A 49,136-nucleotide genomic window follows, 5' to 3' on the forward strand; every position below is an offset into this window, starting at 1 on the left:
AAGTATTGGCGGGCGAAGGCTATGGTGCGGATGTCGTTTCGGCGGGCGAGATGAACCGCGCGCTGGCCGCGGGCGTACCCGCCAAGGATATCGTCTTTTCGGGCGTCGGTAAAAGTGCCGAGGAAATGGTTGCGGCGCTCAAGGCCGGTTTGGGCCAGTTCAATATCGAATCCGAAGAAGAAGGCCGCGAACTGGCGGCGATTGCCGAAACATTGGGTTATCGCGCCGATGCCGTATTGCGGATCAATCCCGATGTCGACGCGCAGACCAATGCCAAGATTTCGACCGGCAAGGCGGAAAACAAATTTGGCCTCGGCCTGCATCAGGCGCAAGGCATATATGCGCGGCTGGCGGCTCTGCCGGGCCTCAACATGCGCGGTGTTGCGCTGCATATCGGCAGCCAGCTGCTCAACCTCGAACCGCTCGAAACAGCCTTTGGCAAGATCGGGAAGCTGATTACCGACCTGCGTAACGCAGGGCACAGCATCACCCATGTCGATCTCGGCGGCGGGCTGGGAGTCCGTTACAAAGAAGGTGATAATCCTCCCCATCCCGATGAATATGGCGAAATGGTTGCGCGCGCCACCAACGGCTGGAATGTCCAGCTGATGTTCGAACCCGGCCGCGTCATCTGTGGCAATGCCGGTGTGCTCGTCACCAAGGTAATCCGGGTGAAACCGGGATCAGGCAATGTGCCCTTCGTGATCGTCGATGCAGCCATGAACGATCTCGCCCGTCCAGCTCTATATGACGCATGGCATGATTTTGAGGCGGTCGAGCCCAAGGGCAATCGCTTTACTGCCAATATTGTCGGCCCGGTTTGCGAGACCGGCGACACATTTGCGATGGCGCGCGAAGTCGATGTGGTGCAGGCGGGCGATCTGGCCATTTTCCGGACCTGCGGTGCCTACGGGGCCACAATGGCAAGCACCTATAACAGCCGAGGGCTGGTGCCCGAGGTGCTGGTGAGCGGCGATCGCTATGCCGTGGTGGCAGAACGTATCGTACCTGCGACGATTCTCGACGCCGAACATGTCCCCGACTGGCTGGCCTGATTAAGCGATGAATCAGCTGCCGCTTTTCATCTCGATCCGCGGCAAACCCGTCATCCTGCTTGGTGAGGGCGATGCGGCTGATGCCAAGCGCCGCCTGATCGAGCGCGCAGGCGGAATCTGCGTCGGCGAAGACAACGCGAAGGCACGGATTGCCTTTGTCGCCATCGAAGATCGGGGTGCTGCAGTTGATGCCGCTGCACGGTTGAAATCGCGCGATCTGCTGGTCAATGTCGTTGATCAGCCGGAGCTGTGCGATTTCACAACGCCCGCCATCGTCAATCGCGATCCATTGCTTGTTGCTATAGGTACCGGAGGGGCTTCGGCGGGGTTGGCCAAAATGGTACGACAGGCTATCGAGCGCGTTCTGCCTGCAACTGTTGGAGAGCTTGCGCTTCGCCTGCAATCCATGCGGGATCAGATGCGCGCACGTTGGCCCGATGGGGCGGACCGGCGACGTCAGCTTGACGCGGCGCTTGCCTCCGGCGGAATGCTCGATCCACTGGACCCGAACAGCCCGGGCCGGATCGAAAACTGGCTGGACTTTGACGGCGTTCTTCCAGCCTCGAATGTCGTGGTGATCGACCTGCGCTCTTCCGATCCCGAAGATCTCACGCTGCGTACCGCACGCCTGCTAGGCCAAGCCGACCATATCTTTATCGACGGACCGATAAGTGACGGTCTGGTCAATCGTGCACGGGCCGATGCCGTTCGCCACGTCGGCGCGCCAGGCAGCAATTTACCATCGGGTCTTGTCATCCACCTGCGGCTGCGCCACGAATTGGCCAATGATTGAAATCTCGCGAGACAGCCCTTTATTGTTTTTCGGCTGCGGCAATATGGGCCGCGCGATGCTTGATGGCTGGATTGCGGGCGGCATCGATCCCGCAGCTTTCATCGTTATCGATCCGATGGCCCAATCTCTTCCCGATGGTGTTTCGCATTTTACAGATGCTTCACAAGTTCGACGGAAAGTCGGTGTCGCACTGATCGCCGTCAAACCGCAAATTTTCGGACAAATTGCCGGCCAGCTTGAAGCGATATTGTCCGCCGACGCGCTGCTGCTGTCGGTTATGGCAGGGGTTCGTGTTGAAACATTGCGAGCCGCATTGCCCGGCCGAAGGGTCATGCGCCTGATGCCGAATCTTGCCGCTGCTTTGGGCAAATCACCGCTGGGCCTGTTCGATCCCTCCGGCGACGCTGTGCTGCGGGGAGAAATCGAAGCACTGCTCAACCCCTTGGGCACCCCAGTGTGGATTTCCGAAGAACATTTGATGGATGCAGTCACAGCTCTCGCGGGTTCGGGTCCGGCTTTTGTCTACCGCTTCATCGACGCGCTGGCAAAGGCCGGAGAAGCGCTGGGCCTTGAGCCAGCGGTTTCAGAAGAACTGGCCAAAGCGATGATTGATGGTGCTGTCGATTTGGCTGTGAGCTCCGATACCAGTGCCGAAGAACTGGCACGACGCGTTACCAGCCCGGGCGGGACTACCGCTGCAGGACTGGCTGTCCTCGACGATGGACTACAGCAGCTGTTGAATGAAACGCTGAGAGCCGCCCGCGATCGCGGCGTCGAATTGTCGAAGCCCGACTGAGGCAAATAAAAAGGCCACAGCCCCTAGAGACTGCGGCCCTTTAGATTTCAGCTGATGGGTATCAGCGATAGAAAATATGATTGTCGATCGAGCCGATGCGCTTCAGGCGCCAACCGGGTGATACATGGCGCGCGTGGAAGAACAGGGCGCCTTCAACCGGGCTTTTCCAGCTATCGTTGAGCGCGATCTGGCTGATCGCCACAGCATTGCGCCAGTGCAGGCTGCCGGTGTTGATGGCGGGCATCCGTCCACCACGGACGAACGAAAACTGGCTCTTCTGAAATACGACACCGCATAGCGAAGTAGGGAAACGGCCCGATTTCGCACGTGCCATCACGACGCGCGCAACGGCGAGCTGGCCTTCGAGCGATTCGCCCTTCGATTCGAAGTATACCGCGCCCGCCAGGCAGCGTTCTTCTGCGTTCAACTCGTCGGGCGCGCCATGTGCGCGAACCAGTTCTGAAAGGCTGTCAGCCTTATTGATTTCATTGTCCTCGGCGACAGGCTCTACATCACGCACGTCAGCGTCCGACACGCCAGTGCCTGGGGTGAACATCACATCGCCATTTGGAAGTTTGGTCACCGAAACTGTTCCGGTGGTCGCCGCAGTCACCGCGGCCTGGTCTGCTGCAAGGACGGTCGGATCAATCGCGATCGTCTGCGCTGACAATTTTTCGCCATTTGAAGCGCCGAATGCAAAACCGGCGTCCGAATAAGCAGCTCCGCCGAGTAGCGTGAGCGAAACAACCGCAGCAGGTGCGGTCTTGAGGAGGAATTTCATTATGTCTGTTCGTTGTGCGGCTGTGTCGCCAATGACGCGCGGTTGGTACTTTGCTTATATGTGCGTCAAATCTTCCACGTCCGACTTGCGTGTTTGCCCTGTTCCACCCCAGAACGTGCAGGCAACCTTCGCTATCTGTGCGCGCGCATCTATTGTGCGGCGCAACAATGTCAATTCATCGATGCCAATATGTCGGTGAACCGTTCTGCAGACGGGACGTCCAGTTCCAAAATCCAGATATCCGGGTCTCGTGCGGCCCGACGATCAAGAAATTCGGATATTTTCTCTTCTTTTTCAATATCTTCTATAGTTACTTCGGACCATTCCCCTGCTCCGTCAAAGCTGGGAAACCTTTCAAAAAGGGCTGGATTCTGCCCTTTTTCGCGCCGCAGCAGAAGGACCGCACCTGCTATCCGGTCACCTTTGCGCAACACAGCTGCAAAGCCACCATGGGCCGCAGCTTGCCGGATCAAACCGGACACCAACATGTGCGAAGCGAGCCTTGGCTCGATCATGGGAACGCCATGCGCATGCCGTCAGGCGGCATCGCGCTCCTCAATCGGGCTGAGCAGCGCGAACAACGCGCCGGCATCCTTGGCACCGCGCAACTGGGCGCAGCTCGCCTCGTCGCGGAACATACGCGATACTTCGGCCAATGCCTTCAGATGCGAAGCCCCGTCATGCACAGGCGAAAAGAGCGCAAAGGCCAGATCGACCGGCTCGTCATCCACCGCTCCATATTCAACCGGCTTGATCAAGCGTACGAAAACACCCGCTGGTGCATCGATCCCATCGACCTTGCAATGTGGAATCGCGGTGCCGCCGCCAAAGCCCGTCGGGCCCAAACGTTCGCGCTCCAGCAGTCCTTCATGGACCACAGATGCATCGACGCCGTAATTTTCGGCGGCCAGCTTCGAAACGGTGTCGAGCAGGCAATTTTTGTCGGCGCATTCGATGTCAGCGAGTACCGCGCCATCGACCAACCGGGTCGTTATACGAATCATCATTATACCCCATTGCGCCGGTGAACCTGCACCGAGGCAATATTCAAATCATTGATCCCTAAAGTGAATATGCTTTGACTTAGGCCGATGTCAGGGTGTGGATTTCGGTTCAACCCACCCGATCGTGCCGTCTTCGCGGCGGTAAACCATATTATGCCTCCCAGTGCCAGCGTTTTTGAAGAGCAGCGCGGGCGTGTTGCGCAAATCCATCAGCATCACGGCGTCCGAAACGCTCGATTCGGGGATGTCGACGCTCATCTCGGCGACGATTACAGGGGCTTCGGGTGGCGGGGCTTCGGCTTCAACGTCACCGGCATCAAAAACGGTATACGCCGCCTCTTCCTGCCGCTGCGCATGTGCCGTCTGCTCATGACGGTCCTGAAGGCGACGCATATAGCGGCGCAATTGCTTTTCGATTTTTTCGGCTGCGCCATCAAATGCCAGATGCGCATCTGATGCTTCACTCCGTCCTTTGAGGATCAGGCCTTGCATCACATGGACGATGATGTCGCAGGAAAATTTGTCATGCGGTGCGCGGCCAACCGTTGCCTGCGCAGAAAGAGCCTTGGAGAAATATTTGTCCGCAATCCCGCCCAAACGGGATTCGACATGGGTTCGAAGCGCTTCACCGGTTTCCAACTGATGCCCTGAGACCCTTATATCCATGGTTCTTCTCCTTATTTGGGCCGTTCCAAAAGAAACGGCTGTTAATCACTTGGCGAAAACGCGCGTCTTTCCTCTTCAGTCCAGAGCGCATCCTTGATGGTGGCGACAAAAGCGCGATGGCGCTCCAGCTCGTCAGGTTGAGGTTGGTGTGATCGCGGGCTGCGAAAGAGCCGGTCGGTGCGGACCAGCGAAATCCGTGTAGCTTCGATCTCGATGCTGGTGGTCGCTGAATCGCCAAGACCAAGGCCGATTTGCCGCCCTCCGGTCAGCTCAATGTAAAGCTGGGCGAGCAATTCGGCGTCGAGCAGGGCGCCGTGCTTGGTGCGGTGGCTCCGATCAATGCCATAACGGGTGCAGAGCGCGTCGAGCGAGAGCTTCGCGCCCGGATGCTTTGTTCGCGCAATCGCGATGGTGTCGACCATGCGCCCCATATCGATCGCCGCGCGACCGCAGCGTTCAAGCTCCATATTGAGGAACCCGAAGTCGAAACTTGCATTGTGCGCGACCAGCGGGCTGTCACCGAGAAATTCAAGCAGGGAGTCGGCCTGACTGGCGAAAAGTGGCTTGTCCGAAAGGAATTTGTCGGAAAGCCCGTGCACCGCTTCGGCGGCAGAGGGCATGCCCCGTTCAGGGTTGAAATAACAGTGGAAGGTTGCGCCGGTCATCACCCGTCCGACCATTTCGATACAACCGATCTCGACCATCCTGTCTCCGGTCAGCGGGTCGAAACCGGTGGTTTCGGTATCGAAAATAATCTCTCGCATTCTATCGATTCATATCGGCCTATTTATGTGAGTCTGCAAGGCTTCCGCGCAGATTTTTAATCAGCATGCGCACCTGTTCGCGCGTATCGGCAATGCTGATACCGGTGTCGATGACAAAATCTGCGCGCTTGCGCTTCTCGGCATCGGGCATTTGCAACGAGAGAATATGTTGGAATTTCTCGATCGTCATGCCTTCGCGGGCAAGCGCCCTTCGGCGCTGTTGGTCAGAGGGCGCCGAAACCACCAATATTTTGTCGACACCCTGATGTCCGCCCTTTTCAAACAGCAGCGGGATGTCGAACAGGACCATCGGTGCATCACGATGGGCCTCAAGGAAATCGGCACGCAACTTACCCACTGCAGGGTGTATAATGCCTTCAAGCTTTGCCAACTTTTCTTTGTCGGCCAGTACAATCGGACCCAGTTTCAGGCGATCAACGCCTTGCGGACCGGTGGTACCTGGAAAGGCTGCCTCGATCTCGGTGACCAACGCCCCACCCGGACCCTGCAACTTATGCACCGCTGCATCGGCATCAAAATGCGGGATATCTTCGTCGACGAACATTTGCGAGACGGTCGATTTCCCCATCGCAATCGAACCAGTAAGGCCGAGGATGAGCGGACGTTTTCTGGTTTCGGTCATTTGAGCAACAACGCACGCAATTCGTCTTCGCAATCGGCGGGTGGCGCCTGTCCGAAGAACAGTTCAAAAGCAAAAGCTGCCTGTCCGATCAACATGTCGAGCCCGTCAACCGTATCGAGACCAAGACTGCGCGCTTGCTTCAGCAGACTGGTTTCAAGCGGTGAGTAGACAATGTCATAAACCACCGCATCCTCGGGCAATGGGGACAGGTCAATTTCTAGTGGCGGCTGACCGGTCATACCCAGCGGACTTGAATTCACCAGCAAGTCGACTGGCGGCACGGATGCATCCATTTTGAGCACCTGCCCCTTCAGCCCGAAATGGCTCAGTAGGGCTGCCGCCTTCAAAGGGCTGCGCGCCAGGATCGTCACCGAACCGATATCGGCCTGCGCCAGCGCAAACAGGATCGCGCGGGCTGCTCCACCTGCGCCGATGACAATAGCATCGCGATGCGCCCATTCATCCTCTGAAATCGGGGCGAAAAATCCGGCCGCATCGGTGTTGGTTCCTACCAACTCACCCTTTTCACCGCGAAAGACCGTGTTGATAGCGCCTATGGATTGCCTCACCCCGCCGGGGTCGGTGACATGATCTAGTGCGGCAATCTTGTGTGGAATCGTTATGTTGCACCCGCGCCAATCGGGGTTGCCGCGACGGCTATCGAAATAGGTGGCCAGATCTTCTGTAAGCACATGATGCGCCCTGTAATCAGCAACGATACCAAGCTTCTGTAACCAGAATCCGTGAATCAATGGCGATTTGCTGTGCTTGATCGGGTCACCGATCACTTCGGCATAAGCAGTCATGACGCCATCTCCTTTCGCTCGCGCAGATAGGCGAGCAGGGGCAGTAACGGCAATCCCATGATGTCGAAATAATCCCCCTCTATCCGTGTAAACAACTGCGCGCCCTCTCCCTCGATCTGGTAACAGCCGACACAATGGCGGATCTCGTTCCAGTTGCGCTCAACATAGGAATCGATGAAAGCCGGACTCAATGGCCGGACATGCATCCGGACAACGCCTATATGCCGCCAGACCGGTTGACCCGATTGGGCAACGACTATTGCGCTGAACAGGCGGTGGCTGCAGCCGGCCATTTGTGCCAGTTGCGCCCTGGCCCTTTCCGGGCTGTCTGGCTTGTCGAAAAGCGGACCTTTATCGAGTGTCAGAGTCTGATCTGCACCGATCACCAGCGACTCCGGATATTTTGCGGACAGCTTGACCGCTTTGGCCTCAGCAAGCGCATCGGCAATATCGCGCGGCCCAAGACCTTCATCCTGCAGGCTTTGCTTGATGGCATCCTCATCAACCATCGGCGTCATGGCGTCAAATGATAATCCAGCATTATCAAGTATTTGTTTTCGAGAAACGCTCGTCGAAGCCAATATGATGCGGGTCAAACGGGTGCACCCTCTCCGCTCGCCACATCACGCACCTGCCGTTCGTTGAACAGATTGATGATCGCGGCCGCGCTTTCCTCAATCGACCGGCGGGTCACATCGATTACGGGCCAACCATTGTCGCCAAATATGCGCCGGGCAAAAGCGATTTCTTCCTTCACCTTGTCTTCAGCAACATAATCGGTGTCAGGTAACAAGGCCGACAACCATCGGATGTTTGAGAGTGTAGAGCGCGGGAGGCGGCGGCGATTCCGGAACCAACGGGATATTGGCAGTTTTATAGCCGCGATTGGCAAGGTAGATACTGGTCGGCGTTTTCGAGGTTCGCGAGACCCCGGCCAGCACGATATCAGCCTCTTCCCATTCATGATGGTTGAGCCCGTCATCATGCGCAATGGTATATTGGATCGCCTCGACCCGGGCGAAATAGGCGGCATCAAGCGCATGTTGCCGCCCCGGTCGTGCTTTTGCCTGTTGCCCCAATATGCCGGACAATGCATCGGTTACCGCGTCCAACGCCGCAACGGTCGGCAAACCAAGTGAGCGGCATCGATCTTCAAGCTTTTGACGCATCGCGAGATTGACCAGCGTGAACAGCACCAAACCTGGATTTGCCGCAACATCGACAAGGATCCGATCAAGATGCGCTTCTGACCGCACCATGGGCCAGAAATGTTTGACGACATCAACCTCGTCGAACTGGGCAAGCGCAGCCTTCGCGATATTTTCCAGCGTTTCGCCGGTGGAGTCCGAAAGCAGATGAAGATGGATGCGGCTTTGCAATGAAATGTCCTTCCCGCACAGCTTTGTGGGCAGCTTGGGGATAAATCAAGGGATGAAAATGGGCACGGTTTTTGTGCCTGTCGTGTCCCGACTCTCTATCGGATTCGGGCACAGTTCATCCACAGCCGGAAAGTGCATTCCACAGCCTGTGAATAACGGGGAAAGTGAATCCCGAATCGTCAGGATTCAAGCAGGCCACAGAGTCAATATGTTGGCAAAAGAAAGATATGTGCCTAAGGGCCACACTTGCCCACAGCGCATCATATTTCATCATCCTTATATCTATTATTTATTTGTTGGATTCTTGCATGGCGACCGAATTGCCCAATCGAAAACTGCTTGCCGTATTGCGAGGGGAAAAGTTCGATATGCCTCCAGTCTGGCTCATGCGTCAGGCTGGTCGCTATTTACCTGAATATCGCGAACTGCGTGCGGAGAAGGGCGGTTTTCTTGAACTCGCTTATGATAGCGATGCGGCCTGCGAAATCACCTTGCAGCCGATCCGCCGTTTCGGCTTTGATGGCGCGATCCTGTTTTCTGACATACTCGTCGTGCCGCATGCCATGGGGCAGGATCTGTGGTTCGAAACGGGGGAGGGTCCGCGGTTGGCCCCCAAGCTGTCCGAAAACGACTGGCGCGATTTTACCCCTGCCCCAGAACGGCTGGAGCCAGTTTATGAAACGGTACGGAAGGTTCGGGCTGCTCTACCGGCCGAAACCACCTTCCTGGGCTTTGCAGGAAGCCCCTGGACCGTTGCAACCTATATGGTGGCCGGGCAGGGCAGCAAGGACCACGCGGAGACGCGTGCACTGGCTTATTCTGACCCGCAAAAGTTCGGTGAACTGATTGACGCCATAACAGCAACCACCATTGATTATCTGTCAAAGCAGATCGAGGCAGGCGTTGATGCGGTGCAGCTGTTTGATAGCTGGGCTGGTTCGCTGAGCCCGGCGCAGTTCGAACGTTGGGTGATAGCGCCTAATGCAAAGATTGTTTCAGAGCTGCGCAAACGCCATCCGGAAACCCCGATCATCGGCTTTCCCAAAGGAGCGGGTGCCAAACTTGTGGCCTATGCGCAGGAGGTAAAGCCTGACGCGATTGGCCTTGACGAAACAGTCGATCCGGTCTGGGCGAATGCTTCACTACCCGAAGGATTGCCGGTGCAGGGCAATCTCGATCCGCTTGCATTGATGGCCGGAGGCGAAGCTTTGGAAGACGCAGTCGCGCGGATTTTGGCTGCCTTCGAAAACCGCCCGCATATTTTCAACCTTGGCCATGGCATTTTGCAGCATACCCCCATTGCGCATGTCGAAAAGCTGCTTAATTTGGTCCGCGGGGGATAACCAAGGCGGATTCCCGAATGACGGAAACCATCGCATTGCTCTATTTCTGGCTTAAATCGGCGCACATCATTTTTGTCATCTTCTGGATGGCCGGGCTGTTCATGCTGCCGCGTTTCTTTGTCTATCATCAGGAAAGCCCAGAAGGGTCGGAAGAGGCCCAGCGCTGGGTTGAACGAGAGCGGCGTTTGGTTCGGATCATCCTCAATCCGTCGATGGTTATCGTTTGGGTCGTCGGCCTCTTGCTCGCCTGGCATATTTCGGCGCTCAGCGAAGGTTGGTTTCATGCCAAGCTGCTCGCCGTGCTCGGCCTATCTGCCTATCATGGCTGGATGATCGGCTACGCAAAAAAGCTGGCCGCAGGTGAGAGACCATTGGGGGGCAAGAAATTGCGCATTCTCAACGAAGTTCCGGGAATAGCTGCAGCGATCATTGTCATATTGGTTGTCGCCAAGCCGTTTTGACCGGCATTGACTATTTGACCTCAAAGATCTAATTAAAAGGCCAAGCCCGTCCTGGGCGTGAGGCGCATTCCTCTTTTCAACGACAGCGCCATCGACCTTTCCATATCCCGCCGGCAGCTCTTTACGCCGGCAGTCTAATTTCCAGCGGAACACGCACATGCATTTAAAAGACCTCAAAAACAAAAAACCTGCCGAACTCGTCTCGATGGCTGAAGAGTTGGAGATCGAGGGAGCCTCGACCCTCCGCAAGCAGGACCTGATGTTCGCTATCCTGAAAGAGATGGCGGACGATGGCGAGCAGATTATCGGCGAAGGCACAATCGAGGTTCTTCCCGACAGCTTTGGCTTCCTGCGTTCGCCAGAGGCCAATTATCTCGCTGGACCCGACGATATCTATGTATCACCCAATATGGTCCGCCAATATGGTTTGCGTACCGGTGACACCGTTGAAGGCGAAATCCGCGCACCCAAGGATGGCGAACGCTATTTCGCGCTCACAAAGGTCCTCAAGGTCAATTTCGACGATCCCGATGCAGTTCGCCACCGGGTCAATTTCGACAACCTGACGCCGCTCTATCCGGACCAGAAGCTGACCCTCGATACGCTCGACCCTACCGTCAAGGACAAGTCTGCCCGCGTCATCGATATCATCAGTCCGCAGGGCAAGGGCCAGCGCGCGCTGATCGTCGCGCCACCGCGCACCGGTAAGACGGTGCTGCTGCAGAATATCGCCAAGGCGATCACCGACAACCATCCCGAAGTCTTCCTAATCGTTCTTCTCATCGATGAACGCCCCGAGGAAGTCACCGACATGCAGCGCAGCGTGAAAGGTGAGGTCGTCTCCTCAACCTTTGACGAGCCTGCAACCCGCCACGTCCAGGTCGCCGAAATGGTAATCGAAAAGGCCAAGCGCCTTGTCGAGCACAAGCATGATGTCGTCATCCTGCTAGACTCGATCACCCGCCTCGGCCGCGCCTACAACACCGTGGTGCCCTCGTCGGGCAAGGTTTTGACCGGTGGTGTCGATGCCAACGCCCTGCAGCGTCCAAAGCGCTTTTTCGGTGCGGCGCGCAATATCGAAGAGGGTGGTTCACTCTCGATCATTGCCACCGCGCTGATCGACACCGGCAGCCGCATGGACGAAGTGATCTTTGAAGAATTCAAGGGCACGGGTAACTCCGAAATCGTTCTCGATCGCAAGGTCGCCGACAAGCGTATCTTCCCTGCACTCGATGTCGGCAAATCGGGCACCCGTAAGGAAGAGCTGCTGGTCGAGAAGGACAAGCTCACCAAAATGTGGGTCCTGCGCCGCATCCTGATGCAGATGGGCACCGTCGACGCGATGGAATTCCTGCTCGACAAGATGAAGGATTCGAAGACCAACGAAGACTTCTTCGATTCGATGAACCAGTAAGACTGGACTGCGCATGATAATTGAACATGCGCTTTTACAAGTTCGGCCCGGCGAGGAAGCAGCTTTTGAGTTGGCGATGGCAAATGCCAAGCCACTGATTGCCGCTTCGCCGGGCTTTCAGGGAATCGAGGTTCGTCCAGCAGCCGAAAAGCCAGGGCTTTATCTGCTGCTCGTGCGTTGGGATTCGATTGCCGACCATCGCGACGGATTCCGCAATTCGGATCGCTATCAGCAATGGCGAGCCTTGCTCCATTCCTTCTATGACCCTATGCCGAGCGTCGACTATTTTGAGGATCCGTTGTGATTGAATTGTTTTTTGCCAGCGCCGCTGCTGTCCCTTCTCTGGGTGGACCCGCCGAAATCTGGGCGGCTATCGTCAAGGACTTTTCGAACATAGGTTCGCCCTCGGCGCTGACCGCATTCTTGCAGGTGTTGATGATCGACATCGTGCTTGCGGGGGACAATGCCATCGTCGTCGGTGCGCTTGCCGCCGGCCTTCCGGCTGACCAGCGTAAAAAGGTGATCGCCATTGGTGTGATCGCCGCGTTGGTGCTGCGCGTTGCCTTTGCGCTCATGGTGACATGGCTGCTGGGAATCGTCGGGCTGATCTTTGCGGGCGGCGTGTTGCTGCTTTGGGTGGCCTGGCGGATGTACCGCGACATTGGCGCAGATCATGGTACCGATTCCCCCGGCTCTCCCGAAATTGCGGGTGACGAGGATTCGGGTATCAAGCCTGCGAAAAGCTTTGTCGGTGCCGCTTGGGCTGTAGCCATAGCCGACGTGTCGATGAGCCTCGACAATGTGCTCGCGGTTGCTGGAGCGGCAAAGGACCATCCCGGCATCATGATCGTCGGCCTCGTCTTTGCAGTCGCCTTGATGGGAATCGCCGCCAACATCATCGCCAAATATATCGAACGCTATCGCTGGATCGCGTGGATCGGCCTTGCTGTCATCGTCTATGTAGCGATCAAGATGATCTATGATGGCTGGATGGATCCGCAGCTGGGTCTCGGCAAGTTTGTCGCTCCATTTATTGGCGGTTGAGTCCAGTTACATGGTCGACCCCTGGACCGAACAGCCGGTACTCGAGGGCAGCCATGTGCAATTGCGACCCATGGTTCGCAGCGACGGACCAGCCATCGTTGATGCTGCGAGCGACGGCAAGCTGTGGGAGTTGTTCTACACAATTGTCCCTGGTCCGGAGTCGATTGACGCCTATCTCGACAACGCCGAACGCGATCAGGGCTGGGGACGAAGCATGCCCTTTGCGGTGATTGATAAGGCGTCGGGTAAGCTCGTAGGCTCCACTCGCTACATGCGGATGAATGCGCCGCATCGCCGACTTGAAATAGGCACCACCTTTTACGCCAGTCGGGTGCAGCGGACGTCAATTAACAGCGAAGCCAAGCTATTGCTCCTGACGCACGCCTTTGAAGCGATGGACTGTGTTTGCGTGCAGTTTCGCACTGACCATTTCAATTTCGCGTCTCAGCGGGCGATAGAACGGCTGGGGGCGAAGCGCGACGGTTTGATCCGCAACCACATGATTCTCGACGGGCGCGTTCGCGATTCGGTGCTTTATTCAATCCTCGCCAATGAATGGGAAGGCGTGAAGCGCAATCTGCAGATGAAGCTGGCGCGTGGTTAGCGGCTAGCCCAAATGCGCGCGGAAGAACGCTAAAGTCCGTGAATCCGCCAGTTGCGCTCCTTCTTCATCACGACGATTGCCCATCTCGGCTGCAAATCCATGATCGAGCCCGACATAGTCGTGCAAGACGACTTTGGGGTGCCCGTCTAGCCCGGCATGGATGGCTGCCTGCGCTTCGGGGCCGACAAAATGGTCGGCGGTGGGGATATGCAGCATCAGCGGGTTGGCGATGGCGTGGCTTTCATTGAGCATGGTATCAATCATGACGCCATAATAGCCGACTGACGCGTCCACATCGGTGCGTGCAGCGGCCATATAAGCAAGGCGACCCCCCAGGCAGTAGCCGACGCAGCCAACTTTTTGCACGGCTGGCGCGCCCAGTTCGCCGCGGCGGATGGCGTGGATCGCGGCTTCGATATCCTTTACCCCGTCATTGGGTTCATATTGCCCGAAATATCCGAAAGCTTCCTGCAGCTGGGCCTCTACATCGGGATCGAGCTCGACGCCCGGCGCAAAGCGCCAGAAGATGTCGATGGCGACGGCCAGATAGCCGGCCTCTGCCCAATTTTCGCATTTCTGCCGGATTCCGGGATTCACACCGAAGATTTCCGGAATGACAATGATGGCCGCCTTTACCTCGCCTTCGGGCTTGGCAACATAGGCACCGAACAAGGCATCTTCATCAAATGCGCGAATCTTTGTCATTTCACCCATGAGCTTGCTCCTGAAATCAAAAAATTGCCCCTGTCGCTTATGCGACTATAGTGCGGCCGACAATCGGGTATTATCGCTGTAAGGCAGGGAGGCTAACCATGAAATTCAACATCGAAGTCGATACCACCCCTGAGGAAGTCCGCCGCCTGATGGGGCTGCCCGATCTTTCCGAAGTGCATGAAGTCTATCTCGATAAACTGAAAAAGGTTGCTGACAAAGGTCTTACGCCAGACATGGTGCAAGGCATGATCCGCAACTGGGTGCCGATGGGAGACCAGAGCATGGACTTCATCAAAAGCCTGATGGGCGGATTGGCCGGTGGCGGCCTGGGCGGCAAGGACAAGAAGTAGATTTCAGCTATGGACAGCGTTGATACAATCTTCGCGCTGTCCAGCGGCGCACCGCCTGCTGCAATTGCGGTGGTACGCATCAGCGGGGCTCAAGCTTTTAAGGCAGTCAGGCTAGTTGCGGGTAATTTACCTCCGCCGCGCAAGGCAGCGCTTCGGACCCTCAAAAGCCCTGCCGACGGGGAATTGCTTGATCAAGCCCTGGTCCTGATCTTTCCCGGTCCAGCAACGGCGACGGGGGAGGACCTCGCCGAGCTCCATCTCCATGGCGGGCGCGCAGTCGTTCGCGCGGTCGAAACTGCGCTGTCAGAAATCGATGGACTGCGCCGCGCAGAAGCCGGCGAGTTCACCCGACGCGCTTTTGCCAATGGCCGAATCGATCTCAACGAAGCTGAGGGGCTGGCGGACCTGCTATCCGCCGAAACCGAATGGCAACGGCGAGCGGCCGCGTTGATCGCGGGCGGGGCATTCAGCCAACAGGTAGAAGCGTGGCGCGATGCCCTGCTGCGGCTGGCTGCGATGCTTGAGGCTGAACTGGATTTCTCCGACGAAGACGATGTTGGAGAGCAAGAATATTTAATAATATCAAATGGATGTGTCGAACTTCATGACGCCATTGCGGACCAGTTGAAGTTCCCGCCGGTCGAAAAATTGCGCGATGGTTTGCGCGTCGTCTTGGCTGGCCCGCCCAACAGCGGTAAATCTACCCTGCTCAACGCACTGGTGGCGCGCGAGGCAGCGATCGTTTCCGATATTGCAGGTACGACGCGCGATCTGATTGAGGTGCCGGTCGCGTTGGAGGGGATTCCATTCCTGTTCACCGATACTGCTGGTTTGCGCGATGACAGCGGGGATGTCGTCGAGACGATTGGCATAGAAAGAGCGGAGCGAGCTATAGCGGATGCCGACATTGTGCTGTGGCTGGGCGGCGAGGGTGAGGGCCCGAGGCATGCTAATCTGATCGAGATCGAAGCCAAGGCTGATGTCGCAAATCATGTTCGAAAGGTGGATGCCATAGTGGTTTCTGCCAAAAGCGGTCAGGGGATGCTGGAACTTATAGCTTCATTGGTCTCGAAAGGCCGGGACATGCTGCCTCCGCCGGATGCCTTCGCACTCAACCAGCGGCAACGGTATTTGCTGCGCGATACGGCTTTGTTTTTGTCGCATGCGAGCAAGGCCCATGATCCCTTGATTATGGCGGAAGAGTTGCGGCAGGCGAGGTTAGCGCTGGATGCGCTGACCGGGCGGGCTAGCACCGAGGATATGCTAGACGCGCTGTTTGGAAGATTCTGCATTGGCAAATAGGCGTTGTTCCACGTGGAACATCTTCGACTTGTTTTGACCCTTAGCGCTGGGTGCGCTATGCGGCCGGGCAATGAGCAATCGGGCAGATACGGATTTTGACGTTGTCGTAATCGGCGGCGGGCATGCAGGCGTGGAGGCGGCTACCGCCGCAGCGCGCATGGGCGTACGCACCGCTTTGGTCAGCTTTGCCCGCGATACAATTGGAGCCATGTCTTGCAACCCTGCGATTGGGGGTTTGGGCAAGGGACATCTCGTTCGCGAGGTGGATGCCTTTGACGGTTTGATCGCGCGCGCAGCAGACGATGCGGCCATCCATTATCGCATGCTCAACGCCTCAAAAGGCGCCGCAGTGCAGGGCCCGCGCATCCAGGCCGACCGGAAATTGTTCAAGGCATCGATACATAGGCAAGTATCGGCGACACCCAATTTGACGGTGATCGAGGGCGAGGTGGCCGCTCTGCGTTTCCAAACGGGTAGCGAACGCAAGGTGGCGGGCCTTGATCTTTCGGATGGGACGGCATTGGCGGCAAAGGCCGTCATATTGTGCACGGGTACCTTTCTGGGCGGAACGCTGTTCCGTGGCGAAGAACGGATAACCGGCGGGCGCATTGGCGAGCAGAGTGCGTTGAAACTGGCCGAGCAGGTGCGCGGGGCAGGGCTGCCCATGGCACGACTGAAAACAGGCACGCCGCCTCGGCTGGATGGCCGGACGATCAATTGGGCCATTCTCGACGAACAGCCATCCGACGGCGAAAAATGGACAATGTCGGCGATGACACCACATCGCCATGTGCCCCAGCTGTTCTGCGCGATCACCCGCACCAACGCACAAACCCACGACATCATTCGCGCTGGTCTTGATCGCTCCCCCTTGTTTGGCGGTGCGATCCAAGGGCAGGGCCCGCGCTATTGCCCGTCAATCGAAGACAAGATTTTCCGCTTTGGCGATCGCGAGGGCCATCAAGTTTTCCTCGAACCAGAGGGTCTCGATAGTCATTTGATCTATCCCAATGGCATCTCGACATCGCTGCCCACCGACGTCCAGCTCGCTATGGTGCGGTCGATGCAAGGCCTCGAGCAGGTCGAGATGGTGGTTCCGGGATATGCCGTAGAATATGATTATATCGATCCTCGGGCGCTCGACCGGACGCTGAAAGTTCAAGACTTTGAAGGACTTTACTGCGCCGGACAAATCAATGGCACAACCGGTTATGAAGAAGCGGCAGCGCAAGGTCTGGTTGCGGGGATGGGCGCGGCCAGTGCGATGCTGGGCAGAGAAATGCCGGCGCTGGACCGCTCCAACAGCTATATTGCCGTGATGGTGGATGATCTCGTACTGCATGGTGTCACCGAGCCTTATCGAATGCTTACAGCGCGTGCCGAGTATCGACTGCGTCTGCGGGCCGATAATGCCGCAACTCGGCTCACTCCGCTGGGAATTGAAGTGGGGGTAGTCGGTGTTGAGCGTCGGGCGCAATTTCATGCAAAGGCGGCGGAGAAAGCTCGTTTGTCGGCAGTTCTACAAGCCAGCGCCACTGCGGATCAACTCATTGCTGAAGGTATTCCTGTAAAGCGGGATTCCGGCAAGATGCCGATTATTGATTGGCTTCGTTTCCCTGATGTAAGCCTGTCTGAACTTTTGCGTGTCGTACCAGCAGTCGAGGATGTTTCACGTGAAACAACATTCGACTGGTCTGATGATGTTATAGCAGAGCTCGAGCAAGACGGTCGCTATGCCCCATATGTCGACCGGCAGGCAGCGGAGTTGCGGGATCTTGCTGCGAATGAACGGATCCGAATCCCGGACAATATGAACTATCGGACTATCGCCGGACTTTCGAATGAAATGGTCGAACGGCTCGATAGTGCGCGGCCAGACACATTGGCTGCTGCAAGCCGCATACGCGGGATTACACCTGCCGCGCTCGCAGCGATTCTGGTTCATGCGAAACGCGCGCAAGCAAGCGACAAGAAGGCTGCATGACAGAGGATGAAGCCCGGACCTGGCTAGAGCAGAATTTCAATGTTTCACGTGGAACATGGGAGAAGCTCGAGGCGTTTATCACCTTTCTCAAGGCGGAGGCAGAAAGGCAGAACCTCATCTCTGCATCGACACTCGACCACATCTGGGCAAGGCACATAGTCGACAGTGCGCAATTGCTAATGTTCGCGCAATCCCAACCAGGCCAATGGATAGACCTTGGCTCGGGTGCCGGTTTTCCAGGTATTGTCGTTGCATTGCTCAGCGATTGGCATGTGGTTCTGGTCGAATCACGTGCCAAGCGCATAGAATATCTCAACCGGGCCGTCGTCTTACTTGGTCTTGAAGGTCGAGCGACAGTTGCCGGAATGCCTATCGAGCGTGTCGAGACGCAAAAATTTGATGTCATCAGCGCGCGTGCATTCGCGCCTCTTTCCAAATTGCTCGATTTATCCGCTCGATTTTCCACAGATAAGACAAAATGGCTGCTGCCAAAGGGTCGAAATGCGGTTAATGAGCTTGAGGAAGCCCGAAAGGCGTGGGATTTGGACTTTTCGGTCGAACCCAGCGTGACCGACCCCGAAGCAGGGATTTTGGTGGGCACAGTGCGCGGAACCAATATTCAGCCCGCATCCGGGGCTATAGCTGGTGCTGCGGCGAAAGGACGGCGGAAGAGATGATCCGGATCGCCATTGCGAACCAGAAGGGCGGCGTCGGCAAGACGACGACAGCCATCAACCTTGCAACAGCTTTGGCTGCCTGTGGCCGCCGCTGCCTGCTGATTGATCTTGATCCGCAAGGCAACGCCTCAACCGGTCTCGGCGTGAAATCATCTGATCGTGAATATAGCAGCTATAATCTGTTGATGGGTGAAGCCACGCTGGCCGAAGCGGTAGCTGGAACAATGATCCCGGGCCTTGATATCCTACCGGCGACGGTCGACTTGTCGGGCGTCGAGGTCGAGTTGGTCGATCATCCCGATCGCGCGCACAAATTACAAAGAGCGTTGGCAGTCGAGGAAAGCCGCTGGGATGTCTGCCTGATCGATTGCCCGCCTTCGCTGGGCATGCTGACGATCAACGCGTTGGTGGCCGCGGATTCGATCCTTGTTCCCTTGCAATGCGAATTTTTTGCGCTGGAGGGATTAAGTCAGCTTTTACAAACAGTTGAGCGCATTCAAAATCGCTTCAACTCGTCGCTGTCGATCCTGGGTGTGGCGCTCACCATGTTCGATCGCCGCAACCGCCTGACCGACCAGGTGGCCGAAGATGTACGCAGCTGTCTGGGCGATCTGGTGTTCGAAACCGTGATCCCCCGTAATGTCCGTCTTTCTGAAGCGCCGAGCCACGGGTTACCGGCCCTGATTTACGATCATCGCTGTTCAGGCTCGGAAGCCTATATGAGTCTTGCGCGCGAATTACTGGCGCGCTTGCCCGCACAGGAGATGGCAGCATGAGCGAAGGGGAAAAGCCGCTGCGCAAGAAAATGGGGCTGGGCCGGGGCCTTGATGCGCTTCTGGGCGAAGTATCACTTGATCGCAGCGCAAGCCGCGTCGCCGGCGGCGGTGAGCCTGCCGCTATTGGCGCAGCGCAACCAACAGACGGTGTTTCAACGATTGCCGTTGCCGACATCCATCCTAATCCCGCCCAGCCGCGCCGCCATTTCAGTGAGGAATCGCTGCAGGAGCTGGCCGCCAGCCTCAAACGTCACGGCTTGATCCAGCCGATATTGGTGCGTCCGCATGGCGGCAGCTATCAGATTGTCGCAGGCGAACGGCGCTGGCGTGCAGCGCAAAAGGCGCAGCTCCACCAGGTCAAGGCAATCGTCCGCGAGCTATCCGATGAAGAAACGCTCGAAATCGCACTGATCGAGAATATCCAACGGCAAGATCTCAATCCGATCGAAGAGGCCGAGGCCTATCGAAAGCTATGCGACGATTTCGGCCATAGCCAAAGCGAACTGGCAGCGATTGTTGAAAAATCGCGGAGCCATGTGGCGAATATGATGCGCTTGCTCGACCTGCCGACGCTGGTACGTGATTTGGTGATCGAAGGTAAACTGTCGATGGGCCACGCCCGTGCTCTGCTGGGGGCTGAAGACAGCGCGCGGCTTGCTGCGGTTGTTGTCAAACAGGGCTTGTCCGTGCGCCAGACCGAAGCGCTGGTTCGTCGCACACATGTTGAAGAAGGCAAGGCGCCCAAGCCACGTGTGCAGCTGGGGTCGACCAGTGATGCGGATATTCGTGCCGTCGAACAGCATTTGGGCGACCTTTTGGGGCTCAAGGTAAAGATCGCGCACAAAGGGCAGGGTGGCGCCGGTGCAGTGACTTTTGAGTATCGCAGTCTCGACCAGCTCGACATGCTTTGCCAGCGGCTGACCGGTGAACAATTCTGACGAAAGTTCTACATTTCCGTAGAAATTCACAGCCCCCAATCGATGCGTTAACGCATTAACTCCATAAGATATAATGATTTTATACTCGAATTAACCATGGTGTGTTAACCATGAAATTCAGCAACATCTTATGATTCGGTCTGCATAAGCGACGATGAATGCAGTGGGGCATTCCGAATTTTCAGTTTGTCGCAAAAGGGACCAGATAAATGATCAACAAGATGAAGCTTGCGCTTGCTGGCGCAATCGTCGCTACCGGCATGGTATCGAATGCCGCTTATGCTGCCACTGAACAGGCCGATGCCACCGTTCAGGTACTTGCCGCTGTACAGCTTTCGGCTGTTACCGACCTTGATTTCGGTGTTGTCGCAGCTTCGGCTGCTGGCGGTACCGTGACCCTCGGCGCTTCGGCCGCGGCCGTTCCGGTCGGTACGGGTGTTATCGCGATCAGCGGTGGCGCAGCTGCCAGCTTCCAGGTGACCCAGGCTACCAACGGTGAAGTTATCGACCTAACCGTCGGCAACCCTGCCCCCTTGACCGGTCCTGGTGCCAATATCGCGCTGTCGGGCCTGACATTGTCAAACAACAACATCACCTTCAACTCGGCTTCGCTGCAGACTGTCTACGTCGGCGGCACCATTTCGTTGAACCCGAACCAGGTTGCAGGCACCTATACCGGCACGTTCGACGTGACCGCCGAATATCAATAAGGCAAACGCGGCAGCTTCGCGCTGCAGCGAGACTTCAGGAACCCCGGCAGGCCCAGCGCTTGCCGGGGTTTTTCTGTGTCAACACTGCTATCGTTAGCGGCTTGGTAACCATGTCCTGTTAGTCCGAAATGGAGGGAAACCCGCGTTTCCCATCCGAATTGGACCAGATGAGGCAGGTTAAATATATGAAGTTTCTTCGGAATATGGCTATCGCCACGATCGGTGGGTTGGCTGTGATTGCAGGTTTGTCAGGTACAGCCGCGCATGCTGCAGGTGATTTGCTTGTCGCCCCGACGCGGGTTATCCTTGACGGCAAGCGCGGAACGCAGGTGATCCTGAACAATGTCGGAGCAGAAGAAACCACCTACCGCATTTCGCTGGAAATCAAGCGGATGGGCGAGGATGGCCGGCTTGAGGACATAGATCCGTCCGCAACCACCGAATCAGAAAAGGCGGCATTGTCGCTGGTGCGCTATGCGCCGCGCCGCGTCACATTACCGCCTAATCAACCACAGTCGATCCGTATCGGCCTTAACCCTGCCGACACCCTGCCGGATGGCGAATACCGTGTGCACATGCTGTTCCGGGCCATTCCGAAGACCCAGGCGGTGACCGATGAGGCAAATGCCAGCGACCTCAAGATCCAGCTGATCCCGCTTTACGGGATCACCATTCCCATCATCGTACGCAAAGGCGACCTGACAGCCACGGCGGCTCTCGCCAACGCCCGTTTGGGCCGCGACGAAGACGGTCCGGTCCTAGAACTTGATGCCACCCGAAAGGGCAGCCGCTCGGTCTATGGCGAGTTCCGCGTAATGAAGCCCGGTCAGGCGAAGCCGATTATCGTACAAAAGGGCATCGCCATCTATCCCGAAATCGGCAAGCGCAAGGTCGATCTTCCGCTCAGCGACGAAGAGGCCGCAGCCATCCGTGGCAGCGAAATCATCATTGCCTATCATGACACGCCTGAAAATGGCGGCGGGATGATCGCCGAACTGCGTACGGTCGTGCGCTGAGCGAACGGAGCTAGCCCGAACGGCAACGACCATGAAGTCGTCTCTTTCCAGATTGTGCCGGGGCATCATCGCCCTGGTCTTAACCACCGGAGCCTTGCTGGCCCCGGTGGTTCCTGCGTTTGCGCAGACCTGGAAAGCCAATGACGATGACCAACTGCTCCTCGATGTCCGCGTCGGGCGCTATCGCGTGGGCGATGGCGTGCGCGGCTATCAGACCGATGCCGGCACGTGTATTGATTTTGCTGATTTGATCATTGCCTTTGACCTTCCGGTCCGGCTCGACAAAAAGTCGCGCCGCGCGACTGGCTGGTTGTTCGAAGAAAGCCGGACATTCACCCTCGACCGCGAAGCCAATAGAGTACAAATCATGAACAAAAGTTCGACGCTCACAGCGTCGGACATTTATGACACCCCTGAAGGCTGGTGTGTCGATAGTAAAGCGCTCAGCCGCTGGCTCGAAGTAACACTGACACCCGATCTCTCCGATGCAGTGCTGGTGGTGAAAGCGGATCGCAAATTGCCCTTTGAACTGGCCGAAGAACGCAAGGAGCGCGCAGCCAAAACCCGCCCTGCCGCGACTTTTGACCTGCGCACATTGCCACAAGCCAAGGATGCCTATCGCTTCTGGCGCACGCCGTCGGTCGACGTCGTGGCGTCAACCGGATTTACCAAGGAAGCGCAGGGGCCCGCGAAGTTCAACGCACGCTATGATATTTTTGCTAGTGGAGAAATAGCGGGTGCGTCATTTGATGCGCGGCTTTCTTCGAATGAAAAGGGCGTTCCGGAAAGTTTCCGGGTGCGCGCCTATCGCACCAGCGCGGAGGGTGATCTGCTCGGACCCTTCAAGGCGACGCATTTTGGTGTGGGCGACGTTAACTTGCCCGCATCCTTCGTTGGCAGCCAGTCGACACCGGGCCGCGGCCTGTTCGTCACCAACCGACCGCTGTCACGCCCCGACAATTTCGATCGCACCAGCTTCCGTGGCGAACTGCCCGATGGCTGGGATGCGGAGCTTTACCGCAACGACCAGCTGATCGGTTATTTCCAAAGCCGTGGCGATGGACGCTATGAATTCCTCGATGTGCCTTTGCTGTATGGGCAAAACCGGATGGAAGTCGTGCTCTATGGTCCGCAGGGGCAGATCAAGCGCGACGTCCGGATGATACCGGTCGGGGCCAATTCGATCCCGCCGCGCGAAACCTATTATTGGGCCGGGGTCCAGGATGCCGGACGCGATCTGTTCAACTTCGGCGATACTGACGACAGGCCCTATAACGGGCTGCGCGCAGGCTTTGGTGTTGAGCGTGGGCTTGATGCGAAGACCTCTATCGGCGCCTCTGTGATCAGTTCCATCTATGAAGGGCGTCGCGACAGCTATGCCGAGGCGATGATCCGCCGCGCAGTCGGCCCGACACTGATCGAAGTGGCCGGGGCGGCCAATATTGACGGCGGCTATGCCATTCGCGGACAGATGCTGGGGCAATTCGGCCAGGCGATGGTCGGTGCGCAGTCGCTCTGGCTGTTCGGTGGCTTCCGTAGCGAGCAATATTTGCCCGGTTTGCGTGCCGAGCATATGCTTTCAGTCGACCACAGTCTGAAAATCGGCAATAAATCCATACCTTATGGCGTCAGTGCGACCTATCGCGAATGGCTGAATGGCAATCGCTCACTCGAAGCTAAAGCAAGATTATCATTTAATATCAATAATATAAATGCATCCACCGATTTGGTCTGGGAACAGATGAAATTCGCCTTTGGCACCGATCCGCCGCAAAAGCTCGATGCAATGCTGCGGCTGAGCGGTCGTGTCGGCGGATTGCGCCTACGCGGTGAGGCGCGCTTTGGCCTGATGGGCGATACCGGATTCAAGGAATCGCGGATCACCGGCGAATGGCGTGCGGACGACAAGGCGAATTGGCGAGCCGAACTGGGCTATGACGCGCTCAACAAGCGCGGGCGTGCAACATTTGGCTATACGCGGCACTTTGACAAGTTCGCGTTGACCGGTCAGGTAATGGGCGCAACCGATGGCGCGGTTGCCGCGCAGCTGAGTATTGCCTTCAGCATGGGCCCGAACCCGCATGGCAAGGGCTTCCACATCTCTTCGGACAAATTGGCGTCAAGCGGTCAGGCGGCGGTGCTGGTTTATCAGGATCTGAACGCCGACGGCATCCGTCAATCCAACGAACCTGTTGAAAAAGCAGTTGAAATTACTGCTGGGCTGAATGGGCGAGGCAAGGCTACCGACGAGAAAGGGCAAACCATCATCGGCGGGCTGGAGCCGTATAAGCCGATTCTGATCGGGATAGACGCGGGCAGCCTGCCCGATCCGTTCGTACAGCCAGCAACCAGCGGCATGGTAGTGACCCCGCGTCCCGGCGTGCCGATCATTGTTGAACTTCCGCTCGTCTCTGCAGGCGAAATCAGCGGTTATCTGATCAAGGAAGGTGGCAAGGCGATGAATGGCGTCGATCTGGAGCTGCTCGACAAGGCCGGGCGCGTCGTGAAGACCACGCGCGCCGAATATGACGGCTTTTTCCTTTTCGAAAGCGTGCCTTATGGCCAGTATCGTCTGAGGGTCGGTTCCGTCGCGGCCAGCATTGTCGGGGTCCAACCCGAAATTAGCGTTGCCGCTTCGCTCGATCGCAAGAGCCCCACGGTGGATTTGGGCCAGATTGTGCTAAAGCCTTCGCAACGGATTGCCGCAAGCAACTAACTTGACCGGACAGCCGCAACAGTCTTTGGCAGCGTCATGACAATCGAAACGCTATCCACCAATCGCAGTTTCGGCGGAACGCAAGGCGTCTATTCCCATGCGTCCGTCGAAACCGGAACCACAATGGCCTTTTCGGTGTTCGTCCCCGATCATGAGCCGGGCACGAAGCTGCCGGTGGTCTGGTATCTTTCGGGCCTCACTTGCACGCACGCAAATGTGACGGAGAAAGGCGAGTATCGCCGTGCCTGTGCCGAGCTCGGCTTGATCTTCGTCGCGCCCGACACCTCGCCGCGCGGCGAGGGAGTGGCTGACGATGCCGAAGGCGCTTATGATTTCGGCTTGGGAGCCGGTTTCTATGTCGATGCAACCGAGGCGCCTTTCGCCCAACATTACCGGATGCGAAGCTACATCGAGAGCGAACTACCCCAGCTCATCGCGAGCCACTTTCCGGTCGACATGGCTGCACAGGGTATCATGGGACATTCGATGGGCGGGCATGGCGCACTGACGATTTCCCTGCGCAATCCCGGGCGCTTTCGTTCGACCTCCGCCTTCGCACCCATTGTGGCGCCGTCGCAGGTTCCGTGGGGACATAAGGCGCTGGCTGGCTATCTTGGACAGGATCGCGCAGCATGGTCGGAATATGATGCCTGTGCGCTGATCGAAGGCGGCGCACGTTTGCCGGACCTGCTGGTCGATCAGGGCGAAGCTGACAATTTCCTCGCCGAGCAACTGAAAACGCATCTCCTTGAAGAGACATGCGCCAAGGTTGGTCAGAAGGCGACCATCCGGATGCAGCCGGGCTATGACCATAGCTATTACTTCATCTCCACCTTCATGGCCGACCATCTCGCCTGGCACGCTGAGCGGCTGAAATGAGGCTGTGCTTTTGAGAGTTTTGGGCGCGATCCTCGCCGGCGGGCAATCGCGCCGCTTCGGCTCAGACAAGGCCGAAGCGCTTTTCGAAGGGAAGGCGCTGCTCGACCATGTCACAGATGCCTTGCGACCGCAGGTTGTCGAACTGGTTGTCGCGGGGCGCGAATGGCCAAGGCTTCCCAAGATTGCCGATTTGCCGGAAGCGGGGATTGGTCCTCTCGGCGGCCTTGCGGGCGCCCTCGACCATGCATGGCGTCATGGTTTTGATGCGGTGTTGAGTTCAAGCTGTGACGTAATTGGGCTGCCCGACGATCTGGAAAAGCGGCTGGGACCCGGGCCTGCGATAGTGGCTGATTTGCCCATTATCGGTCTGTGGCCCGTATCGGTGCGTGACGAGCTGATCGACTGGCTTTCGGATTCCGCAAACCGCTCAGTCTATGGGTTCGCGGCCCTCATCAATGCGCGACGGGTGGAACTTGACACCCCTTTGCGGAACATCAATCGCCCCGAAGATTTGCCATCGCGGGCTGGCGCTTGAGCTATTCGCTGCCTATCTAGGGAAAGCCGAATCGCGGGTGTAGCTCAATGGTAGAGCAGCAGCTTCCCAAGCTGACGACGGGGGTTCGATTCCCCTCACCCGCTCCAGCCTTTTCCAAATCGCTAAAGCCGTTATAGCGTCCACCATGATTGACGCGACCTCGCCCTTTGTCCTGCTTGATGATGCACGGCGCAGCGATGCGTCGCCTGCCCGGTTGTACACGAGGCCACAAAGAACGATCGTCGCAACCGATGCAGTTGAACTGGAACGTGCTTTTGAAGAGCTAAAGCTGGCTCAACAGGAAGGGAGGCACGTCGCAGGATTTCTGTCCTACGAAGCTGGATTTGCACTCGAACCGAAACTGTCGGGTAAGCTTGCAGGGTCGCATATGCCGACGCCGCTATGCTGGTTCGGCATTTTCGACGGCTATGAAGAAATCGAGGCGGACACAATTCCAAGCCTGCTACCCGAAACCGATGGCAGCTGGTTGGGTGCGGTGCGGCCCTCTATTAGTCGCGCCGCCTACGGCCAAGCGTTTGATACGGTCGAAGACTATATCGCGGCGGGGGATATCTACCAGGCAAACCTGACTTTCAGGGCAAGCGCGCGCTATGCGGGGAATCCGCTCGCGCTCTATGCGGCAATTCGACCACGGGCGGCGGCGGGCTATGGTGGCGTGATCTGGACAGGGCAGGACTGGCTTCTCTCCTTCTCACCAGAGTTGTTCTTCGCGCTGCGTGACGGCCGGGTTACGGCGAAACCGATGAAGGGAACCGCCATACGCGGCGCCGATCCGATCACCGATATGGCGTTGGCAAACGAATTACGCACCGATCCCAAACAGCGCGCCGAGAATTTGATGATCGTCGATCTTTTGCGCAACGATCTGTCTCGTATCGCCAAGGCCGCTTCGGTGGAAGTACCGCACCTTTTTGCGGTGGAGAGCTATCCCACTGTTCACCAGATGACATCGACGGTCACCGCCGAGCTAGATCACGGCAAGGATGCGGTCGATCTGCTACGCGCTATCTATCCCTGCGGTTCAATCACCGGCGCACCCAAGATCCGCGCGATGGAGATTATTGATGAGGTGGAGACCAACCCGCGCGGCATCTATTGCGGGTCAATCGGGCGGATCGATCCCAATGGCGATGCCGCCTTCAACGTTGCCATCCGTACATTTCACTTGAACGAAGCCAGTAAGCAGGCAAGCTTGGGACTTGGTTCGGGTGTGGTTGCGGATTCAGAAATCGCGACCGAATGGGCAGAATGCCTGGCCAAGGGGGAATTTGCGCGGGTGCAGCGACGCGATTTTGATCTGATCGAGACCATGCGGTTCGAACCTGCCTCCGGGATATTGCGGCTCGAGCTGCATCTGGAGCGGATCAAGGCAAGCGCACAGGCGCTTGATTTCGAATTTGACCGGCACGAAGCGCGCAACCGGCTGCATGCAGCGACATTCCATCTCGATCATGACGCCAAGATACGACTGCTGGCATCGCGAAGCGGCGCACTGGCGATCGAGATTAGCGATGCACCTGCCCCGGTGGATGGCTGGCAGATTGCCGTCGCCCCGCTTCCGGTCGACAGTCAGGATTTCCGGTTGCGGCACAAGACGACCGATCGGGCCTTTTACGACGAGGCGCGACAGGCTGCGGGAACGAACGAGGTGCTCCTTGTCGATGCGGATGGCTATCTGACCGAAGGCAGCTTCACTTGCCTGTTTGTTGAACGCGACGGGCGTTTGCTCACGCCGCCCCTTGAACGCGGTCTTTTGCCCTCGGTTTTGCGCCGCGATCTCATTGAAAGCGGAAAGGCATTCGAAGCCGAGTTGACCGTTGCCGACCTCGCCGAGGGATTTCTTCTCGGTAACAGTTTGCGCGGCCTGATTCCCGCCACAAGGGTTGCGTAATTTCCACGCTCGCTCTAGGGGCAGGCGCGCAATCTTGCTTCGTCCAAACTAGCTTCGGGAATAAGAAATGATCGACAGGCTCTCCGCCGCCCTCGGCCGCATTGCGCCCTCGCCCACGCTCGCCATGTCGGGCCGTGTGCTTGAAATGAAAGCACGCGGATTGGACGTGATCGGCCTTTCCGCTGGGGAACCGGATTTCGACACGCCGGATTTCGTCAAGGACGCGGCGATCGAGGCGATCCGTTCGGGCAAGACCAAATATACCGCGGTCGACGGTATCCCTGAACTCAAGTTGGCGATCCAGGCGAAGTTCAAGCGCGATAATGGTATTGATTACACCACCAAGCAGATCACGGTGAATGCGGGCGGCAAGCACACCTTGTTCAACGCGCTAGTGGCGACCGTCGACAAGGGTGATGAGGTGATCATCCCCGCGCCCTATTGGGTCAGCTATCCCGACATCGTCCAGTTTGCGGGCGGTACGCCAGTTGTTCTGCTGGCGGGTGCGGATCAGGGGTACAAGATTACACCGGCGCAGCTTGATGCAGCGATCACACCCAAGCCCCGCTGGCTGATCCTCAACTCGCCATCGAACCCGACGGGTGCTGCCTATACCGCGCTTGAGCTGCAGGCGCTTGGCGAAGTGCTGCTCAAGCATCCGCATGTCATGCTGCTGACCGACGACATGTATGAGCATATCTGGTATGCACAACAGCCCTTTGCGACGATGCTGCAGGTTTGTCCGGAACTCTATGATCGCACACTGACCATGAATGGCGCGTCCAAGGCCTATGCCATGACCGGCTGGCGCATCGGCTATGCCGGCGGCCCCGAATGGCTGATCAAGGCGATGGGCGATCTGCAGTCGCAATCGACCAGCAACCCTTGTTCGATCAGCCAATATGCTGTGGCTGCCGCGCTCAACGGTCCGCAGGACTTCCTCAAGGAACGCAACGCCAAGTTTAAGGAGCGGCGCGATCTGGTGGTGGCGATGCTCAACGATGCACCTGGCCTCAGCTGCCCGACACCTGAAGGTGCTTTCTATGTCTATCCGGACGCGAGCGGCGTGATGGGTAAAACAACCCCCAAGGGCAAGAAAATCGAAACCGACGCCGATCTGATCGATTATTTCCTTGAGGATTGGAATGTTGCAGCCGTTCATGGCGCAGCCTTCGGCCTTTCGCCGGGTTTCCGTATCAGCTATGCGACATCTAACGAGGCGCTCAAGGAAGCCTGCACCCGAATCCAGTCGGCGTGCGCAGCACTCGCTTGACCGCAAATAGCCGGTTGTTAAGTCGGGCTTAACCAGCATCGTGGTTGAGAAAGCGTCGATGCTGCTCTAGCGGCGGCGTCGACAGCACGACTCCAGCCAGAAGCTTTTTGATGACCCGCATGATCGCCTTTTTCCGCTCTGACCTGTTCCTGAGCCTTGCCGGCGGTTTCGCGCTGGGTATCGCGGGTATTGCACTGGTTCGTCCGGCAAGCGCCGAGACCAAGAGTTATGAAAGCAAGGCTGTTGTGATCGAGTCGCCGATTTCGCAATCGATTCGTTAAACGACAATCCTTTGCATGCGCCGGGGTTAAACATAATCCCGAAGATAATCCCCTTAGATTCCCACGAGATGGCCTACCGCATCCGTGCGCGCACCGGATTCGCTTTGTGGATAAGTTGAGTCGTTGTAAAAATCGAGTCGTTGGGGGTTAGGGCAGTTGGTTCCGCCTCAAATTTCCCCAAGCAGTAGGCTTTCTGCGACCCGAAACCTGCTGCTGCTTCGCCCGCGACCGGCATTTCCGGCGCGGGCGTTTCTTTATCTGGACGCTGCTGATTTTCGTCGCTGGCGCACAATCAGAAGCCAGAACGCCATCAATAGACTGATCAGTGACAGCCCCGCAAAGCCGATCAGAATTGGATGGCTGCTATCCTCGCGTGTTTGCAGGTCCATGATGTGCAACCCCCACATAAAATCGAAGATACGCCATTGTGGGGTACGCACCGCAAGCAGGCTACCGCTTTCGGCGTCAACATAGAGGTTGGTTCCGTCCTTGAGCGCCGCTTGCCATGCTGGACGCCCGCGGCGCAGCTCCATCGGCTCTCTGTCGGCAGGAAAGAATTGGACAGATGCGACCGCTGACTTCCCTCGATAATAGCTTTCGGCGAGCGCCCGCACCTCGCGCGCGCCGGGCTTGGGCAGCAACTTACCCGTTGCGGGATCTGCCCGCCGTTCGCCGCCATCGGTATAACGAATGAGCCAGACTGGACCGTCTGCGCGCTGTTCCAGCGTAAGTTTTTCGACAGTACGTCCGCCGAGGAATGGAGCTGTCGGTGCGATTGCAGCTATCGGCGCTGGCCTGGCGCGTAGATGCTCACCGCGCACTTCCTCGATCGGACGCGCGACCATAAACAGGCCCGATGCCGTCCAGAGGATCAGCGGAACGCCGACCAGCCAGCCCAGCCAGACATGCCACTTATGCAGGGTCAGATACTTCATCGCATCACCCTTTATAGGCCGGAATGGCGAGCCCCTTGGCAATAGCTGCCGCGCGCAATCCGAATCCTGCTATCGCACTTAGCACGGCGGCCATTGCCAATGGCGCACCCAACCAAAGCAGGATAACGAAGCTGCCTGAAGCGAGCGCCGCTGCCGTTACATAGATTTCCGGTCGCAATAAAATCGACGGCTCACCTGCAAGAACATCGCGAATGACGCCGCCCACGCAGGCAGTAATCACTCCCATCATCATCGCCGGCAACAGGTCGATACCCAGGCTGAGCGACTTCCACGCGCCAAACACCGAATAGACTGCAAGCCCGATGGCGTCGAACCAGTCGAGTGCGCGCGGGCTCCAGATTCTGACCGGAGTCATCCATACCATTAGTGCCGTCGCCAGGCAGGCGGTGGGAAAACGCCAGTCTTGCACCCAGAACACCGGCGCACCGATCAGCAAGTCGCGAACGGTGCCGCCGCCGACACCTGTCACCAAGGCGAAGAAAGAAAATGTGACCAGCGTTTGCTTCAGCCGCGCTGCAGCCAGTGCACCGGATGCGGCAAATACAGATATGCCGAACAGGTCGAGCGCCGCAATCAGCGTCGGCGCGATCTCGGCGACGCCATCTTCCATCACATGTGGATCGGCTTGCCCTGCACCGCCATCGCGGCTTCCTTCAGCGCTTCCGAATGGGTCGGGTGCGCGTGGCAGGTGTAGGCGATGTCCTCAGACGTCGCGCCAAATTCCATCGCCAAGGCCGCTTCAGCGATCATCGTGCCCGCCACGCTCGCTATGCACCACACACCCAGCACACGATCGGTCGCGGCATCGGAGATGACCTTCACGAAACCATCGGGCTCGTGATTGGTCTTGGCGCGGCTGTTCGCCATCATCGGGAATTTGCCGACCTTGATCTCGCCTTTTGCCTTGGCGGCCTCTTCGGTCAGGCCGACGCCAGCAATTTCGGGCATAGTATAGACCACCGAGGGGATGACGTCATGATTTATGATGCCGGTCAGCCCCGCGACATTCTCGGCGCAGGCAATGCCTTCATCCTCGGCCTTGTGCGCGAGCATCGGCCCGGGGACGACATCGCCGATAGCCCAGATTCCGGGGACCGCCGTGCGGAAATCATGGTCGATTTCGATTTGACCGCGCGCGTTGACTGAAAGACCTGCCTTGTCGAGCGCAAGGCCATCGGTATTGGGACGACGACCGATGGAGACAAGCACGCAATCGGCCTCGATGGTTTCGCTGGCGCCACCCGCTGCAGATTCGACGGTCAGCGTGGCTTTCTTGCCCTTCACCTGTACGCCGGTGACCTTCGTCGAAAGCTTGAATTCAAAGCCCTGCTTCTTGAAGATCTTGTTCGCTTCCTTGCGGACATCGCCGTCCATACCGGGCAGGATCTGGTCGAGATACTCGACTACCGTGACCTTGGCACCCAGACGGCGCCAAACCGATCCGAGCTCGAGCCCGATCACCCCGCCGCCGATGACCACCAGATGGTCGGGCACCTTGGGCAGTTCGAGTGCGCCGGTTGAATCGACGACAACGCCCTTGGCATTATCAACCTCAACGCCGGGCAGCGGCGTAACCGAAGAACCGGTGGCGATGATGAAATTGTCGGCGGTATAGTTTTTGCCCGCGACCTCGATCGCGTTGGCCGTGGTGAAGGCGGCGTGGCCCTTGATCCATTCGACCTTGTTCTTCTTGAACAAGAATTCGATCCCGCCAGTCAGACCCTTCACCGCGTCGCGGCGCTGGCCGTGCATGGTTTCGAGGTCGAGGCTCATCTTGTCGATCTTGACACCCAGCTTTGCGAGCGCGCCGCTGGCGGCCTCGCTGTAAAGCTCGGATGCATGCAGCATCGCCTTGGACGGGATGCAGCCAACATTGAGGCAGGTGCCGCCCAAAGTCTCGCGACTCTCGACGCAAGCGGTTTTCAGCCCCAATTGCGCTGCACGGATGGCCGCAACATAGCCGCCGGGGCCGGCACCGATAACGATCAGGTCAAAATCTGCCATGGTCTGTTCCTTACAGGTCGATCAGCAAGCGGGTCGGATCTTCAATCGCTTCCTTGATCGTCTTGAGCGCGGTCACCGCTTCGCGGCCGTCGATGATGCGGTGGTCATAGCTGAGTGCGAGATACATCATCGGGCGGATGACGATCTGGCCGTCGCGTACCACCGGGCGATCCTCGATACGGTGCAGACCGAGCACTGCGGACTGCGGGGGATTGATGATCGGTGTCGACATCAGGCCGCCGAAAATGCCGCCATTCGAGATGGTGAAGGTACCGCCGGCCATGTCTTCCATGGTCAGCGAACCATCCTTGGCGCGCTTGCCAAGGTCAGCAATCGCCTTTTCAATATCGGCAAAGCCCAGCTGATCGACGTTGCGGACAACGGGAACGACTAGACCGTTCGGTGCGGAGACCGCAACCGACAGGTCGACATAGTCGTGATAGACGATCTCATCGCCCTGGATCTGTGCATTGACCGCAGGGAAATCCTTGAGCGCGAGGCAGGCGGCTTTGGCGAAGAAGCTCATGAAGCCCAGCTTCACGCCATGCTTCTTTTCAAAGCTGTCCTTGTAGCGGTTGCGCGCCTCCATCACCGCCGACATGTCGACATCGTTGAAGGTGGTGAGCAAAGCAGCGGCATTTTGTGCATCCTTCAGACGCTTGGCGATCGTCTGGCGGAGGCGGGTCATCTTGACGCGTTCTTCGCGGCGCCCGCCAGCAGAGGCGGCCACAGGTGCCGCTGCAGCGGGCGCGGTAACCGGCGCTGCAGGTGCGCCGCCCTTGGCAGCAGCGAGGACATCTTCCTTGGTCAGGCGGCCATCCTTGCCGCTGCCTTTGACCTTGGTCGGATCGATGCCGAGTTCGAGGACCAAGCGACGCACAGCAGGAGACAGCGTCAGGTCGGCCGAGGCAGCGGGCGCCGCTTCGGCGATGGGCGCTGCCGGTGCAGGCGTTGCCGCAGGAGCCGGAGCGGCAGCGGGCGCGCCGGAACCGGCCTCGATGCTGCCAATCACGGCGCCGACATTGACCGTATCGCCTTCCTGAACCAGATATTGGCCCATCACGCCAGCGGCAGGAGCTGGAACCTCGACCGCGACCTTGTCAGTTTCAAGGCTGGCAATGGGTTCGTCAGCGGCAACCGCCTCGCCGGGCTTTTTCAGCCATTGGCCGAGCGTCGCTTCGGTGATCGATTCGCCGAGGGTGGGGACTTTGACTTCGGTGCTCATATCATTCGCTCCTTGGGCGGAGATTATTTCTTTTTAGACGTACGCTGGCGGCGGATTTCATCGCGCACCCCATGACCGAGCGCGTGGGCAATCAGCGCAGCCTGTTCGGACTGGTGGCGTTTCATTAGGCCCGTAGCAGGCGAAGCGCTCGCCTTGCGTCCGGCATAGCGTGCGCGTGCCGGACCTACTTTGGCCTCAGCCAGACAGGCTTCGATGAAGGGTTCGACAAAGAACCAACTGCCGTTGTTTTGCGGTTCTTCCTGCGCCCAGACGACCTCTTCGAGGTTCGTCATACGCTTTAGGCGGACAATCAGCGGCTCACCCGGGAAGGGATAAAGTTGCTCAAGCCGGACGATTGCGGTGTTGGAATCGCCCGCTGCGTTGCGCGCCTCCATCAAATCATAGGCGACCTTGCCCGAGCAAAGCACGAGCCGCTTCACATCCTTGTCTGCCGGGGCCCATGGGTCCGAAAGGATCCGCATGAAATGGCTTTCGCCTTGGAAATCCTCAGCTTTTGACACTGCCAGCTTGTGACGCAGCAGCGATTTTGGCGTCATGACGACAAGCGGCTTGCGGAATGTGCGGTGCATCTGGCGCCGCAGCAAGTGAAAGAAATTGGCTGGCGTCGTGCAATTGGCTACCTGAATATTATCTTCGGCGCACAGCTGCAGGAAGCGTTCGAGCCGCGCCGAGCTATGTTCCGGTCCCTGCCCTTCGAAACCATGGGGCAACAGCATGACCAAGCCATTGGCGCGGAGCCATTTGGATTCTCCGCTCGCAATGAACTGGTCGATGATCGTCTGCGCGCCGTTGACGAAATCGCCAAACTGGCCTTCCCACATCACCAGCGTCTTGGGATCGGCGCCGGCAAAGCCATATTCATAGCCGAGCACGCCGAATTCGGAGAGCGGGCTATCATAGACTTCAAACCGGCCGTGCGGGACAGTCGACAGCGGGACATATTTGGCTTCATTTGTCTGGTCGACCCAGACGGCGTGGCGCTGGCTGAACGTGCCGCGACCCGAATCCTGGCCCGAAAGACGCACGCCAAAACCTTCGGAAAGCAAAGATCCGAACGCGAGAGCCTCACCGGTCGCCCAGTCGAAATTTTCGCCGCTGGCGAACATGTTCTTCTTGGCTTCCAGCACGCGCCCCAGTGTGGGGTGGATGCTATGGCCTTCGGGAACGCTGGTCAGGATGCGGCCAAGACCGTCCATCAGTTTCTTGGAAATGCCGGTGGGCACGTTGCGCCGCGACGTTTCCGGATCGGCAGGCTTGTTGAAGCCAGCCCAACGTCCACCAAACCAGTCAGCATCATTGGCCTTGTAGGTCTGGCCAGCCTCAAATTCCTGCTCGAGGATCTGGGTGAAGCGCATGGTGTGTTCGGCAGCCCAGTTGGCGTCGATCACACCTTCAGCCTGCAGCCGTGCGGCATATACTTCGCTGACGCCCGGCTTGCCCTTGATCACCTTGTACATCAGTGGTTGGGTGAAACCGGGTTCGTCGCCTTCATTGTGGCCGAAGCGGCGATAGCACCACATGTCGATCACAATGTCGCGATGGAAACGCTGGCGGAATTCGATCGCCATTTTGCAGGCAAAGGTTACCGCCTCAGGGTCGTCACCATTGACGTGGAAGATCGGGGCCTGCACGCCCTTGGCCACATCGCTTGGATAGGGCGAGGAGCGGGCAAATTGCGGGCTGGTGGTAAAGCCTACCTGGTTGTTGACGATGAAGTGGATGCAGCCACCGGTATTGTAGCCGCGAATACCGGAGAAGCCGAGGCATTCCCAGACAATGCCCTGCCCGGCAAAGGCGGCATCGCCATGCAGGAGCACCGGAAGCACCTGCTCATGCTTGCCCAAATCGTCACGGATCGTCTGGTTCGCACGGACCTTGCCGAGCACCACCGGGTTCACCGCCTCAAGGTGTGAGGGGTTGGGAACGAGTGACATATGGACCTTTACGCCGTCAAACTCACGGTCGGTCGAGGTGCCGAGGTGGTATTTTACATCGCCCGAACCGCCGACATCTTCGGGGTTGGCCGAGCCGCCCGAAAATTCGTGGAAGATGATGCGATAGGGTTTGGCCATCACATTGGCGAGCACGTTGAGGCGGCCGCGATGCGGCATGCCATAGACGATTTCGCGAATGCCCAATTGACCGCCATATTTGATGATGGCTTCGAGCGCGGGGATCATCGCTTCACCGCCATCAAGGCCGAAGCGCTTGGTGCCGACATATTTTTTGGCGAGGAATTTCTCGTACTGCTCGGCCTCGATTACCTTGCCGAGTATCGCCTTCTTGCCTTCGGGCGTGAAGGAGATGGCGGCATCGCGGCCCTCCATCCGCTCCTGCAGGAAGCGGCGTTCCTCGACATCGGCGATGTGCATATATTCAAGGCCGACCGGCCCGCAATAATTGGCGCGTAGGGTTGCAACCAGTTCACGGACACTGACCCATTCAAAGCCAAGGGTGCCGCCGACATAAACCTGACGGTCAAGATCGGCATCGGTGAAACCATGATAGGCGGGATCAAGGTCGGCCGGGATTTCCTGTTTGGAAAGACCAAGCGGATCAAGATTGGCAGCCAGATGCCCGCGCACACGATAGGTACGCACCAGCATCATGGCGCGGATTGAATCACCTGCCGCAGCAACGGCGTCGCCCTGCGCCATCGGCTTGCCCGCCGCTTTTGCCGCCGCCTTGATCTCGACCGCCATCTGCGTGGGGTCGAGCGCACCGGTCAGATCGTCGGTTTCGCCAACGCGCCAGTTAGGGCGCTGCCAGCTGGGGCCGCGCTCTGCTTCAAATTCGTGATTCTCAAAACCCATTGGTCTTGCCTTTCCCGGGGAGGAGGAAAATGCCGTCCCGATTTTAGCCTTTCAGCGCCTCGACGAGCGTGGTGCCGAGCTCGCTGGGCGAAGCGGCCACGCGGATACCTGCGGCTTCCATCGCAGCGATCTTCGACTCCGCATCGCCCTTGCCGCCCGAAACGATCGCGCCGGCATGGCCCATGCGGCGGCCCGGAGGTGCGGTGCGCCCAGCGATGAAGCCGGCCATCGGTTTCTTGCGGCCCTTCTTCGCTTCATCGATAAGGAATTGTGCAGCCTGTTCTTCGGCATCGCCGCCGATTTCGCCGATCATGATGATCGACTTGGTCTCGTCATCAGCCAGGAACAGCTCAAGCACGTCGATGAAGTTGGTGCCATTGACTGGATCGCCACCGATGCCGACAGCCGTGGTCTGGCCCAGCCCTTCATTGGTGGTCTGAAACACGGCTTCGTAAGTCAGCGTGCCCGAACGCGAGACGACGCCGACCGATCCCTTTTTGAAGATGCTGCCCGGCATGATACCGATCTTGCATTCATCAGGAGTCAGGACGCCGGGGCAGTTCGGGCCGATCAGGCGCGATTTCGAACCCGAAAGCGCGCGCTTCACCTTGACCATGTCGAGCACCGGAATGCCTTCGGTGATGCAGACGATCAGTTCCATCTCGGCATCAATCGCTTCAAGGATTGAGTCAGCGGCAAATGGCGGCGGAACATAGATGCAGCTGGCGGTTGCGCCAGTCAGCGCCTTGGCTTCGGCAACGGTATCATAAATGGGGAGGCCAAGCGCCGTCTCACCGCCCTTGCCGGGGGTGACGCCCGCAACCATCTGCGTGCCATAGGCAAGCGCCGCCTCGGTGTGGAACAGGCCGGTTGCGCCGGTCATGCCTTGGGTGATGACCTTCGTGTTCTTGTTGATCAAAATCGACATTCAAAATCCTCCAATCGAAGAGGCGATCATCACGACGCCCGACAAACCAAATTTTTCATTGAACTCGCCGCCATGTCCGGCGAAATCCACATCCACTCCAATTCCGCTGCTCCAGCCTGGCTCCCATTTGCGGATTACGCCACCATTAGGCAGTTGTTCCTTATGGGTCGGCTCACGCGTCATCCATTTAATCAAATCCGCATCCGCTATCGGGACACTGGCCTCAAAATCATATAGGCGACATCCACTTGCCCAGATACCGCTCTTGTCGGTTACTCGGCTGGTGATCAGATAGAGCTGCCGACCCGCAACCGACTTGCGATATTCATGGCCATTCAGTCTCTCGCCATCCTCGAGCGCTGCCTTGCCCTTGGATACCAACTGCGCGATGCGCGGTTCGCCGTCCGCAGGCAACGCCTCCCACCCCTTTTTCGGCAATTGCTTTTCGAGCTTTTCGAACTTGCGCGTATTTGCGCAGGCTGTCCGAAAGGCTTCGAGCACCTCTGTAGCCGGATAGGGCTGGCTGGCGGCGGGTGCCGCAAGCATCAGGAGCGCCGCGCCCAGCACCTTATTGCAGTGTGGGATCAATATTCTTGCAGGCGACGAGCAATTCCTTGACCGCATCGACACTGACCTGCAGATTGCCCTTTGCCTCGTCGTCGAGCGCGATTTCGACTATCTCCTCAATGCCGTCGGCACCGATGATGCAGGGCACGCCGACATAAAGGCCGTCAAGGCCATATTTGCCATCCACATAGGCGGCGCAAGGCAGCAGGCGCTTCTGGTCGAACAGATAGGCTTCGGCCATGGCGATACCGCTGGTCGCGGGCGCATAATAGGCCGAACCGGTGCCGAGCAGTGCGACGATTTCGCCGCCCCCGCCGCGGGTGCGCTTGACGATAGCGTCGATGCGTTCCTGCGTTGATTTGCCCATTTTGATCAAGTCGGGAACGGGGATGCCCGCGACAGTCGAATATTGCACCACAGGCACCATCGTATCGCCGTGGCCGCCGAGGACGAAGGTGGTGACGTCGCGCGCCGAGACGTTGAATTCTTCGGCCAGGAAGTGGCTGAAACGGCCCGAATCGAGCACGCCTGCCATGCCGACAACTTTGTTATGCGGCAGGCCCGAAAATTCGCGCAGGGCCCAGACCATCGCGTCGAGCGGGTTGGTGATGCAAATGACAAAAGCGTTGGGGGCATTGTTTTTGATGCCCTCGCCAACTGCTTTCATAACCTTCAGGTTGATGCCCAGCAGATCGTCACGGCTCATGCCCGGTTTGCGGGCGACGCCTGCGGTGACGATGATGACGTCCGCGTCCGCAATATCCTTATAGTCGTTCGATCCGATGATCTTTGCATCAAATCCCTCGATTGGCCCGCACTGCGAAAGGTCTAACGCCTTGCCCTGCGGCACGCCTTCGACGACATCGAACAACACGATATCGCCAAGTTCTTTTTGAGCAGCGAGGTGGGCAAGCGTGCCACCGATATTGCCAGCGCCGATGAGCGCGATCTTCTTGCGGGCCATTACCAATGTCCTTCCGTTGGGCCAATGGACGTAACGGCCAAACCGCTGCGTCGTTAAGGGAATTAAGGGCGCGTTAGGCCGATTCGGCCGTTACGGCAAGCCTATAAAGGCCCGAAGTTAAGGCTTTTTCTGATAACAGTTCGCAATTGCAATAAGGCCACTCAAAAGCGGCAAACACAGGTCAGGTGACTCGCTATTATCCTGCCAAACGCTTCAGCATGTCCATCCAGATCGGTATCTGGCCATGAAAACCATCGGCGTTGACCCGTTCATCAAGCCCATGCGCGCCCTCGCGCTCGCCGACAATGCCCCAAAGCCCGCCAAAGCCATATACCGGTAGGCCATTGGCCCGCAGGAAGGCACCGTCGGTCGCCCCTGCTGATTGGTAGGGAACTACGGGTGCGCCCTTGAAACGCGTCGCGACCGCTGCCTTATAGGCATCAAGCACATCCTGCCGGATCGGGGTCGGCTCGGTTTCGGGGGTTTGCGAGCCTTCGACCGCGGTAACCGTGACATCGGGGCCAGCCAGCACCTGCAATTGCTGACGCACTTCTTCCACCTTCACGCCGGGAAAGATACGGCAATTGACATTGGCCTCGGCCTTTTGCGGTAGAGCATTGGGGGCATGTCCACCCGACAACATCGTTGCGACACAGCGCGTCCTTGTACTTCCCGGATCATTGGTTTCGACAAGATCTGCTGTCTCCCGGTCGGTGGGATCAGCTAGGAAGCGCTTGATCAGTTCACCATATTGCCCGCCGTCCTTCTCGGCGAGCAAGGCAAATCCGGCGCGGGTTGCATCGTTTATCATAGGTGGAAAACGATGCGCCTCCAGCGCGGTCAATGCATTGGATAGCGCATATATGGCATTATCCGGCCTTGGCGCACTGCTGTGCCCGCCCCGATTGGTAGCGGTCAGCTTGAAATCGGCATAGGTCTTCTCGGCGATTTGCATTGCAAACAGTTCGGGTCGGCCGTCCTTGAAAACCGAACCGCCGCCCGCATCGCTATTCAGCCCATATTCGGCATCAATCAGGTTGCGCCATTCGGTCGCCGCACGCCGTGCGCCGTTCCCCGTGGTTTCTTCGTCTCCGGTAAACAGCACGATAAGATCGCGCGTCGGCTGGAAACCCTCGGTTTTGAGATATTGTAGCGCGATCAATATGCCAGTGAGGCCCGCTTTATTATCATTTGCGCCGCGACCGAGATACCAGCCGTTTTCATCGCGGAATTTGAACGGCGGATATTTCCAGTCGCTGTCCTTTGCTTCAACCACATCCATATGCGCCATCAGCAGGATCGGCTTCTTCCCGCTCGGCTTGGCGGCGGGCCAGCGTGCGATCAGAGTCTGGGTTCTGTCATGGTCTTGGACGACGACATTAGTGATTCCGGCCTTGCGGAATTCCCCCGTCAGCAGCGTTGTCAGTTTCTTGAACTCGGCGGTGCGACCTTCGACAGTGGGTATCTCGACGATCTTGGCAAAAAGATCACGCTCGGCCAAACGTTTCGCGTCTTGTGCCAGAACCGGCGAGCAAGCGAGGGTCGTACCCAAAAGTGCTAAAATATAACGCTTCATCATTCTCTCCTCGCGTCCAGCCTAACGCCCTCCGTGCCCTTCGGCCAGATATTCCTCGGACTGCATTTCCATCAACCGGGATACAGTGCGTTCAAATTCAAACCGACCATCGCCCTTCGGGTATAGCGCATCAGGTGCAGCATCGGCTGCGGCAAGCAGCTTGACCCGATATTCGTACAGCGCATCGATCAGCGTCACAAAGCGGGCGGCTTCATTCCTGTTGTGTGGCCCTAGCACCGGGATGCCGACAATGATGACGGTGTGGAAACGGCGCGCGATCGCGAGATAGTCTGCAGCCCCGCGCGCCTCGGCGCAAAGTCGCTTGAACGAGAAGACCGCAACACCCTTCAAGGCTTTGGGTATATGCATTGTCCGGCCTACGCCGACATCGAGCTCTGCTGAAGGAACATGGGCCCTGTCCTCGGGCGGATAATCCGTAAGGTGGAAGAAGGTTTCGGACAGCTCTTTGGTCGCTTCAGGCCCGTTGGGGATGAGCCAGGTCCGTGCATGGCCAAGCCGGTCGCGGCGATAATCGGTCGGCCCGTCAAGCGCCATGACGTCAAGCCGCTGCTTTACCAGATCGATAAAGGGTAGGAAAAGCTGCCGGTTGAGACCGTCCTTGTACAGATCGTCGGGATGGCGATTCGAAGTGGTGATCACCGTAACGCCCGCGTCAAACAGCCCGGCAAAGAGCCGCGACATGATTGCAGCGTCGGCCATATTGTTGACCACCATTTCGTCAAAGCAGAGCAGCCGCACCTCATCAGCGAGCGCCGCGACCACCGGCGGAATAGGATCGCCCTTTTCCTTCTCGCGCTCGACCTTTAGCCGCGCATGGATATCGAGCATGAACTCATGGAAATGCGCGCGACGTTTGCGGTTCACCTGCACATTGTCGAAGAACAGGTCCATCAGCATCGACTTACCGCGTCCGACCCCGCCCCACAGATAAAGCCCGCGAACAGGCTCGGGCTTCTTGCCAAGGAAACGCCATAAAGTGCTGCCGCGCGGGGGAACGGATTCTAGCTGTTGTTGAATATCGGCCAGTTTGGCGGCAGCCTGCGCCTGATCCGCATCAGGCTTAAGCTCGCTCGCCGCGACCAATGCTTGATAGGCAGCGAGCAGTCCGGTCATCTCTTGTCTTGGGATGCCTTGCGGATTGTTCCGGAGAAAGAGGCAACGATATGCTCGTCATTCGCACCCTGCACCACCATACCACGCAGGAAGATCAAGCGGCCGGTTTCGCGTACCTGTTCAACCACCGCATCAAGCGGTTCGCCCAGCCGGCCGCCGCCGATAAACTGGGTGCCCAGATCGAGTGTTACCGAAAAGCCCGCGTTGAGCGAACCGAACTGGTGCGCAGCGGCGAAAAGCGAGACGTCAATCAGCGCCAGCGTAACCGCACCATGGACATTGTCGCCCAGATTGCTGTGTTTGCGGGTTGGATGCATTCGGATGCGCGCGCGCGGGCGGCCATCGGGCAGAGGTGCTTCCGGGCGGACCGCTAAAGGCTCGATAAAAGAGTTGAATCGCGTCTTATCGTTCAGATTCCAGCTGAGCCAGCCACCGTCCTGTGCCTGGGCGTCGAAATGTCCGGCGGGAAGCGGCGCCTCAATGCCGTCGTTCAAATCTGGCGCTCCGCCATCATCTTCTTGGTTTCGGCAATCGCCTTGGCCGGGCTCAAGCCCTTGGGGCAGGCATTGGCGCAGTTCATGATGGTGTGGCAGCGATAGAGGCGGAACGGATCTTCGAGGTCGTCGAGGCGTTCACCGGTCATTTCGTCGCGGCTGTCGGCCAGCCAGCGATAGGCTTGCAGCAGGATGGCAGGACCAAGGAACTTGTCGCTGTTCCACCAGTAAGACGGGCAGCTGGTCGAGCAGCAGGCGCACAGGATGCACTCATACAGGCCATCGAGCTTCGCACGATCTTCGGGCGACTGAAGGCGCTCCTTGCCCGAAGGGGTCGGGGTCACGGTCTGCAGCCAGGGTTTGATCGAGGCATATTGCGCGTAGAAATGGGTGAGGTCGGGAACCAGATCCTTGACTACCTCCATATGCGGCAGCGGGGTGATGGTGACCTCGCCCTTGCAGTCTTCGATGGCGGTTGTGCAGGCAAGGCCGTTCTTGCCATTCATGTTCATCGCGCAAGAGCCGCAAATGCCTTCGCGGCATGAACGGCGGAAGGTGAGCGAGCTATCCTGCTCCGACTTCATCTTGATCAGCGCGTCGAGCACCATCGGGCCGCAATTGTCGGTATCGACTTCGAACGTATCGTAACGCGGGTTTTCACCGCTGTCGGGATCATAGCGATAAACTTTGAACTTGCGCGCGGTGCCATTGCTGGTCGCTGCGTGGGTCTTGCCCTTCTGGACCTTGCTGTTCTTCGGCAAAGTGAATTCGGCCATGTTTCTATCCCGATACTGAATCTGTGAACGCCCTAACCAAGCGGGCATCCCCAAGCAAATGCAAATTTTAACCGCGCAATTGAATGCAGGTTTATATCCTAGGCATCAATCCATGGCGGATCAGGCTTTCGGCGACAATCGTTTCGATCAGGTCTTCCTGTTTCCAGCCCATCAGAACGGCGGAGCGGCCATAGACTTTCTCTGACCACAGGTTGCACTGCAAATTGACCTCGAGCAGGTTGATCTCTCCTGTTTCCTCATTGAAACGGAATTCAAAGCGGCCGAAATCGAACGGACGAAAAATCTCGGCGAGGGTCAACGTCATCGCCTTGATCTTTTCCCAGGCCTCGTCGCCTTCAAACGGCACCAGCGTATATTTATGCTCGCGTTCGACAAGATCACGCTTTTCGGCGTGGGTGCGCAGGTGCGACGGGTCATTCTGTTTGAACAGCATCGGCGGCATCACGAAGGGGGCGCCGTCCTTGGTGATGACCGGCACCTCGACATCGCTGCCATTCATGAACGGTTCGACAATGGCATCATGGCCCTCGGCATGGATGCGCAGCACAGCCTCCTTGACGCCTTCCCAATCATGCGCGTCACCAATGCCCCAACTAGCCGAGCTGTTATTGGGCTTGATCACGAAACGGTTGCCTTTGGGGCAGCGGGCTTCCTCGACCGGCGCGCCCGCGCGGTAGACCGCCCAGTCGCAAGTCGGAACGCCGCGTGCCTTGCCTTCCAGCTTGGTGAGGTGCTTGTCGTCAGCCAGTCCGCGCAGGATCGGATTGGCGCCGAGATAGGGAACGCCGAGGCGCTCGCAGAGCAACGGGCACAGCATCTCCGAATTGAAGAAGCCGCCGCGATTGAGCATTGGCCAGACGAAATCGACGCCGGGATCGGTGAACAGCGCGTCATAGCTATTCGCCACGCTCAGTTTTTCGAAAAGTCCGGCGAGAATGGTCTTCATCTCATAATGATAAGGCGAATGGTTGCCATCTGTGCCGTGCAGGCTGCCGTCACCCAAGGCATGCTTGGCGACGAACAGGATGCGCAAATTCTTGCGGGCTTCGGCTGTGAGGCGGGTGGGTTCGGTCATATCCATAGTCCTTTGACGGGCTTTGCCCCTCTTCGCCGCCGCTCATAGTCGCTTTGCCGAATTTCGCAATTTCCTAATTGCGGCTTGGCGGCTATACGCCGGGGCCATCAAGGGAAACAAAGGGCCAGTTACGCGCTTATGACCATTTCCGAACTGGCCGACTGGATGACCAGAGGCGGCGACGCGCGCATCGTGCTTGATGCCGAAACAGGTCTCAACCGGTATCACAGCTCTCCCTATCCACGTGAAGTTCTGGCCTTCGCCTCTTCGACGGCTAACGATTTGAGCGCCGATGCGATGGCGTTTCTCGAAGCCGAATTTGCAGATGGTGCGGCAAAGCTGCAATCGGGCGGTGCTTATGCGTCTTATCTAGATCAGCTGCGCGGCCGAATTTCCGGTGCCTATAGCCTACCGGCCGGAACTGATATTTTCTTTGCACCGTCGGGTACCGACCTAGAATATGTAGCGCTTTTGGCGGTCGCGGGTCGCAAGCCTAATTGCATCGCCAACCTGCTGCTTGGGGCCGGCGGGGGCGGTTCAGGCTGCATCCACAGTGCCGCAGGATGCTACTTCGCCAATGAAACGGCGCTGGTTGCCGATGTGAAACCGGGGCAGCCGATCGACGGTCTTCCTCCCATCGAGATGGGGGATTTTCCGGTGCGCAATCCGGAAGGTGAGGCTTTCGACAGTGAAACGCTTGCCGCCCAAATGGAAGGTGCGATTTCCAAGGCGCTGGCCGAAGGTCGTTACCCCCTTGTCCATGTCGTGCACGGATCGAAGACCGGTCTGGTACTGCCGCATTTGGACGATATTGACCGACTGCAAAGTCGCTTTGGCGGCGATGTCGCCTTTGTTGTCGATGCCTGCCAGGCGCGGATTACGACACAGGCGATCCACGATTATCTAGCGCGCGGTATTATCGTCTTCCTCACCGGATCGAAGTTCATGGGTGGCCCTCCGTTCAGCGGGTTTGCCCTGCTGCCCGCGGGAATGGCCGGTACCGCCACCCCGTTGGCTGCTGGCATGGCAACGGTGTTTCGCCGCGCCGAAGTTCCGGCCGGATGGGCAGGTGCTCAAGCACTGCCGGCAAGTGGCAATGCCGGACTGGCACTTCGCCTGTCAGCCTCATTGTTCGAATTGGAACGGTTTCAAAAGCTGAGCATAGCAAGGGTCACGCGGGTCGTGTCAGCATTTAATCAGGTTGCTGGCAAACTGGCAGCGCAGCTGCGTGCACGAAAGGTTGCCGCTGCACCCGTTGAAGATGTGGATGAGGAATTTGAGCATCCCATCGAGATGCAGACATTGGTGACCCTGGACCTATGCCACGATAGCGCCGGAGAAGTCAGCCGCACGCTCGATTTCGACAGCGCGGTTGCAATCCACAAGGCGATGACTGCCGACGGTGTGCGTCTTGGCCAACCTGTGCGCTGCGTCAAACTGGCCGACGGCCGCTGGGGTGGGACTCTGCGGGTCGGCCTGTCTATGCCACAGGTGGTTCGTCTCGATGGTGTCGGCGATGCCGAGATGTCAAAATGGTTGCAAAGTGCGATGGACAGGATTGCTGCGGCATTGGAGCCGCGCTTGGGGTGACTCAGCCGACGCGAAGGCGCTGCAGGAAGGCAGCACTCGCCTCGCGCAACGAAATAGCCCGCGACTCCATCTCGCGCATGACCTGATGCATTTCATCGGCAACTTCGCCGACCCGCAGTGCATCCTGATTCACTTCCTGGCTCTGCGATCTGACTTCTTCGGCATTGCGGGCGGCATGTTCGGCATTGTCACCTATTTCGCGCGTCGCCGCTTGCTGTTGCGAAATAGCGGCGGCGATGTTCCCCGCACCCTGTTGAACCCGATCGATCTTGTCGACGACCGATTCCACCTTTTCGGCGGTGGTTTCCATCTGCCCGCGAATATTCGCCACGGTCCCTGAAACAGAGGCGATGGCCTGGTGCGTCTGGCTGGCGAGTGATTTGACCTCTTGTGCGACGACCGCGAAGCCGCGACCTGCTTCTCCGGCACGTGCCGCTTCAATGGTGGCATTAAGTGCGAGCAGGTTGGTGCGGCTGGCGACATCCTCGATGATCGCTGCAATCTCTCCGACCTTGTCGGCATCCTGCGAGAGTGCACCGATAGCCGTGCTGCTCAGGCGGCTGCTACCCGTGGCGGCATTGGCGGCCTCGACCTGATCATCAACCTGATCGGAAATGGCCTGCGTTGCGTCGCCCAACTGCCGGGCGGCGCTGGCAACCATCTGGATGGCGCTGCTCATATTTTCGGCCATGATCGCCATGGCATCGGCCCGGTTGCGCGTCTGCGCGCCGATACCCGCCAGTTGCTCTGCGGATTCGCCGACCGCCCGAATCGCAGTGGTGATGGCATCTGCCGTCATGATAACGGATCGCTCGAATTCATGTGCCAGCTGCTCCATCTCCGCCTGTCGCTGCCGATCGGCCTTGGCGCGGATTTCGGCCTCGACTTGCTCTGCACGCTTGCGCTCGGCCTCAATTTCGTCGCGTCGTTCGCGTTCCTGCTCATAGAAATCGGCCCGTGCATGGGCAAAGGCATGGGCATCATCGATCGATTTCAGGAAGGATCGCCATTGGCGCATTGCGATGCGGTGCAACGCAAAACCGTAAATCGCGGTGGCGGCATAGAAATACCAGGGCAGTTGCTCATTGGACAGCAGGGGCCCGGCGATGCCGCCTACAGTGACCATAACCAGCCAGACAAACATTGATCGCGGTAGGCACAGAAAGGTCAACGCACCTACGCCGATCAGGCCAAAGGCCGTGCCTCCGGCGATAACATGGTTGATTTCGCCTGGGAGCGTCCACAGGTCGCAGATCAACCCTGCCCATGCGATGGAACCGATGCCGACATATTCGACGAAGCGGTTGCGCAGCCTTTTCAGAATGAGACCGTCATCATCGGCATCGAGATCATAGTCTTTGAGTTTCAAATGCAGGCGGAAGATCAGAAATTGGGACAGCACCACAAAAGGCGCGCCGACGATCGAGAAATAGGGAATGATCGACGTCGACATTAGCGCGGCCGTCGAAAGATAAAACAGGATGGCTGTGATCAGAATTGCAACATTGGCCCCAGCCGCGGCCTGCAATTGAGCAAGCAGGAGTGAGCGATTCTCGCCGCTTGCGCTGCGCCGCAACGTTTCCATTTCATCCCCCAGATCGAGGACAATGGAGAACAGGTCGCGATATTTGCCGAATATGTTCATCGAGCTTCCCGAAATCTATCCCAATCGGCTATCGCAGGAAGTTCCAAAGGAAATATTAACTATGCAGGGCCGCATTCCGCATGCTGGTGGTCTCTAAACTACCGCTATGCCTATTTTGCTTGTTGCCGTGTGAATGCCAGAACATCGTCGATGACCGGAGCCTTGCTGCGGAACGGGCGGGCGATGGCCATGATTATCCCGCTATGGGTGACCTCGGGATAAAGTCGTAATTCTGCCTTGCCTGTGTCCTCATTGACCTTTTTCGCCAACGCCTTGCTGTTTCGCGGCTTGACCGTCGTATCGGCATCGCCGGTCAGCAACAGCAACGGTGGCGCCTTTCCATTGGCAAAGTGGATTGGCTGGGTCTCTTCAGGTTTGGGCCAATGTCCAAGTGCGTCGCGCGCGGCATCGCTCGTGAAGGGAAGGAAATCATAGGGTCCTGCAAGGCCGATAATGCCGGCTATTGCAGATGCGTCGAGACCATGCCGCCGAAGCCATTTTGGATCGAGCGCTGCAAGCATGGCAATATGCGCGCCTGCACTATGCCCCATGACGAACAAGCGATCCGGGTCGCCACATGTACTTTGATTCAGCTCCCGGTTGGCGCCGGCAATGGCTTGTGCCGCATCGTCGACAAAATCGGGAAAGCGATGCCCGGGCGCCTTTCGGTAATCGGCGATGAAAGTGATGAAGCCGCGCGCGGCGAAAGCGCGGCCGACAAAGGCATAGCTGCTCCTGTCTCCGTCGCGCCATGAACCACCATGGAAGAAGAGCAGCGACGGAAATTTGCGGTCACCACATTCTTTGCCGGCACCAACCGGGTAATAGATGTCATAGCTTTGCTGTGATGACGCAGTCTCGCTGTAATGGGTGCCAAGAACCGCAGAACCGATTGCGTCCGCTTTGCCGGGCCACCAGCGGTCCGCGAGCTCAAGCTGTGCGGGACCGCCCAATCGATAGAACCAGATTCCTGCAACAGTCAGCAGCAGGGCGATGATAATCAGTGCGGTTTTCAGCATCGCCCGGTGATATCCTATGGCACGCAAAAGAAAAGGGCGACCCGAGGGCCGCCCTTTGGAAAATCCAGAAAGGATTTGCTTAGCGCTTCGAGAACTGGAAGCTGCGGCGGGCTTTCGCCTTGCCGTATTTCTTACGCTCGACGGTGCGGCTGTCGCGGGTCAGGAAGCCTTCGGCCTTGACCGCACCACGCAAGGCGGGTTCGAACTTCGACAGTGCCTGGGCGATACCGTGCTTGACTGCACCGGCCTGTCCCGAAAGACCGCCACCCTTTACGGTTGCGACCACGTCATATTGTCCGGTCCGTTCGGTCACGCCGAAGGGCTGGTTGATGACGAGGCGCAGCGAGGGGCGTGCGAAATACACTTCCTGGTCGCGGCCATTGACGATGATTTTGCCGGTGCCGGGCTTCAGCCAAACGCGGGCAACGGCATCCTTGCGGCGACCGGTCGCATAGCTGCGGCCCTGTGCGTCAACTTCCTTTTCGCGCAGCGGGGCTGCGGGGGCAGCCGGAGCCGAACCTTCGGCACCCAGCGTCTGGAGGTCAGCGAGCGATTCTACGGTGTCGGACATTATGCACCCACCTTGTTCTTGCGGTTCAGGGAAGCGACGTCGAGCACCTTGGGCTGCTGGCCGTCATGCGGGTGTTCGGTACCGTTGTAGAGGTGCAGGGCACGCATCTGCTGGCGACCGAGTGGGCCGCGCGGAACCATG

At 58.1% G+C, this 49,136-nt stretch carries 49 protein-coding genes, 1 tRNA gene and 2 pseudogenes; 25 read left to right on the plus strand and 27 right to left on the minus strand.

Annotated elements, in window-relative coordinates; all coding sequences use genetic code 11:
- From lysA to proC, 3 genes are all read left to right on the plus strand, one after another.
- Positions 1-1,055: diaminopimelate decarboxylase (lysA, locus tag Q0239_RS16635; RefSeq protein WP_298604930.1), on the plus strand; the 1,055-nt coding region annotated here is incomplete at its 5' end.
- Positions 1,056-1,062: 7 nt separating this feature from the next.
- The gene (locus tag Q0239_RS16640) at positions 1,063-1,848 is read left to right on the plus strand and encodes a bifunctional precorrin-2 dehydrogenase/sirohydrochlorin ferrochelatase (protein WP_298604932.1); all 786 of its coding nucleotides are present in this window, start codon (positions 1,063-1,065) and stop codon (positions 1,846-1,848) included.
- Complete coding sequence (gene proC, locus Q0239_RS16645; RefSeq protein WP_298604934.1) at positions 1,841-2,644, plus strand: pyrroline-5-carboxylate reductase; 804 nt, start codon at positions 1,841-1,843, stop codon at positions 2,642-2,644. The genes Q0239_RS16640 and proC overlap by 8 nt, the downstream gene beginning before the upstream one ends.
- Before the next feature lie 61 nt (positions 2,645-2,705).
- On the opposite strand, the gene Q0239_RS16650 is transcribed toward proC, so the two are convergent.
- From Q0239_RS16650 to Q0239_RS16690, 9 genes and pseudogenes are all read right to left on the minus strand, one after another.
- On the minus strand, positions 2,706-3,425 hold the full coding sequence (locus Q0239_RS16650; protein ID WP_298604936.1) for a cell wall hydrolase: 720 nt from the start codon (positions 3,423-3,425) through the stop codon (positions 2,706-2,708).
- Positions 3,426-3,595: 170 nt separating this feature from the next.
- A complete protein-coding gene (locus Q0239_RS16655) occupies positions 3,596-3,940 on the minus strand; it encodes a DUF1491 family protein (RefSeq protein ID WP_298604938.1) in 345 nt (114 codons plus the stop codon).
- A gap of 21 nt (positions 3,941-3,961) precedes the next feature.
- Positions 3,962-4,432, minus strand: coding sequence for a PTS sugar transporter subunit IIA (locus Q0239_RS16660; protein ID WP_298604940.1), 471 nt, complete (start codon positions 4,430-4,432; stop codon positions 3,962-3,964).
- 87 nt (positions 4,433-4,519) lie between these two features.
- Complete coding sequence (raiA, locus tag Q0239_RS16665) at positions 4,520-5,095, minus strand: ribosome-associated translation inhibitor RaiA (RefSeq protein WP_298604943.1); 576 nt, start codon at positions 5,093-5,095, stop codon at positions 4,520-4,522.
- Between the two features lie 41 nt (positions 5,096-5,136).
- Positions 5,137-5,859, minus strand: a complete 723-nt coding sequence (gene dnaQ / locus Q0239_RS16670; RefSeq protein WP_298604945.1) for a DNA polymerase III subunit epsilon — start codon at positions 5,857-5,859, stop codon at positions 5,137-5,139.
- Between the two features lie 19 nt (positions 5,860-5,878).
- A complete protein-coding gene (gene coaE, locus Q0239_RS16675) occupies positions 5,879-6,502 on the minus strand; it encodes a dephospho-CoA kinase (RefSeq protein ID WP_298604947.1) in 624 nt (207 codons plus the stop codon).
- Positions 6,499-7,308, minus strand: a complete 810-nt coding sequence (aroE, locus tag Q0239_RS16680; protein WP_298604949.1) for a shikimate dehydrogenase — start codon at positions 7,306-7,308, stop codon at positions 6,499-6,501. The genes coaE and aroE overlap by 4 nt, the downstream gene beginning before the upstream one ends.
- Positions 7,305-7,904: a Maf family nucleotide pyrophosphatase gene (locus Q0239_RS16685; RefSeq protein WP_298604951.1), complete on the minus strand. Its 600-nt coding sequence runs from the start codon at positions 7,902-7,904 to the stop codon at positions 7,305-7,307. The genes aroE and Q0239_RS16685 overlap by 4 nt, the downstream gene beginning before the upstream one ends.
- Positions 7,901-8,693 (minus strand): annotated as a pseudogene (locus Q0239_RS16690) (pyruvate, water dikinase regulatory protein). The gene Q0239_RS16685 and the pseudogene Q0239_RS16690 overlap by 4 nt, the downstream one beginning before the upstream one ends.
- Positions 8,694-8,995: 302 nt before the next feature.
- Between Q0239_RS16690 and hemE the strand changes: the two are divergent.
- The 6 genes from hemE (at position 8,996) to Q0239_RS16720 (ending at position 13,553) form a co-directional block, all read left to right on the plus strand.
- A complete protein-coding gene (hemE, locus tag Q0239_RS16695; protein WP_298604953.1) occupies positions 8,996-10,030 on the plus strand; it encodes a uroporphyrinogen decarboxylase in 1,035 nt (344 codons plus the stop codon).
- A gap of 17 nt (positions 10,031-10,047) precedes the next feature.
- Positions 10,048-10,491, plus strand: coding sequence for a CopD family protein (locus Q0239_RS16700; protein ID WP_298604955.1), 444 nt, complete (start codon positions 10,048-10,050; stop codon positions 10,489-10,491).
- 157 nt (positions 10,492-10,648) lie between these two features.
- Positions 10,649-11,905 (plus strand): transcription termination factor Rho, encoded by a 1,257-nt coding sequence (gene rho, locus Q0239_RS16705; protein WP_298604957.1) that lies wholly within the window; start codon positions 10,649-10,651, stop codon positions 11,903-11,905.
- A gap of 13 nt (positions 11,906-11,918) precedes the next feature.
- Positions 11,919-12,209, plus strand: a complete 291-nt coding sequence (locus Q0239_RS16710; protein WP_298604959.1) for an antibiotic biosynthesis monooxygenase — start codon at positions 11,919-11,921, stop codon at positions 12,207-12,209.
- Entirely contained in the window at positions 12,206-12,949 is a 744-nt protein-coding gene (locus Q0239_RS16715) for a TerC family protein (protein WP_298604961.1), read from the plus strand. The genes Q0239_RS16710 and Q0239_RS16715 overlap by 4 nt, the downstream gene beginning before the upstream one ends.
- A gap of 10 nt (positions 12,950-12,959) precedes the next feature.
- Positions 12,960-13,553 (plus strand): GNAT family protein, encoded by a 594-nt coding sequence (locus tag Q0239_RS16720; RefSeq protein ID WP_298604963.1) that lies wholly within the window; start codon positions 12,960-12,962, stop codon positions 13,551-13,553.
- 3 nt (positions 13,554-13,556) lie between these two features.
- Here Q0239_RS16720 and Q0239_RS16725 read toward each other — a convergent pair whose 3' ends face one another.
- The gene (locus Q0239_RS16725) at positions 13,557-14,267 is read right to left on the minus strand and encodes a dienelactone hydrolase family protein (protein WP_298604965.1); all 711 of its coding nucleotides are present in this window, start codon (positions 14,265-14,267) and stop codon (positions 13,557-13,559) included.
- A gap of 98 nt (positions 14,268-14,365) precedes the next feature.
- On the opposite strand from Q0239_RS16725, the gene Q0239_RS16730 reads away from it, so the two are divergent.
- The 15 genes from Q0239_RS16730 (at position 14,366) to Q0239_RS16800 (ending at position 29,616) form a co-directional block, all read left to right on the plus strand.
- Positions 14,366-14,617, plus strand: coding sequence for a DUF6489 family protein (locus tag Q0239_RS16730; protein ID WP_298604969.1), 252 nt, complete (start codon positions 14,366-14,368; stop codon positions 14,615-14,617).
- A 9-nt stretch (positions 14,618-14,626) separates the two neighbouring features.
- Positions 14,627-15,919, plus strand: coding sequence for a tRNA uridine-5-carboxymethylaminomethyl(34) synthesis GTPase MnmE (mnmE, locus tag Q0239_RS16735; protein WP_298604972.1), 1,293 nt, complete (start codon positions 14,627-14,629; stop codon positions 15,917-15,919).
- 70 nt (positions 15,920-15,989) lie between these two features.
- Complete coding sequence (gene mnmG, locus Q0239_RS16740; protein WP_298604975.1) at positions 15,990-17,903, plus strand: tRNA uridine-5-carboxymethylaminomethyl(34) synthesis enzyme MnmG; 1,914 nt, start codon at positions 15,990-15,992, stop codon at positions 17,901-17,903.
- A complete protein-coding gene (gene rsmG / locus Q0239_RS16745) occupies positions 17,900-18,580 on the plus strand; it encodes a 16S rRNA (guanine(527)-N(7))-methyltransferase RsmG (RefSeq protein ID WP_298604978.1) in 681 nt (226 codons plus the stop codon). The genes mnmG and rsmG overlap by 4 nt, the downstream gene beginning before the upstream one ends.
- Entirely contained in the window at positions 18,577-19,356 is a 780-nt protein-coding gene (locus Q0239_RS16750; RefSeq protein WP_298604980.1) for a ParA family protein, read from the plus strand. The genes rsmG and Q0239_RS16750 overlap by 4 nt, the downstream gene beginning before the upstream one ends.
- Complete coding sequence (locus tag Q0239_RS16755; protein WP_298604982.1) at positions 19,353-20,294, plus strand: ParB/RepB/Spo0J family partition protein; 942 nt, start codon at positions 19,353-19,355, stop codon at positions 20,292-20,294. Before Q0239_RS16750 ends, Q0239_RS16755 begins: the two co-directional genes overlap by 4 nt.
- Before the next feature lie 209 nt (positions 20,295-20,503).
- Complete coding sequence (locus tag Q0239_RS16760; RefSeq protein ID WP_298604984.1) at positions 20,504-21,004, plus strand: DUF4402 domain-containing protein; 501 nt, start codon at positions 20,504-20,506, stop codon at positions 21,002-21,004.
- Between the two features lie 185 nt (positions 21,005-21,189).
- The gene (locus tag Q0239_RS16765; RefSeq protein WP_298604986.1) at positions 21,190-22,020 is read left to right on the plus strand and encodes a molecular chaperone; all 831 of its coding nucleotides are present in this window, start codon (positions 21,190-21,192) and stop codon (positions 22,018-22,020) included.
- Positions 22,021-22,051: 31 nt separating this feature from the next.
- Positions 22,052-24,736, plus strand: a complete 2,685-nt coding sequence (locus Q0239_RS16770; RefSeq protein ID WP_298604988.1) for a collagen binding domain-containing protein — start codon at positions 22,052-22,054, stop codon at positions 24,734-24,736.
- A 36-nt stretch (positions 24,737-24,772) separates the two neighbouring features.
- A complete protein-coding gene (gene fghA / locus Q0239_RS16775; RefSeq protein ID WP_298604990.1) occupies positions 24,773-25,615 on the plus strand; it encodes an S-formylglutathione hydrolase in 843 nt (280 codons plus the stop codon).
- A 4-nt stretch (positions 25,616-25,619) separates the two neighbouring features.
- On the plus strand, positions 25,620-26,150 hold the full coding sequence (locus Q0239_RS16780; RefSeq protein WP_367276125.1) for a molybdenum cofactor guanylyltransferase: 531 nt from the start codon (positions 25,620-25,622) through the stop codon (positions 26,148-26,150).
- A 33-nt stretch (positions 26,151-26,183) separates the two neighbouring features.
- Positions 26,184-26,257: transfer RNA gene (locus Q0239_RS16785), tRNA-Gly, on the plus strand.
- 38 nt (positions 26,258-26,295) lie between these two features.
- A complete protein-coding gene (gene pabB / locus Q0239_RS16790) occupies positions 26,296-28,062 on the plus strand; it encodes an aminodeoxychorismate synthase component I (protein ID WP_298604994.1) in 1,767 nt (588 codons plus the stop codon).
- 70 nt (positions 28,063-28,132) lie between these two features.
- Positions 28,133-29,335 (plus strand): pyridoxal phosphate-dependent aminotransferase, encoded by a 1,203-nt coding sequence (locus Q0239_RS16795; protein WP_298605032.1) that lies wholly within the window; start codon positions 28,133-28,135, stop codon positions 29,333-29,335.
- Between the two features lie 110 nt (positions 29,336-29,445).
- Entirely contained in the window at positions 29,446-29,616 is a 171-nt protein-coding gene (locus Q0239_RS16800) for a hypothetical protein (RefSeq protein ID WP_298604996.1), read from the plus strand.
- A gap of 254 nt (positions 29,617-29,870) precedes the next feature.
- Here the strand turns inward: Q0239_RS16800 and Q0239_RS16805 are convergent, their stop codons facing one another.
- The 13 genes from Q0239_RS16805 to Q0239_RS16865 all read right to left on the minus strand — a co-directional run bounded on the left by Q0239_RS16805 (position 29,871) and on the right by Q0239_RS16865 (position 44,170).
- Positions 29,871-30,551 (minus strand): PepSY domain-containing protein, encoded by a 681-nt coding sequence (locus Q0239_RS16805; protein ID WP_298604998.1) that lies wholly within the window; start codon positions 30,549-30,551, stop codon positions 29,871-29,873.
- A 4-nt stretch (positions 30,552-30,555) separates the two neighbouring features.
- A complete protein-coding gene (locus Q0239_RS16810; RefSeq protein WP_298604999.1) occupies positions 30,556-31,182 on the minus strand; it encodes a trimeric intracellular cation channel family protein in 627 nt (208 codons plus the stop codon).
- On the minus strand, positions 31,182-32,576 hold the full coding sequence (gene lpdA, locus Q0239_RS16815; RefSeq protein WP_298605001.1) for a dihydrolipoyl dehydrogenase: 1,395 nt from the start codon (positions 32,574-32,576) through the stop codon (positions 31,182-31,184). Before lpdA ends, Q0239_RS16810 begins: the two co-directional genes overlap by 1 nt.
- A gap of 10 nt (positions 32,577-32,586) precedes the next feature.
- On the minus strand, positions 32,587-33,801 hold the full coding sequence (gene odhB / locus Q0239_RS16820) for a 2-oxoglutarate dehydrogenase complex dihydrolipoyllysine-residue succinyltransferase (RefSeq protein ID WP_298605004.1): 1,215 nt from the start codon (positions 33,799-33,801) through the stop codon (positions 32,587-32,589).
- A gap of 23 nt (positions 33,802-33,824) precedes the next feature.
- Positions 33,825-36,635, minus strand: coding sequence for a 2-oxoglutarate dehydrogenase E1 component (locus tag Q0239_RS16825; RefSeq protein WP_298605006.1), 2,811 nt, complete (start codon positions 36,633-36,635; stop codon positions 33,825-33,827).
- Positions 36,636-36,678: 43 nt separating this feature from the next.
- A complete protein-coding gene (gene sucD, locus Q0239_RS16830) occupies positions 36,679-37,563 on the minus strand; it encodes a succinate--CoA ligase subunit alpha (protein WP_298605008.1) in 885 nt (294 codons plus the stop codon).
- Positions 37,564-38,109 carry a hypothetical protein gene (locus Q0239_RS16835; protein WP_298605011.1) on the minus strand — a complete coding sequence of 182 codons (546 nt, stop codon included), beginning with the start codon at positions 38,107-38,109 and terminating at the stop codon, positions 37,564-37,566.
- 22 nt (positions 38,110-38,131) lie between these two features.
- The gene (gene mdh, locus Q0239_RS16840) at positions 38,132-39,094 is read right to left on the minus strand and encodes a malate dehydrogenase (protein WP_298605013.1); all 963 of its coding nucleotides are present in this window, start codon (positions 39,092-39,094) and stop codon (positions 38,132-38,134) included.
- 196 nt (positions 39,095-39,290) lie between these two features.
- Positions 39,291-40,673 (minus strand): M20/M25/M40 family metallo-hydrolase, encoded by a 1,383-nt coding sequence (locus tag Q0239_RS16845; protein WP_298605015.1) that lies wholly within the window; start codon positions 40,671-40,673, stop codon positions 39,291-39,293.
- 18 nt (positions 40,674-40,691) lie between these two features.
- Positions 40,692-41,804 carry a cell division protein ZapE gene (gene zapE, locus Q0239_RS16850; protein WP_298605017.1) on the minus strand — a complete coding sequence of 371 codons (1,113 nt, stop codon included), beginning with the start codon at positions 41,802-41,804 and terminating at the stop codon, positions 40,692-40,694.
- Positions 41,801-42,298 (minus strand): PaaI family thioesterase, encoded by a 498-nt coding sequence (locus Q0239_RS16855; protein WP_298605019.1) that lies wholly within the window; start codon positions 42,296-42,298, stop codon positions 41,801-41,803. The genes zapE and Q0239_RS16855 overlap by 4 nt, the downstream gene beginning before the upstream one ends.
- Positions 42,295-43,074 carry a succinate dehydrogenase iron-sulfur subunit gene (locus tag Q0239_RS16860; protein WP_298605020.1) on the minus strand — a complete coding sequence of 260 codons (780 nt, stop codon included), beginning with the start codon at positions 43,072-43,074 and terminating at the stop codon, positions 42,295-42,297. Before Q0239_RS16860 ends, Q0239_RS16855 begins: the two co-directional genes overlap by 4 nt.
- 91 nt (positions 43,075-43,165) lie before the next feature.
- Entirely contained in the window at positions 43,166-44,170 is a 1,005-nt protein-coding gene (locus tag Q0239_RS16865; protein ID WP_298605022.1) for a phosphoribosylglycinamide synthetase, read from the minus strand.
- 138 nt (positions 44,171-44,308) lie between these two features.
- Here Q0239_RS16865 and Q0239_RS16870 point away from each other — a divergent pair, with 138 nt between their 5' ends.
- Positions 44,309-45,760: a hypothetical protein gene (locus Q0239_RS16870; RefSeq protein ID WP_298605024.1), complete on the plus strand. Its 1,452-nt coding sequence runs from the start codon at positions 44,309-44,311 to the stop codon at positions 45,758-45,760.
- Position 45,761: 1 nt separating this feature from the next.
- Here Q0239_RS16870 and Q0239_RS16875 read toward each other — a convergent pair whose 3' ends face one another.
- The 4 genes and pseudogenes from Q0239_RS16875 to Q0239_RS16890 all read right to left on the minus strand — a co-directional run.
- Positions 45,762-47,405, minus strand: a complete 1,644-nt coding sequence (locus tag Q0239_RS16875) for a methyl-accepting chemotaxis protein (protein ID WP_298605026.1) — start codon at positions 47,403-47,405, stop codon at positions 45,762-45,764.
- A gap of 110 nt (positions 47,406-47,515) precedes the next feature.
- Positions 47,516-48,451, minus strand: coding sequence for an alpha/beta hydrolase (locus Q0239_RS16880; protein ID WP_298605028.1), 936 nt, complete (start codon positions 48,449-48,451; stop codon positions 47,516-47,518).
- A gap of 52 nt (positions 48,452-48,503) precedes the next feature.
- Positions 48,504-48,995, minus strand: a complete 492-nt coding sequence (gene rpsI, locus Q0239_RS16885; protein WP_298605030.1) for a 30S ribosomal protein S9 — start codon at positions 48,993-48,995, stop codon at positions 48,504-48,506.
- A pseudogene (locus tag Q0239_RS16890) lies at positions 48,995-49,136 on the minus strand (50S ribosomal protein L13); the annotation flags it as partial. The gene rpsI and the pseudogene Q0239_RS16890, both read right to left, overlap by 1 nt.

The organism is uncultured Sphingorhabdus sp. (assembly GCF_937872355.1).
Lineage (GTDB): Bacteria > Pseudomonadota > Alphaproteobacteria > Sphingomonadales > Sphingomonadaceae > Sphingorhabdus_B.

What these genes read in the sequence shown, in the direction of transcription:
- Q0239_RS16750 (WP_298604980.1), top strand. Translation starts at nt 18,577, where the DNA reads ATGATCCGGATCGCCATTGCGAACCAGAAGGGCGGCGTCGGCAAGACG.
- Q0239_RS16720 (WP_298604963.1), top strand. Translation starts at nt 12,960, where the DNA reads ATGGTCGACCCCTGGACCGAACAGCCGGTACTCGAGGGCAGCCATGTG.
- Q0239_RS16865 (WP_298605022.1), bottom strand. Translation starts at nt 44,170, where the DNA reads ATGACCGAACCCACCCGCCTCACAGCCGAAGCCCGCAAGAATTTGCGC.
- coaE (WP_298604947.1), bottom strand. Translation starts at nt 6,502, where the DNA reads ATGACCGAAACCAGAAAACGTCCGCTCATCCTCGGCCTTACTGGTTCG.
- Q0239_RS16655 (WP_298604938.1), bottom strand. Translation starts at nt 3,940, where the DNA reads ATGATCGAGCCAAGGCTCGCTTCGCACATGTTGGTGTCCGGTTTGATC.
- rsmG (WP_298604978.1), top strand. Translation starts at nt 17,900, where the DNA reads ATGACAGAGGATGAAGCCCGGACCTGGCTAGAGCAGAATTTCAATGTT.
- Q0239_RS16700 (WP_298604955.1), top strand. Translation starts at nt 10,048, where the DNA reads ATGACGGAAACCATCGCATTGCTCTATTTCTGGCTTAAATCGGCGCAC.
- dnaQ (WP_298604945.1), bottom strand. Translation starts at nt 5,859, where the DNA reads ATGCGAGAGATTATTTTCGATACCGAAACCACCGGTTTCGACCCGCTG.
- rho (WP_298604957.1), top strand. Translation starts at nt 10,649, where the DNA reads ATGCATTTAAAAGACCTCAAAAACAAAAAACCTGCCGAACTCGTCTCG.
- Q0239_RS16770 (WP_298604988.1), top strand. Translation starts at nt 22,052, where the DNA reads ATGAAGTCGTCTCTTTCCAGATTGTGCCGGGGCATCATCGCCCTGGTC.
- mdh (WP_298605013.1), bottom strand. Translation starts at nt 39,094, where the DNA reads ATGGCCCGCAAGAAGATCGCGCTCATCGGCGCTGGCAATATCGGTGGC.
- Q0239_RS16805 (WP_298604998.1), bottom strand. Translation starts at nt 30,551, where the DNA reads ATGAAGTATCTGACCCTGCATAAGTGGCATGTCTGGCTGGGCTGGCTG.
- Q0239_RS16810 (WP_298604999.1), bottom strand. Translation starts at nt 31,182, where the DNA reads ATGGAAGATGGCGTCGCCGAGATCGCGCCGACGCTGATTGCGGCGCTC.
- sucD (WP_298605008.1), bottom strand. Translation starts at nt 37,563, where the DNA reads ATGTCGATTTTGATCAACAAGAACACGAAGGTCATCACCCAAGGCATG.
- Q0239_RS16760 (WP_298604984.1), top strand. Translation starts at nt 20,504, where the DNA reads ATGATCAACAAGATGAAGCTTGCGCTTGCTGGCGCAATCGTCGCTACC.
- Q0239_RS16725 (WP_298604965.1), bottom strand. Translation starts at nt 14,267, where the DNA reads ATGGGTGAAATGACAAAGATTCGCGCATTTGATGAAGATGCCTTGTTC.
- Q0239_RS16860 (WP_298605020.1), bottom strand. Translation starts at nt 43,074, where the DNA reads ATGGCCGAATTCACTTTGCCGAAGAACAGCAAGGTCCAGAAGGGCAAG.
- pabB (WP_298604994.1), top strand. Translation starts at nt 26,296, where the DNA reads ATGATTGACGCGACCTCGCCCTTTGTCCTGCTTGATGATGCACGGCGC.
- zapE (WP_298605017.1), bottom strand. Translation starts at nt 41,804, where the DNA reads ATGACCGGACTGCTCGCTGCCTATCAAGCATTGGTCGCGGCGAGCGAG.
- Q0239_RS16640 (WP_298604932.1), top strand. Translation starts at nt 1,063, where the DNA reads ATGAATCAGCTGCCGCTTTTCATCTCGATCCGCGGCAAACCCGTCATC.
- Q0239_RS16660 (WP_298604940.1), bottom strand. Translation starts at nt 4,432, where the DNA reads ATGATGATTCGTATAACGACCCGGTTGGTCGATGGCGCGGTACTCGCT.
- Q0239_RS16755 (WP_298604982.1), top strand. Translation starts at nt 19,353, where the DNA reads ATGAGCGAAGGGGAAAAGCCGCTGCGCAAGAAAATGGGGCTGGGCCGG.
- Q0239_RS16730 (WP_298604969.1), top strand. Translation starts at nt 14,366, where the DNA reads ATGAAATTCAACATCGAAGTCGATACCACCCCTGAGGAAGTCCGCCGC.
- Q0239_RS16800 (WP_298604996.1), top strand. Translation starts at nt 29,446, where the DNA reads ATGACCCGCATGATCGCCTTTTTCCGCTCTGACCTGTTCCTGAGCCTT.
- lpdA (WP_298605001.1), bottom strand. Translation starts at nt 32,576, where the DNA reads ATGGCAGATTTTGACCTGATCGTTATCGGTGCCGGCCCCGGCGGCTAT.
- aroE (WP_298604949.1), bottom strand. Translation starts at nt 7,308, where the DNA reads ATGACTGCTTATGCCGAAGTGATCGGTGACCCGATCAAGCACAGCAAA.
- Q0239_RS16845 (WP_298605015.1), bottom strand. Translation starts at nt 40,673, where the DNA reads ATGATGAAGCGTTATATTTTAGCACTTTTGGGTACGACCCTCGCTTGC.
- Q0239_RS16710 (WP_298604959.1), top strand. Translation starts at nt 11,919, where the DNA reads ATGATAATTGAACATGCGCTTTTACAAGTTCGGCCCGGCGAGGAAGCA.
- raiA (WP_298604943.1), bottom strand. Translation starts at nt 5,095, where the DNA reads ATGGATATAAGGGTCTCAGGGCATCAGTTGGAAACCGGTGAAGCGCTT.
- mnmG (WP_298604975.1), top strand. Translation starts at nt 15,990, where the DNA reads ATGAGCAATCGGGCAGATACGGATTTTGACGTTGTCGTAATCGGCGGC.
- hemE (WP_298604953.1), top strand. Translation starts at nt 8,996, where the DNA reads ATGGCGACCGAATTGCCCAATCGAAAACTGCTTGCCGTATTGCGAGGG.
- Q0239_RS16825 (WP_298605006.1), bottom strand. Translation starts at nt 36,635, where the DNA reads ATGGGTTTTGAGAATCACGAATTTGAAGCAGAGCGCGGCCCCAGCTGG.
- Q0239_RS16765 (WP_298604986.1), top strand. Translation starts at nt 21,190, where the DNA reads ATGAAGTTTCTTCGGAATATGGCTATCGCCACGATCGGTGGGTTGGCT.
- proC (WP_298604934.1), top strand. Translation starts at nt 1,841, where the DNA reads ATGATTGAAATCTCGCGAGACAGCCCTTTATTGTTTTTCGGCTGCGGC.
- fghA (WP_298604990.1), top strand. Translation starts at nt 24,773, where the DNA reads ATGACAATCGAAACGCTATCCACCAATCGCAGTTTCGGCGGAACGCAA.
- Q0239_RS16835 (WP_298605011.1), bottom strand. Translation starts at nt 38,109, where the DNA reads ATGCTTGCGGCACCCGCCGCCAGCCAGCCCTATCCGGCTACAGAGGTG.
- rpsI (WP_298605030.1), bottom strand. Translation starts at nt 48,995, where the DNA reads ATGTCCGACACCGTAGAATCGCTCGCTGACCTCCAGACGCTGGGTGCC.
- Q0239_RS16650 (WP_298604936.1), bottom strand. Translation starts at nt 3,425, where the DNA reads ATGAAATTCCTCCTCAAGACCGCACCTGCTGCGGTTGTTTCGCTCACG.
- odhB (WP_298605004.1), bottom strand. Translation starts at nt 33,801, where the DNA reads ATGAGCACCGAAGTCAAAGTCCCCACCCTCGGCGAATCGATCACCGAA.
- Q0239_RS16870 (WP_298605024.1), top strand. Translation starts at nt 44,309, where the DNA reads ATGACCATTTCCGAACTGGCCGACTGGATGACCAGAGGCGGCGACGCG.
- mnmE (WP_298604972.1), top strand. Translation starts at nt 14,627, where the DNA reads ATGGACAGCGTTGATACAATCTTCGCGCTGTCCAGCGGCGCACCGCCT.
- Q0239_RS16875 (WP_298605026.1), bottom strand. Translation starts at nt 47,405, where the DNA reads ATGAACATATTCGGCAAATATCGCGACCTGTTCTCCATTGTCCTCGAT.